Here is a 57671-nt window from a genome sequence, read left to right on the forward strand (position 1 = left end):
GACTGATTCGGTCGGCTCTCTGTCTGTTAGGAAGGAAGTTTACAGTGAACCAACAAAAACTATCGTTTCAATCAATGTATGTCGCTATCTTTTTCGCACAAGGGGCCCTCATTCCTTACATGGCACTTTTCTTCTCGCAGGCACGCTTTGATTTGTCTCCGGGTCAGGTCGGGACGATTGTCGCCATCATGCCGATCCTCTCGATTGGTGTCCAGCCGTTATGGGGCATGCTGGCCGATCGGACGGGCCGTGTCCGGGCGTGGCTCGGTATCGCCATGATCGGGGCGGCCGCCCTTTCCATCACGTTCTTGTACGCGACCGATTACGTTTGGATCGTGCTCTTGATGGTCGCCTGGTCGGTGTTCCAATGCGCGCATATCCCGCTTATCGATATGATGACGCTCGATTATACGGCCCGTGTCAAAATTGATTATGGAGCCATCCGTCTATTCGGATCGGCCGGTTTCGCTATCGCCGTTTTCATGATGGGACGAATCGCGGATACGACGTGGGGTCTTGCGAGCACATTTTTGCTCAGCGCCATCGTACTCGTGGCCGGCAGCATCGTGTTAAGGACGATTGCCGAACCGGTTGCAACGCGCGCGACGACGGTCGCCCCGTTCGCTTGGTCGGCCGTCTGGAACGCCCCGTTCATCGCCTTTTTGATTGGGGGCATGCTCGTCTTCGGTCCAATCTATGCGAACAACTATTACTTCGGGATATACGTGACGAGTATCGGCGGCTCGACGACGCTCGTCGGGACGTTGTTTTTAGTGGCCGTGCTTTGTGAGATCCCGTTCATGAAAGTGGCGTATCAAATCGTCGAACGTCTTGGGACGGTCAACGTACTTGCGGGAGCGGCGTTAGTTTCAGCGCTCCGCAACGGTTGGCTCGCACTCGAACCAGAACTGTGGGTCGTCTGGCTGCTCGCCATCGTCCAAGGGCTCGTCGTCGGCCTGCTCATTCCGGTCGCGCTTCAGTTTGTGCGAAGCCTTGTCAGCCGAAACGTCACCTCGACGGCGATTGGCGTCTATATGGCAGTTACTTCAGGTTTGGCGACGGCCGCGTTCAATCAGTTGAGCGGAATCATCATTGAAGTGAACAGCATTATCGGTGTATTTTGGATGTACACAGTCGTCAGTGTGATTGGCGCGATTTTATTCTTAGGGTTGAGACGGTTTCGTGAGAAAGGATGATTCCGATGTCGACACATTACTTTATAGCGCTACCGATGGAGGAGGCGGAGTTCGAACGCGTTCAACGGGCCATCTTGCCGTTTTATTCGTATCGCCGGACGTATCGGCCGGAAGAATTCCATTTGACGCTTCAGTTTCTTGGCGCATTGGACGATGATGAAGTCGAGGCGGTCAAAGAGATCACGCGTGACGTGACGGAAGTGACGGCTCCGTTTTCACTGATGTTCCAACAAATTGATCACTTCGGGAGACCAGATCGTCCTCGAGTATTGACGATCGTCCCGGATTCGTCTGCGGAAGTGACGGCGCTCACCGGGACGCTCCGGCGCAAGCTGTCTGAAGAGATCGCGTCACTCGACCGGAAACCGTTCGTCCCGCACGTCACGCTCGCCAAAAAGTGGGACACCGGAACGATCATTCCACACATCCCCCCGACGTTTAAGATCGAAGAGTCGATTGAAGCCGTCATCCTTTATCGAATCAATCCGAACCACACCCCTGCCTATGAGGCAGTTGAAGTATTTCCGTTACAGCGGTCAGAGGAGGACACATGGCGATCCCGATTAAAATTTTTGACGTGACATCTAAATATGAACGAAATATGCTCGATCAGTTCAATCGTTTCCAAGAATACGTCGAGTCCGATGTCGCCCGTATGCGCCGCCTGCATGAGTCCAATCGGTTGAATCCACCCGAGATCATGGAGTTCGAGAACCCGTGGTGGAAATTTTGGCGTCGAACGGAACGTATCGAGCTCGAACCGACCCCGCTCTCGGAGACGCAGTTTCAGGCGCTCCTCGCGAACCGTCGCCACATCCAGAAGTTGCAGTTCGCGTGTGAAGGGGCGACCGAAGCAGACATGCCGTTCTTGCCGTTCCTTCGTGAATACGGTTATCGCAAGATGGTGACCGAATGGAACGACCAACACTTCTTCATGTATCGTCCAGTTGTCGAATGGAACGGGGCAACTGTCGAATTGAGCCATCTTATCATCGGACCGTCACATCTGTATTTGGTCGAATGGCTTGACGGGGATCGGAGCATCTATCACATCTCAAAGCAGAAGACATGGATTCATCAACCGCTCAAAGGGGAAAATAAACGTGTAGTCAATCCGCTCATTGCATTGACGCGCACTGAAGAAATCATTCGACAGTTTCTTCCGTCCTATGACGGGGTCATCCAAAAAGTCACGGTGGCCCCAGAAGGCTATTTCGATCACGTGCCCGAGACAAGGTCGACTCAGTTCATTTCACGCTCTGATTATGAGTCGTGGCTGAAACAAGTGAACACGAGGGCACCGATCGTCAAAGCCCAACAAATTCGAGATGTGGCGAAACTACTAGATGCGACAGCCCAGATGCCGTTTCGACAATTTTTGGACCAGTAGGTTGGAGAGGATGGAACGCGTATGCATCACACACCAGAGCAGCAAACGACGTCACATGTGACGATTGAACGGGCATCTTTGCTCTCGTTCGAGACGATTCGACTGGAAGTCATCGCCGAATATGAATCCGTTCCAGTACAGATTGAACAGAACGGTCGACCGGTCGACTATGTGGTGCTCAATGAATGGACGACAGAGGCCGGTACGATTGAGCGAGATATCCGATTGGCGCGACCGGTCACGCTTGAAGCGGTCTATACTGTATTTCACCCCGGACATAAAACGATTGTCGTCGTGCCACGTGAAATCGTGCATACGGACGAGTTCGAACGCCGTTATGCCTATGACGGACCGCTCGGCCTCACTTTTTCCGAACACTCGATCGAGGCATACGTTTGGTCTCCCGTCGCGTTCTCGATTTGGCTCGTCATCCACGACTCGACGACACATCGTGAAATCGAGCGGTTTCGTATGTCTAAAGAGAGCCGTGGTGTCTGGCATGCCGACGTGCCTCGGTTTTATGAAGGTCACTATTATCGACTGTACGTCAAGACGCCAGTCGAAACGAACGAGGTCGTCGATCCTTACGCGAAAGCCGTCAGCCTGAATGGCGAATTTGGCGTATTGATCGATGTCGAGGCGCATGTCGCCGCCCATGTCACGCCGACGGAACGGCCGCCGCTTCGGAAAGCGACCGATGCGGTCATCTATGAACTGAACATCCGGGACTTCACGAGCCATCCGTCCTCGATGAGTCAGATGCAAGGTTTGTATGGCAGCATCGTCGAGACCGGAGTGAGAACGAGAGGCGAGAACAGTGCCGGCTTCGATTATTTGAAAGAACTCGGGGTCACCCATCTGCAACTGTTGCCTGTCCATGACTTCGGCAGCGTCGATGAGTCGACCCGGATGCCATACAATTGGGGATACGACCCGATTCATTGGTTCGGGTTAGAGGGGAGTTACGCCTCAGACCCAGCCGAGCCGTTATCGAGAATTCTAGAATATGCTCATATGGTCGAGGAACTGCATCGTCACGGGATGCGGGTCGTCGTCGATGTCGTCATGAACCATGTCTTTATCCGTGAACAATCCTCGCTCGAAGCGCTCGTCCCTTACTACTATTTCCGTTATGAACATGACGGGACGGTCGCGAACGGGACTGGGGTTGGGAATGACACGGCCTCGGAACGATACATGATGCGGCGGATGATTGTCGATTGTGTGACTTTCTTTGCCGAGGCGTATCACGTTGACGGCTTCCGGTTCGACTTGATGGGGATCCATGATGTCGAGACGATGAATCAAGTCCGGGCTTCGCTTGATAAGATTGATCGTTCAATCTTGATTTACGGGGAAGGATGGGATTTGGCGACACCGCTCAGCCCATCGTTGAAAGCCTCGTCCCATAACGCCGCCTTTATGCCTCGAATCGGGCACTTCAATGACATGATGCGGGACGCGTTAAAGGGGTCGACGTTCAATGACCGCGAACGCGGTTTCGTCTCTGGTAACGAATGGCGGGAATGGGAGCTTCGAGAGTGCATCACGGGAGCGGTTCAAATCCCAAACGTCACCGTCGGACGATTCCCGAGCCCGCAATATACAATCAATTACGTCGAGGCGCATGACAATTATACGACCTATGATAAATTGCTCTTATCGTGTGAGGATATCGACGAGGCGGTGCGATTACGGATGCAACGGTTCGCCACGGCCATCGTTATCACGTCGCAAGGCGTCCCGTTCCTCCATGCAGGCCAGGAGTTCGGTCGGACGAAACAAGGGGTCGAAAATAGTTATAACGCGCCGGACCGAATCAATCACTTCGATTGGGATTTGCGGGACGAGCGTCAGAGTGAAGTCGAATTCGTGAAGACGCTGCTGAAATTGCGGCGCCGTCATACGTGTTTCCGTTACGATACTCGGCAGAAAGTCGTGGAGCAATTCAAGTTCCTTCCGTCGCCTCCAGGCGTGATTGCCTATGAGTTGACGGCGAGCCATTCCTACGATGCGTGGCAACGCGTCCGTGTCTATTTGAACGGAACGTTCGGTGACGTGACGTTTCATGCTGACGGAGACTGGAACGTTTATGTGCAAGGGGAAACAGCGAGCCTCGTCCCGATTGCACGAAATCCGCGTGAGATTCAAGTCGAGTCGTTGTCAATGACGATTATCGCGTGTTAATATGGTGATTGTATCTTTGTAATTCTTAATGAGATTTGAGCGTGATGAATATGTATTCAGATATAATCGGTGCGCTCGGTGAAGAGTGGACGGTGGCTTCCGCAGGCGGGATTACAGGCGAAGCGTACGTAGCGACGACGCGCCAACAAAAAATCTTTGTCAAACGGAACTCGTCCCCGTTTTTAGCCATTCTTTCCGCCGAAGGCATCGTCCCCAAATTGCTGTGGACGAAGCGGATGTTCAACGGCGACGTCCTCAGTGCCCAACAGTTCATCGAAGGTCGTGAGCTATCGCCAACCGATATGAAACGGTCTGATGTGGCGGCACAGCTTGGGAAGATTCATCATTCGAAAGAGCTATTATTCATGCTGCAGCAATTGAATCATACACCGGTCACGTCGACGCTATTGCTTCGGCAATGTGCCGCCTATGAGCAAGACGAGGCGGATGTGACGATTGATGAAGCGGTCCGTTGGCTCACTATGCATCAACCGATTGATGACGAACGTGAACTTGTCGTCTGCCATTCGGACCTTAACCATAATAACTGGATCGAGGACGAGACGGGTCTGTTGTATTTGACCGACTGGGATGACGCCATCATCGCCGACCGTGCCTTTGACTTGGCGATGGTCGTTTACAGTTATGTCGATGAGGCGGAGTGGGAGACGTGGTTTAGCCATTACGGCATCCGTTACACGTCAGAGCTCCATTACCGGATGCACTGGTATGCGATTGCCCAGACGGTTCTCACGTTGTATGGGGAACAGAACGGTATCGCCCGGGCAGAAGGATTGACCGTGCTCCGTGAACTGCTCGATGAGGCAGATGAACGGACACAATGAAAAAAGGGATGGATCACGAGCGTGAGCCATCCCTTTCCATATGCATTAGACATCATCAGGTTTCATGAAATACGCCCAAACGAACGTGGCGATGACGGCGCCGAAAAACGTCAGCGGGGCCGCGTAAAAGATTAAAAATTGATCCAACGTGCTCATCGATATAACCTCCTTGTGAAGGATGATTCATGTTCATTAAACAATGATTTCGTGTATAATCGCAAGGGGACTGCTCGCACGAAGCGGCTAGTCAGCATAAACTTGAACATTTCTTGAACGAAAGGTTGGAAAAACATGCGTTTACGTCACAAACCTTGGGCCAAAGAATATATGGAAGCTCAAGAACACGTCTTTATCACTCATCCCGAAACGTTAAAAGGGAACTGGAAAGCAGAATTTAAGAACGACAATCCGCTCTTCATCGAGGTCGGTTCGGGGAAAGGGCAATTCATTTTAGGGATGGCCCAACAGTTCCCGGACGTCAACTTCATCGCCATCGAGTTATTCGAGAGCGTCGCCGTATCGATCGTGCAAAAGCTCGTCGAGACACCGATGCCAAACGTCCGCGTGTTGACTGTTGATGCCAAGCAACTCGTCGACTACTTCGAAGCCGGTGAAGTCGATCGCGTCTATTTGAACTTCTCCGATCCATGGCCGAAGACACGCCATGCGAAACGTCGTTTGACGTATAAAACGTTCCTCGCCACGTACGAGGCTGTGTTGCCACGCGGAGGCGAGATTCATTTCAAGACGGATAACCGGGGGTTATTCGAATATTCGCTCGAAAGCATGAGCCAATACGGCATGTACTTCACAGATATTTCACTTGATTTACATGTGAACGAACCGGCGGATAACGTGCGCACCGAGTACGAAGAGCGCTTCAGCGCCATGGGACAACCGATTTATCGGATGGAGGCAGCTTTCCGTCCGAAAATTTGACACGCTTTTTTCTTATTTTAATAGCATTTTCTTCACACTTTTTTCTTTCTTCTTGGTACAATAGGAATGACGCTAAACTGGAATTAGAGAAGGGGGAACATGGGGATGTTGAAAAAAGCATGGGCAAGCCTGCTTGCACTAATCTTCATTCTAACAATCGCACCACTTAATACCTCGGCAAACGAGGCGTTCTTGGACGCCCTTGAAGAGGATCTGAAAGCCACTCATTATGACTACAAAGAAGGAACGGCTGAAATCGTAAAAGAAGAGACGCTCCGTCATTCGAATGGCAATGAAGTCATCGCGGCGGTCGTTGAAATTGATACGATCCGTGACGGCATCTTCATCACACGTAAGACCGAGTTCCATTACTATGATGCGACGGACAACAAAATCCTCGCAACAGCTGACCTCGCAGAAGTCGAAGGCGCGACTGAATTTGCGGATGCGAACATCGACATGCTCGGACAACAAATTGTCTATTGGTTGCCTGTGTTGATCTTGCTACTCTTAATCGCGATCCCGGTAGTCATCTTGTTCGTGGTTGTTCCACGTTTCTACTCGACGACCGAGTTCATGAACCCGATTTATGAGAAAAACGATAACCCACGTTAAAAAAAGAGCCGCGAGGCTCTTTTTTTATGCCATTTTCAATTGTTCGACGATTTGAGCGACATCCATGCCGTTACCGGATGAGACGGAAGCGACGAAGGCACTCTCGACGATCGGACCGTCATAGAACTGAATCGTTTTATCGCCTTCATACATATCGACAGCGAGTTCTGCGTTCATCGTGGCCGAACCGATATCGGATAAGATGAGCGCTTCTTTGTCGACGGCCTCGATTGCCTCGAGGATACGGGTCACATCTGTCCCGATGCTGCCGTCCTCAAGCCCGCTCGCTAAATGAATCGGAACGGCGGGGGCCATCTCTTTCATCAAGTCTTGAATCCCTTCAGCGATTTTAGCGCTATGGGATACGATGATGAGCTCTACGATGTCACTCAACCTCCTTCATAATCGCTTTCAACACGATGGAACTCGAGAGTGCGCCAGGGTCGACCGTACCGCGTGAGTTTTCACCGAAATAAGATGCCCGTCCTTTCGTGGCGATCATATCTTCGGTCTCACCGACGAGGCGGTCGAGTTTGGCATCAAAATCGTCAGCCTCGCTCAAGTCAGACAAGAACGGTTCCCACACATCGACCATTGTCTTCTGGCCAACTTCTGACTTCCCGCGCGCCTTAATCGCTGTCGACGCTTCAAGAAGCGCTTCTTTAACGAGCTTGAAATCGGCCTCGGTCGCGTCACCAAACTTAGGTGCAGCCTTGACGAATGCCGACCCGTATAGCGGACCGGCTGCGCCGCCGACTTTCGACATGAGCGTCATCCCGACTTTCTTGCTCAAGTCGCCAAGGCTGGCATAGTCGTCATCGAGTACGGCGACGACCGCTTCAAAGCCGCGCGACATGTTGATGCCGTGGTCTCCGTCGCCGATGGCGCGGTCGAGGTCGGTCAGTGTATCCTTGTTCGCCTCAATCTCGGATTGGGCGTGTCGTAATGCTTGCTTGAACCCATCAATCGTCAACATTGCATAAACACCTCATTCATTGGATTAGAGTTTGAAACCGAGTGCCGCCGACGGTGCATCGAGATAACCCGTCATTTCTTCGTCGAGCGGCAAGAGCGTGATCGAGAACCCGTGCATCTCGAGGGATGTCATATAGTTGCCGACGTATTTCCGTTTCAACGTGTAGCCGGCATCTTCTAATTTTTTCGCGACGAAATGATACGTCACGTACAATTCAGACAAGGGCGTACCGCCCATACCGTTGACCATAACGGCAACTTCGCCAGGACTCACTTCTTTTTTCAAGTGGTCGAGCAGGTCATCCACGATGGCATCGACGTTCGTCGTCGGCTTCCGTTCGACGCCGCGCTCCCCGTGAATGCCGATGCCGATTTCCATCTCTTCTTCATTCAAATCAAAACCTGGCTTGCCGCTCACCGGCATGTAACAAGGTTCGACAGCCATACCCATCGAGCGAACGTTTGCCGCGACCTTCTCCGCAAGCGCTTTCACTTCGGCGAGTGATTTCCCGCTCGCTGCGGCCGCACCGGCGATCTTATGCACGAACACGGTTCCGGCGACACCGCGGCGGTCTTCCTTGTTCGAGATGGCGACATCGTCTGCGACGACGACGTGGTCGACTTTAATTCCTTCGGCGTCCGCAAGTTCGGCGGCGAGCTCGAAGTTCATGACGTCACCGGCATAGTTTTTGACGACGAGTAATACCCCGTTTCCTCCATCGGCCGCTTTGATGCCTTCGAGCACCATGTCCGGGGTCGGGGACGTGAACACTTCACCGCATACAGCGGCATCGAGCATCCCGTCACCTACATAACCAGCGTGGGCCGGTTCATGACCGCTGCCTCCACCCGAGACGAGTCCGACTTTTCCGGACTTGGCCCCGTCAGCACGACAGATGACGTTGAAACCTTCCACACGACCGTACAGTTCAGGATGGGCATGGACCATTCCTTCGACCATTTGTGACACGAGCTCGTTTGCTTCACCGATCAGTTTCTTCACGTGGGATCACTCCTTTTTGAGTTTGAAAAGTACCATATTCAATTTTCCACTCTTTCGCCCAGATTAAACAAAAAAAGTCGGCGAATGTCATCGCCGACCCCACATCATGCATATTCAAGTAAAGCGCCAGTCTCTGAATCGACTGTAAATTGGTACGTCTTCTCTTCGTCGTTCTCGAGAACCGAGATGCCGCCTTTAAAGACGTCATACTCACGTCCGTCATACGTGTAAATCTCAGGTGATGCCGAGATCCATGCGCCTTGAACGTGACCTTTGGCTGAGAATGCCCGTTTCGTGTACTCGAGCGCGTCCTCGGCCGATAAGCTTCGTTCATCTAACACTTTTTTCGTCATAAGTGCGGCCGCGATGGCAACCCCGATCCCAACTAACCAATACCTTTTCTTCATATGACTACCTCCCCTTGAACTATGGCTATCATGTACATCGTACCAAAACCTGTACCCCATTGGAACGAAAACCATTCGCATCTGCCGAAAAGTTCTGTATATAATGAAACAAGAACGGTTGAAGGGATGGATGGAAATGGAACAAAAAACGAGAGACTTATTCAAGACGTTGACAGAACTTCCGGGCGCACCTGGATTCGAATCAGAGGTTCGTCAGTTTGTTCGTGACCGAATCACACCGCATGTCGATGAAGTCATGACGGATGGCATCGGCTCGATCTTTGGGAAACGGGTCGGGGACGAGGCGGGACCACGCATCATGGTCGCTGGACATATGGACGAAGTCGCGTTCATGGTCACCCGGATCACAGAAAACGGGATGCTATACATACAGCCGCTCGGTGGATGGTGGAGCCAAGTGCTCATGGCGCAACGATTTGATATCGTGACGAACGATGGATTGATTCCGGGCGTCGTCGCATCGACACCTCCGCACCTGCTCGGACCGGACGCAATGAGTAAACCGATGGACATGAAACAGATGTTTATCGACATTGGCGCCGATACGAAAGAAGAAGCCGAGTCATGGGGTGTCCGTCCGGGTCTTCCGGCTGTGCCGACAAGCGACTTCACGCCGCTCAAACATCCGAAAAAGATTATGGCCAAAGCATGGGATAACCGTTATGGGGTTGGTCTGGCGGTCGAGTTGCTCGAAGAGACGACAAAAGCCGATCATCCGAACATCTTGTTCTCGGGTGCGACTGTCCAAGAAGAAGTCGGACTCCGTGGAGCGCAAACGGCAGCCGAAATGATTCGTCCGGACGTCGCGCTCGTCCTCGACGCGTCACCGGCCAACGATGCGTCTGGCAATAAGACGGAGTTCGGCCAACTCGGGGAAGGGGCGCTTATCCGAATCCTTGACCGGGTCATGGTCATGTCTCCAGAGATGCGTGACTTCTTACTCGACACGGCGTCTGATGAAAACATCAAAACGCAGTACTTCGTCTCGCCAGGTGGAACGGACGCAGGCCGCATCCATATGAGCGGGGAAGGGGTCCCGACGGCCGTGATCGGTGTCGCGGCGCGTTACATCCATACACACGCCTCGATTCTGCATACGGACGACTATGATGCGGCGAAAGCGCTACTCAAGGCGCTCGTCAAACGCCTCGATCGTTCGACGATGGAGACGCTTCGAGCTTCACGCTAAAGGTAGGGAGAACGTCACTCGTGTAGTGGCGTTTTTTATATTGAAATTTCCCGAGAAACGCTTATACTGATAAAAGTGTGAAGACAGAAACTTTACGACTGACAAGACAGGAAAGAGGGATTTCCATGTTTAAGAAAAAAGGGATCACGCTCAGTCCGTCGCTTTATTTTGTGACGGCACTCAGTTATATGGCACTCGGCTTATTCAGTACGCTCATCATCGGCTTGATCATGAAGACGGCGGGTGGACAATTGCTCGAAACGAGTCTGTCCGGTTTCGGGTCGACGCTCATCGAGATTGGTGATGTGGCCATCGGCTTGACCGGTCCGGCCATCGGGATTGCAATCGCCTATGCGCTTCAAGCACCGCCGCTCATCTTGTTCTCGGCGCTCGTCGTCGGGGCGTTCGGTTACGAGTTCGGGCCAGCCGGCAGTTATGTGGCGACGTTGCTCGCTGTCGAGGTATCCAAACTCGTCTCGAAATCGACGAAACTTGATATTTTGGTCACGCCGTTCACGACCATTGGCGTGGGTTATTTGGCTGCAACCTATATCGGTAAGTATGTCGGCTTGTTCATGACGCAGCTCGGGACGTGGATCGAGTGGGGCACGGAACAGCAGCCTTTATTCATGGGCGTCGTCGTCGCGACACTGATGGGACTCGCGCTCACGGCACCGATCTCGAGTGCGGCCATCGCGCTCATGCTTGGCTTGAGCGGCATCGCGGCAGGCGCGGCGACGGTTGGCTGCGCCGCCCAGATGGTTGGCTTTGCGATCACGAGTTATCGGGACAATGGCATCGGCGGTGCGATCGCCCAAGGGATTGGTACTTCGATGCTTCAAGTCGGCAATATCGTGAAGAATCCTTGGATCTTGTTGCCGCCGACGATAGCGGGGGCGGTGCTCGCCCCAATCGCGATTCTGTTGTTCGAGCTCGAGAGCGTCGCGGCTGGTGCCGGGATGGGGACGAGCGGACTCGTCGGTCCGATTGTCATGCTCGAGACGATGGGCTTCAGTTGGCACATGTTCATCGTCGTCTTCGGCTTTTTGATTGTCGGTCCGGCAGTGCTCAGTTATGCGGTCTATCAAGTGTTGGTCCGGATGAATCGGATTCGGCCGAACGATATGAAAATCGAATATTGAGCGACACGAAAGAGAGCGTCCCGGCGAATAAGCGGGACGCTCTCTTTCGTTCACCAACCGAAAAGATTTCGGACGGTCTCGACGGTTTCACGAGGGACGCGGAAGCTCGCCAAGAATAAGACGAGCAAGACGACATAGACGGGGAGTAAAAACCGTTTTCGAATGATCGGCAAGGCACGGACGAGGCGTTTGCCGACCCGTTCGAGTATGTAAATCACGGCGAACCCGACGACGAGCCATACTAAAATCTCACCTCGCGTCTTGTCCGTATCGATGAACAAGTAGCCGTAGCGCAGAATCGCCAGCATGCCGATGACGCCGACGAGTTGCTCGAGCGGATGTTTCATTTCTGGATTCAACTGTTCACGTGTCCATTTTGTCATGACTTCACCTTTTTCACGTAGTCTTCGCTCCCGATGATCATAAAACATGAGAGCGGAATGTGACAACGGACTTATGCTATCATGAATGGGGAAAAAAGAACAGGAGTGGTGAACATGAAACAATTGACAACGATGAACGAGTATACAGAAGCAAAACAAGGGAAGAGCATCTTGATGTTTTCAGCGACGTGGTGCGGTGATTGCCGTTTCCTCGATCCGTTCATGCCAGACATCGAAGCGAAATTCGAGGATTGGACGTTTTACTACGTCGATCGTGACGACTGGATGGAGCTCGCACAAGAGCTCGACATTTTTGGGATTCCGAGCTTTGTCGCCTTCAACGGCGGACAAGAAGTCGACCGCTATGTCGGACGCGAACGGAAGACGCCTGAGCAAGTCGAAGCCTTCCTTCATGGGTTAGGGTGAGCTAGATGGAACGGAATGAATTACGTCGCCATCTCGAACGCCGGTTTACGGAAGGGTACCGGACCTCGTATGACCGTGAGAACGAGGTGTTGCGCATCGAGCGGTCCACGGACCGGTTCGGCGTCAACATCCGTCTCGCCCCGCTCGTAGCGAAAGCGAAAGTCCGGGGAGAAGTCGCCATTGAAGAGGTCGTCGACTACATCAAGACAGCGCTCTCGGCCGACGATGCGGTCACACTCGCTGGCAATGAAGCCAACATTTATCCCGTCATCCGTTCGGCCTCGTTCTCGACGGAGACGAAGCGTGGGGAAGCACTCGCGATGACGCCACATACAGCTGAGACGGCTGTCTTTTATGCACTCGATTTGGGCAACGGCTATCGCTTGATTGAAGAGCGGCATTTGGACGGGATGCCTTTGACGCGTCTTGACGAATTGGCACGGGACAACGTCAAGAAGTTGCCGACCGATTTAAAAGAAGATACTGTGGCCGGGAATACGTTCTATTTTCTGGCTGCTCGGGACGGGTATGAAGCGTCACGGATTTTAAATGATGAGTTCTTGCGGGTCATGGAGCGCCGTATCGAAGGCGATATGCTCGTCGGGGTACCGCACCAGGACGTGATGATCATCGCGGACATCCGCAACGATCAAGGTTATGATGCGATGCAACAGCTCATGTTCGACTTTTTCACGAATGGGCGGATTCCGGTGACGGCTCTTTCTTTCCATTATGAGGACGGCGTTCTCGAACCAATTTTCATTGTCGGAAAAAAGAACCCACCAACGGACGCATAATCTGCTAAACTATTTGTGTCTAGTTTGAAAGAAGGGGCGTTTTTACGTATGCAAATCAATGCTTTTTATAACCGTGAAGGAATCGGCGATGTCCTCATGGTCTTGTTAAGAGAAGGCGATCGCCACCACCAAGTCGTTGAACGGAAAGATGATGTCGCCATCGTCAAATCGACGACGGGAAAAGTCAATGGCTATAACATCTTCAATGCCAGTAATTATTTTGACGTCAGCGACTGGCACGGGCCGGTCGAGTTGACGGCCGAGTTGATTGAGACGCTCGGTGTCATCTTGCGTAAACAAAATATCGAAGCCGAGCTTTCGGGCGTGGACTTCACCCCGAAATTTGTCGTTGGCTACGTCAAAGAAGCTGAGAAGCACCCGGATGCGGACAAATTGTCGATCTGTCAAGTTGAGACCGATCAAGGTGATGTCCAGATTGTCTGCGGCGCACCGAACGTCGCGGCCGGCCAAAAAGTCGTCGTCGCGAAACCGGGAGCGGTCATGCCGTCTGGTTTAATCATTCGTCCATCGAAGTTACGAGGTGAAAGTTCACACGGGATGATTTGTTCAGCGCGAGAATTGAACTTACCTGATGCACCGCAAGAAAAAGGGATTCTCGTATTGGATGACGAATATGAAGTAGGGAAAGCATTTGAAATCGGTCGCTAAATTCGACCGATTTTTTGCTAAATAGGATTGAGTGAAAAAGCGAGGAATCAAGTATGGATGCATATGAACGTTCATTAAAACAACAAGCAGACCGAATTCGACGCGAACTATCCCAGGAAGGGAAGAAAGGTGCGCCTGTACCGAAGCCCGAGCCGAAGGATGAATTTGTACCGTCGGATGTGCCATCTCCGATTTATGGATACGCCCGACCGAAACCGAAAATCATTCTGCCGACTGAACATTCTCCGGAGACGCGTGACGATTCAGCGATCCGCCAAGCAAAGCGAGTGGCCGTCCCGGTTGAGGAAGTGTCAGAAGCGGTGCCGCCAAGCGTAGAGCCTGAGCCTAAGAACGAACCGGTAATTGATTCCGTAGATGAACCGATGGTGGAGTCAGTAGACGAATCCGTGATGGAATCAGTGATGGAATCAGTGGATGAACCCGTGGTTGATTCAGTAGACAAATCCGTGCCGACCGTCGATGATGCGCCGACGTCACAGCCTGACCTCGATGTCGCAGCGGACGAATCGCCATCAGCGGAGACGCTTGAGGAAATGGTGTCCGAGCACGCGGATACGCCAAGCGAAGAGACGATTATTTCCACGGAAACGATTGAGGAAAGCCCGTTCGTCTCTGAAGACGAGACAGCTGAACAAGATACTAAACCGCTCCTCGGGGAAGTCTCGATTGTAGAGAGCGGGTTCGCCTCTGTGTTCATGGGTTCGACCGATTTGAAATCATCGAAGATTGCCGTCCGAGAAGAAAAGCAAGACGTGACCGAAGAGGACGTTTCGCTCGATGCGCCGGTTGAGACGGTGGCCCCGGTTGTCGAAGATGTTGCGAAAACATTACAGACTGATGAACCGATTGAAGTGCCTGACGAAGAAGAGTTGACGCCTGCGATGAGCGTCTCGTATAAAGCGGAAGGCCCTCCGCTCAATGTCATGATGACACCGCAAGACCGGATGGCGATGTATAAGAGTCGTCGTTTGGCGAAAAAAAAACAATAATCTGTAATAGCATGACTCCTGGAGTTTTGCTATAATGACAAAGGTTTGTCGCATTTTTTCAACAGACCGCAATGAATTAGGGGGGCTATTTACAGATGAACCGTTATCACTTCGTCGGAATTAAAGGAACGGGCATGAGTCCTTTAGCTCAAATTTTAAATGACATGAACAATGAGGTCCGAGGTTCGGACGTTGACAAAGCATTTTTTACTGAAGAAGCATTGAATCGCAAAGGAATTGAAATCCTTCCGTTTGATCCTGAAAATATTACCGAAGGGCAAATCGTCGTACAGGGCAACGCCTTCGCTGACGATCACCCTGAAGTCGTTCGAGCGCGCGAGCTCGGATTGACGATATACAAATACTATGAGTTTCTCGGCGAATTGGCCGACCACTACACGAGTGTCGCCATTACGGGATCTCATGGTAAGACATCGACGACAGGTTTGTTGGCTCACGTCATGCGCGGCATCGAGCCGACGTCGTTCTTGATTGGCGATGGCACAGGAGAAGGGGTCGAAGACTCGAAGAACTTTGTCTTCGAAGCATGTGAGTACAAGCGTCACTTCTTATACTACCGTCCAGACTACGCGATCATGACGAACATCGACTTCGATCACTCGGATTATTTCTCGGGTCTCGATGACGTCATCGATGCGTTCCAAGAGATGGCGAAGCAAGTGAAAAAAGGCATCATCGCTTGTGGCGATGATGAGAACCTGCAACACATTCAAGCAAACGTGCCAATCGTCTATTACGGTTTCGGTGCCCATAACGACTTCCGTGCCGAGAACGTGAACTCGACGGACAACGGAACAACGTTTGACGTCTACTTGCGTGACGACTTCTATGGGACGTTCCGCATTCCGGGATATGGCAACCACAGCGTCTTGAATGCCCTTGCCGTCATCGCGACGTGTGACTATGAGAACTTACCGAAAGAATTGGTTAAAGACCGCCTCGAGACGTTTAACGGCGTGAAACGTCGTTTCAGCGAATCGACGCTCGGAAACCAAGTGTTAGTGGATGATTATGCCCACCATCCACGGGAAATCAGCGCGACAGTCGAAGCGGCACGTAAAAAATACGCCGGCCGTGAAGTTGTAGCCATCTTCCAACCACACACGTATACACGCCTGAAGTCATTCATGGATGATTTTGCTGCGGCATTAGCCGAAGCGGACGCTGTGTACTTGTGTGACATCTTCGGTTCGGCTCGCGAACAAGAAGGTACCGTCACGATCGAAGACTTGCAATCGCGTATCGAAGGCGCGAACGTCTTGAAGCGGGGCGGGGTCAGTGTCTTAAGTCAACATAAAGACGCGGTTCTCCTGTTCATGGGAGCCGGAGACATTCAAACGTACCAACGTGAATACGAGAATCACGTCCAACTCGAAGCGTGAATCGAGAGCGAATGGCTTAAGCCGTTCGCTTTTTTGTGTTTAACATCAAGTCAAGACGGTAATAGTATTAGCGACTGAATTTGGAAAAGGAGATGTTAATGATGGCAAGCCAAGGCGCATTGAGCACATTGAACAAAGAGGTGGCCAACTATGGCCTCTTATTCGTCAAACTGCATAACTACCACTGGTACATTAGCGGACCTCACTTCTTCACGTACCATGAAAAGTTGGAGGAACTGTATAACCTCGTCGCTGAACTGTACGATGACGTGGCGGAGCGGCTCTTGATGAATGACGGCGAACCGTATGCGACGATGAAAGAATATCTCGAACATTCGACGTTGCAAGAAGGGGATCGCCATGCGGATACCGATCAAATGATCAAGGACGTGATCAGTGACTTCAAACAGATCCGTCAAGAGATGCAAGACGCGATGGAAAACTTCGAAGACGGGGACGAAGCCATCGAAGACACGTTCGTCTCTCATATCGAGCGACTCGAGAAAGAGATTTGGATGATGTCGGCAGCGCTCGGCAAAAAGACGAAGCTATAATGAAAACAAGCGTGCCGATTGCGGCACGCTTGTTTTTTGTTATTTCAAATTTTCTGGATTGAGTGGCAAGAGCGAGTCGACGACAAAGCGTCCGTCCTTGCGAATCAATACGTCATCGAACCAAATCTCGCCGCCGCCATAATCAGGACGTTGGATGTTGACGAGATCCCAGTGGATTGAAGAGTCGTTCCCGTTATAGGCGTCGTCATATGCCTGGCCTGGTGTGAAGTGGAAACTACCGTCAATTTTTTCATCGAACAAGATATCTTTCATCGGGTGTTGGATGTACGGGTTGACGCCGATGGCGAATTCGCCGACGTAGCGTGCGCCTTCATCCGTATTGAACACGTCATTGATTCGGTCGGTGTCATTCGCCGTCGCGTTGACGATTTTTCCGTCTTGGAACGTCAACGACACGTTCTCGAATGTGAAGCCATGATATGGAGATGGCGTGTTATACGTGATGACGCCGTTGATCGAGTCTTTGACCGGCGCTGTGAACACTTCACCGTCCGGAATGTTCATCTGACCGGAACACTTGATGGCCGGGATATCTTTGATCGAGAAGCTGAGGTCCGTTCCTGGCCCTTTGATCGTGACACGGTCGGTCTCGTTCATGAGCGTGACGAGTGCGTCCATGGCCCGGTCCATCTTGCCGTAATCGAGCGTACAGACGTTGAAGTAGAAGTCCTCAAACGCCTCGGTCGATTTGCCGGCGAGTTGCGCCATCGATGGGGACGGGTAACGCAGCACGACCCATTTCGTTCCTTTGACGCGGTCCTCGGTATGCATTTTACCGATGGTGGCCCCGACGAGTTTTTGTTGCTCGGCCGGAACGTCTGATAACTCGTTAATGTTGTCACCGGCCCGAAGTCCGATATAGGCGTCCATGGCCTGCATTTGTTTGCGCTCGATGTCGGCCATGAGCTCAAGTTGCTCTCGGCTTGCTCCGCTGTAAAGCTTACGCAAAATACGGCTCTCTTTCAACAAGACGAACGGATGCCCCCCGGCTTCGTACGCCTTCTCGACAAGCGCTTCGACGAGCGACTCCTCGACACCAAAATTTTCGATTAGAACGCGTTCCCCTGGCTTCAATTCGACCGAATAATTGATCAATCCGTCGGCGAGTTGCGTGATTCTTGGATCTCTCATACGTCCACCCCTTTAACTTTTTTAAATTTATTTCTATTTTAGTGTAATCGAAAACATAAAAACGGGTAAAGGAATAATCAGACCGGATGGCGAAAACGGTTGTGACAAATCTTTTCAGTCATAATGGTGCTATAATGAAAACACCACATTATCGAACAGGAGGAATGGATGCATGGAAATCACATTAGGAGGCATTGCAGGGCTCATCGCGGCACTCGCATTTGTCGTACTCGTATTTTTCTTGGCACGTGTCTTGTCGAACGTCAATCGGACACTCGGCAGCGTCGCCAACACGACTGAAAACTTAGAACGTCAATTAGACGGAATCACAATGGAAGTGACGGCGCTCTTACATAAGACGAACCGTCTTGTAGATAACGTCGAAGAGAAAACAGAATTGCTCGCACCAGTGGCTCATGCGCTTGATGAGCTCGGCACGTCGCTTAACGAAGTGACGGAGTCGGTACGGACGGTTTCTTCTTCTGTTCACGTGGCAGCAGACGAAAATAAAGAACAGATCGCCCAAGCGGTACGATGGGGATCTGTCGCTGTAGAATTATTTAAGAAAAATAAAACCGAGACCTCTTCTGACGAACGACCATCACGTCGTCGCGGACGTCGAGACCGGAAACAAGAACAAGAACCGACAACGGTCTCACCAGGCTTGATTGCGACAGACGATACAATCAAATCATAACCATCACAAGGAGGAAGTAACAATGACATACGACAAGAACAAAACATATAACAACGAACAACAACCGAGCGGTGGATTTTTGGCAGGTGTCGTTCTTGGCGGCGTAATCGGCGCGGCCGTTGCACTCCTCACATCACCGAAGAGCGGTCGTGAAGTGCGTACGTATTTAGACGAGAAGACGGCGACGTCGCGTGAGCGATTGACGGTCAAATCGAAAGAAGTACGTGAAAAAGCGGAGCCGGTCGTCGGCGAATGGATCAAAGTGGCCAGCGATAAAGCAGCGCCTGTCTTGAACCTCGTCAAAGATAAGGCCCGTGAAGCAGCCGAATTGAAGCAACAAGTCGACGAAGACGAGTTGTCAATCGAAGAAGCGATGGAGAAAGCCGATCAGCTCGTAGCCGAGGCAGAAGCTGAAGTGAAAGAACAACTCGACCGCGCTTCAGAAGATCAGTCGAGCGAAACAAAAAAATCGAACGTCTCAAACGATTCATCGAAAGCAGACGCCAAAACGGATGCCTCATCTGATAAACCGAAGTCATCAGAAAGCAAGCCGAACGCGAACAAAGCAAACACAAACAAATCGGCAGCGAACAAACAAGAAGCATCAAGCAGCCGTGATCAGTCAGAAGACTATGAATCGGATTTTGAAGCCCCTGTAAAAGACTTGCTCGACGATGAGTCGAAACAAGAATTAAAGGACTTGAAAAACGATCTTAAAAACGGCAACAAGTGATGCATTGAGCGTCCGGACCATCCGGACGCTTTTTTTTGTTGATTTTGTGTCGCTAGCCCATTTCCCTATGACAAAGCGGTTAAAGTTCGATATAATTAGGTTTCTGGAAAGAACGGCTTAGAAATGAGAGGGTATTTATGAGTCCACAAGATCAATTGAATCGTTTACGTCGCGAGATGGATGAGTTGAATCGTGAGATGCTCGACTTGCTCAGCCGCCGCGGCACGCTCGCTGTCGAGATCGGTAAAGTGAAACGTCTGCAAGGCGTCGAACGGTACGACCCGGTCCGGGAACGAGAAATGTTAGACTTTATTGCGGCATCGAATCCTGGTCCTTTCGAGACGGCTCGCTTGCAGCACTTGTTCAAAGAGATGTTCAAAGCCTCGGCCGAGCTTCAAGGAGAAGACCGTGATAAGACGTTGCTCGTCTCGCGTAAGCGTCAAGCCGAAGATACGATTGTCACGCTCGATGATGTCACGATTGGGAACGGACGTCCGCAATTGATTGCGGGACCGTGTGCGGTCGAATCATTTGAACAAGTGAATGCCGTCGCTGAAAAGTTAGCGTTGTCTGGTGTCAAAATCTTGCGCGGCGGGGCGTATAAGCCTCGAACCTCCCCATATGATTTCCAAGGACTTGGGTTTGATGGATTGCAGCTGTTGAAACAAGCAGCGGATCGCCACGACTTGCGGGTCATCTCGGAGATCATGACACCAGGTGCGGTCGAGTCGGCCCTCCCTTATGTGGACATCATCCAAGTCGGCGCGCGTAACATGCAAAACTTCGATTTGTTGAAAGAAGTCGGGAAGACCTCAAAACCGGTCTTGTTAAAACGCGGTCTCGCGGCGACGATCGAGGAGTTCATCTATGCGGCGGAGTACATCATGGCGAGCGGAAATAGCCAAGTCATCTTGTGCGAACGCGGGATTCGGACGTATGAGCGGGCGACACGCAACACGCTCGATATTACGGCGGTACCGATTTTGAAGCAAGAGACGCATTTACCGGTCATGGTCGATGTCACCCATTCGACGGGACGACGTGATTTGTTACTGCCGGCGGCCAAGGCGGCGCTTGCGGTCGGAGCCGATGGCGTCATGGTCGAAGTGCACCCGAATCCGGCGATTGCCTTGTCGGATGCCCAGCAACAACTCGATTTCGACCAATTCGATCAATTCGTGGACGGGCTTACGGCCCAGTTCCCTCAACTTGATTTGGTGAAAAAGTAAGCTTTCCAATTGGAAACGTTTTATATAGCGTGAAGACAGGGTAAAATGATGACAGATACCTGTCTTCCTTTTTTGACACGTTTTTTGAAAATCGTTTGAAAATCATTGCTTGTAGGAGGAGTTTTAATGAATAGTAATAATGTAACCATCTATGATGTCGCACGAGAAGCCGGGGTGTCGATGGCAACCGTCTCACGCGTCGTCAACGGAAACCCGAACGTCAAACCGACGACCCGTAAGAAAGTCCAGGACGCCATCGACCGTCTTGGTTATCGTCCGAATGCCGTTGCCCGCGGACTCGCCAGCAAGAAGACGACGACGGTCGGCGTCATCGTCCCTGATATCTCGAACATCTTTTTCGCAGACCTCGCGCGTGGGATTGAAGACGTGGCGACGATGTACAAGTACAACATCATTCTCGGGAACTCGGACTCGAACCGTGACAAAGAGATCCATTTGTTGAACACGTTGCTCGGCAAACAAGTCGACGGCATCATCTTCATGGGTGGACGTCTGCATGAAGATCTCGTCAACGAGTTCAAGAAGTCGCCGGTGCCAATCGTCCTTGCGGCGACGCTCAACCAAGGATATGACCTTCCGGCGGTCAACATCGATTACGAGCAGGCAGCGTACGATGCAACCGAAATGTTGATCGGCCACGGCCACAAACAAGTTGGCTTCATCACAGGACCACTCGAGCAACAAATCAATGGCGAGAAGAAATTCTCTGGTTACCGCCGTGCCCTTGACGACGCCGGACTCCCGTTCCGTGAGAGTGACGTCGTCCTCGGGAATTACACGTACGCATCAGGCCTTGAGGCGATGCAGAAGATGCTCGAACGTGACGATTGCCCGAAAGCGATTTTCGCCGGTACGGATGAGATGGCACTCGGTGTCATTCACGCGATTCAAGACGCCGGTTTCTCGGTCCCGAACGATTTTGAAGTCGTCGGCCATGATAACACGCGTCTCGCGACGATGATTCGTCCGAAATTGACGACGGTCGTCCAACCGATGTATGATATCGGTGCCGTTGCCATGCGTCTCTTGACGAAAATCTTGAACGCCGAAGAAATCGAAGAGAAAAACGTCGTCTTGCCGCACCGCATCGAACGTCGCGATTCGGTACGTCAAGACTGAATAAAAATCCCCTCGCCAGTCGGAGTCACTCCGCGGACGAGGGGATTTTTTTAGACATATATTGATTTGCGATCGTTCGAGATGAACGGCCAGAACGCCCGTTTCGACACTTCCCAATTCTTCTCCTCGATTTGTTGCTTTCGTGGAATGTGTTGGAACGTGTACGTATGGTCATCCCACCGCGTCGGCAACGCTTGATCGGCTTTGGCCTGCCATTGTTCAATCCATTCGACCGGAATGTCACCGCGATACGGCGCCTCACGCGTCAGGCCGGCCCATACTTGGGACCAGGCGCGCGGCACCGTTCGATACCAGTCATACCCGCCGCCGCCAAGGGCGACGAGGCGACCTTCCGTGTACTCATCGGCGAGTCGAGAGGCGATTTGTGGAATCTGTTCGAACGTCCGAATCGTCGAGGCGAGGTGTGTCAGCGGGTCGAATGCATGGGCGTCGGCGCCGTTCTGTGTCAGGATGATATCCGGTTTGAACCACTCGCACGCTTCCCGGAACACGGTCTCGTAACAGCGCAGGAAGGAATCATCTTGGGTGAATGCATCGACCGGGACGTTCCAACTGTATCCATAGCCGTTCCCGTTACCACGCTCCGTGACCGATCCTGTCCCAGGAAACAAGTAGCGGCCGGTCTCATGGATGGATAAGGTCATCACATCCGCATCGTCATAAAACAGCCACTGGACGCCGTCACCGTGATGGGCATCGGTATCGACGTACAAGACACGCGACCCGTACGTCTGACGGACGTGAGCGATGGCGACGGCCGCATCGTTATAGACACAAAAACCTGACGCTTTTCGTCTCATCCCGTGGTGCAGACCGCCCCCGACGTGAAACGCACGCTCGACTTTTCCGCTCGCGACCAAGTCAAGGGCGTGCATCGTCCCACCTACCAGCCGGGCCGCCCCTTCATGGATGGTTGGGAAAATCGGAGTGTCTTCAGTACCGAGCCCAAATTTGTTCGCTTTCAACGTCGACAGCTCACCTGCGGCGGCCGCTTGGACCGCCTCGATATAATCGAGGTCGTGCACGAGCGCGAGCGACTCGACAGAGGCGAGGGGAGGAGCGATACACTCGGAGGCCTGAAGCTTGCCTGAGGCGATGAGGAGAGACGTCGTCAGCTCCAGGCGAATCGGATTGAACGGATGATCTTCGTGAAAGCGGTACGAGTTCTCGTTCTCGCCGAATATGTAGGCCGGTCTCATGGGGACATCTCCGGACCGAGCACGTCGAAGCCCTCACGCTTCAACCGTTCGATGATGCGGAGCGGATTCATCGTCTGCACGCGGAACGAGATGATCCGTTTATATGGGTCGGCCGTCGGGTGGACGAACACGTTGATGATATTCACGTTCGTCTTGGCGAGGAGCCGTGTCACTTTCTCAAGCGTGCCGGTCGTATTCTCGACTAAGATTTCAATTTGTGAACTTGGCTCGAGTGCACCGGTCAATTGGACGAAATAACGCAATAAATCTGTCTCGGTCAACACGCCGACGAGCTTTCCTTGTTCGATGATCGGAAGACACGTCAAACGATATTCATAAAACAAGGCGGCCGCGTCTTCGAAAAAATCGTACGGGTGCGCCGTCGTCACATCTTGACGCATGATGCTCGAGACGGGGTTTTTAAAGTCAGCGCTCTCGCTTTCGGGGTGGAACACACTCGTCGCACCGCTCATCTCGAACTGGCCGACGATTCCGACGACTTGACGGGCCGGATTTGTGACGATGAGATGGCGTACTTTGTGGTCGCGCATGAGCTTGGCGGCATGGGCAATCGTATTGGTCGGTTGAATCGTCACGACATGACGGTTCATCATTTGTTCAATCAGCATCCAGATCCCTCCTCAGTCATACATGAACCGGCGTCGCAGCCGGAGTGAATCGAAGTGGTCAATCGTCTCTTGCCGGACGTTCTTGCCAATCCGTGCCATGAGACAGTTGGCCGGGTGCGAAGCGATCTCCGGGTCGTCGGTCGGGAAGAAGACGAGCCCGCCGTGGTTCATCATCTTCTCCATCACTTTCCGATAGTCCCAAATGGAGAGTCCGCTTCCTTTTAGATCCCAGTGCCAATAATATTCCGTCGTCAAAATCAGGAAGTCGTCCATATGTGGATCCATCATCGACACTTCGAGCAGCTGTTTGCCGATTCGTTGACCGCGGAAGCGCGGACTCACTTCGATGGCGCCGAGCTCGAGAATGTAAGGGTCGTTCCCTTCGCTCCAACGTTCATACGGGTCTGGATATAAATACGTCACGTAGCCGATGACGAGATCGTCGACGCGGGCCACGATAATGCGACCTTCTTTCAAGTCAGCGATTTCAACGAGGGCCTTATGTTGGTCCTCTGGTTCACGAAATGCGGTCAATCCCTCATCGAGGCGATACGTCGCCAGTACATCGCTTTCGATGGGTCCATCGATGATTACGGCTCCGAGTGAGGTTTCCCACACCTTTGAATGATATTGTTTTTCCATGGAGTCACCACCTTTTCCACCTTCTATTATAGCGCTTTCATTCTACTTCTTTCACGCTCTTTTGGAGATTTTGGAAATTCATTGATTTGTCACAATATTAACACTATACTGAAAGTGGTTATACCATTCATTACAGGGGAGGCGAATCTTTAGCGATGGAAAAATTGAAAGCGTTATCAGGGGAACATCAATTGGCGTCGTATGAAGAGGCTTGTCAGTCGTTCGAGTGGACTCAAGCAGAAGCACTATTTTCTTGGAATTTGACGGGGAACGTTAACATGGCGTACGAAGCGATCGACCGTCACGCCGAAGGTGAACTTGCCACAAAACTGGCATTGCTCTATTTCGATGGGGAACGAGAAGAGCGCTATACGTATGAAGATATGAAACGAGAAAGCAATCGGTCCGGAAACGTTCTGAAATCGGTTGGAGTGGAGAAAGGCGACCGCGTCTTCATCTTCATGCCGCGGAGTCCAGAACTTTATTTTATTTTGCTCGGCACACTTAAATTGGGCGCCATCGTCGGTCCGTTGTTCGAGGCGTTCATGGAACAAGCCGTTCACGACCGTCTGCTCGACTCGGAAGCGAAAGTCATCGTGACGACCGAGGCGCTCTTGCCGCGCATCCCGGTCGATCAGCTCCCGCACTTGGAGACGATTTTGATCGTCGGCGACGGGGTAGAAGAAGCCGGGAAAATCATCGACTATCGCAAATTGGCGGCTGAAGCTTCGACTGACCTCGACATCACATGGGTCGACCGTGAGGACGGCATGATCTTGCATTATACGTCAGGGTCGACCGGGAAGCCGAAAGGCGTCCTGCACGTCCATAACGCCATGGTGCAGCACTTGATGACGGGAAAATGGGTGCTCGACTTACAACCGGATGATATTTACTGGTGCACGGCCGACCCAGGCTGGGTGACGGGCACGAGCTACGGGATTTTCGCTCCGTTCTTGAACGGGGCGACGAATGTGATCGTCGGAGGACGATTCAATCCGGAGTTCTGGTATTCGGTCATCGAACGGTTCGGGGTCACCGTCTGGTACAGCGCGCCGACGGCGTTCCGGATGCTCATGGGTGCCGGCGAAGAAGCGTTCGAGAAATATGATCTATCATCTCTCCGCCATATCCTCTCGGTCGGTGAACCGCTCAACCCGGAAGTCATTCGTTGGGGGAACGAATCGTTCGGGTTACGGATTCATGATACGTGGTGGATGACAGAGACGGGTGCGATGATGATTTGTAACTATCCGACGATGGATATCAAACCGGGTTCGATGGGGAAAGCCATCCCGGGTTGTGAAGCGGCCATCTTAGACGACCGCGGTCAACCGCTCCCACCACATCGGATGGGCAACTTGGCCCTCAAGACGCCATGGCCGTCGATGATGCGGAAGATTTGGAAGAACGACGCCAAGTATGAGAGCTATTTCTGGGGTGATTGGTACGTCTCAGGCGACTCGGCCTATATGGACGAGGATGGTTACTTCTGGTTCCAAGGCCGCGTCGATGACGTCATCATGACGGCAGGCGAACGGGTCGGTCCGTTCGAAGTCGAGAGTCGTCTCGTCGAGCACCCGGCAGTTGCCGAGGCCGGTGTCATCGGGAAACCAGATCCGGTCCGTGGAGAGATTATCAAGGCGTTCATCGCGCTCCGTAAAGGCTATGAGCCGTCAGACGAGCTGAAGACGGAGATTCAAAAGTTCGTCAAAGAAGGGCTCGCGGCCCATGCGGCCCCGCGTGAGATTGAATTCAAAGACAAGCTACCGAAAACACGAAGCGGGAAGATCATGCGTCGCGTCTTGAAAGCTTGGGAATTGAACCTTGAGACAGGTGACTTATCGACAATGGAAGATTGAACGACAAAAGGTCGACACGCGATGTGTCGACCTTTCTTGTCGAGTTAGGCGCCGTCTGCTTCTTCGGCGTCTTCTTTCTTCTTATCTTCCTCAGCCTTTTTCTCAGCCTCGGCTTTCTTTTTAGCTTCTTCTTCAGCTTTCTTCTTGTCGGCTTCAGCTTTTGCTTCAGCTTTTTTCTTCGCTTCCGCTTCAGCTTTCGCTTTAGCCTCAGCATCTGCCTTTTCTTTCGCAGCAGCGTCAGCTTCTTGTTTTTCTTCAGCCTCTTGTTTCTTCTCTTCAGCTTCTTCTTTCTTCTTCGCCTCTTCTTCGGCTTTCTTCTTGGCTTCCTCTTCCTTCTTCTTCTCTTCGACTTTCTTCTTCTCCGAGAATGAGCCTGAGTCTTTGAAGTCAGCGGCAGAAACGCTAGAAGGTTGGTTGAAGCGCGCCCCAGTGTTGAAGATTTCAGGATTGTCGGCGTATACGCGGTTGGCCGTCTGTGACCAGATACGTTGCGTCCGTTGGTAATACTGACCTACTTCATAACTGTTTTGCATTTCACCGAATTGTGAGTCAAAACCAGACCAAACAGCAAGCGTGACGTTCGGATTCGAGCCAACCAAATACGAGTCGCGTCGGTCGTTCGTCGTACCAGATTTACCCATCCAATCGCCAGGGACGTTCAAGAGTGATCGAGCGTACGTTGCTGTTCCTGACGTATAGACATCCCGTAGCATGTCGATGACGAGGTAAGACGTGCGATCGGTATAGATGCGCGTCTTTTTCGGTTGTTTCTCAAAGATAGTTTCACCGTTATACTCAATGCGTTCGATAAAGTAGGGTTCCACATGCTCCCCATAGTTCGCGAGCATCGCATAAGACGCGGCCAAGTTGACCGGGCTGACTTCTCCGACCCCTAATGCCATCGATGAAGCGTTTCGGTTCGCTTCTGACACTTCGATGCCCATGTCGACAAGTTTTTGCGTGTCAGCCGGTTTTTGGTTCCGTTCTTCGTAGATTTTAACAGCGGGAACGTTAAGGGAACGTTTCAGCGCTTCGCGAGCCGTTACTGGGCCGCTGTGCGTTCTACTCTCGTTTTCAACTTCTTTTTTCGGTTGACCAGGACCGGTGAATCGGTAGAAGTATTCTTCATCTAAAATCGTCGTTTCGGGCGTAATCATCCGAGCTTCAATCGCATTGGCATAAACCAAGATTGGTTTTGCTGTCGACCCGATTTGTCGCTCCATGCGCATAGCGCGGTTCACTTCGTCGGTCTTCCCGTTAATATAGCGGCCGCCGACGAAACCTAGGATACGCCCTGTCTTATTCTCGATCATGATTGACGCTGTCTGTTCAGGCAACGTGCGATCTTCTTCTTCGATGTATTGATTTTTATCAAAGTTATTGGCATTTTTAGCGGGTTGTTGCATTGCCTCGTGCACTTTTTTATCAAGCGTCATATGAATCTTGAATCCGCCCTGGCGCAGCATATTGTGGGCGCGTTTGGCGTAAGTCGTTCTAATTTCATTTTGTTCATTCGTTTTTAAATCTGCCAAGACGATGCCGTCCTGTTCGAGCAAGTAGTTCGTGACAATTTGTCTTGCTTGAAGTTCAGCTTCTTGCACAACATACGGATAGCGATCACGCGGCTTCGATTGCGTCTTCATGAAGTCTTTTGTGATGTCGTAGTTGTATGCAGCGTCATAGTCTTCTTTTGTGATCTTCCCAGCAACGTACATCCGGTTAAGTACCGTTTTCATCCGGTTGATGGCCGGTGACACGTCCTCTTTAATGACACCGCCTTGATAATACGGTGTATACAGGAACGGGTTTTTCGGGATCCCGGCGAGGAAAGCGGCTTGTGGCAACGTCAACTTCTCAGCCGATGTATTGAAGACACCGCGAGCGGCTGCTTCAATCCCTGAGATGTTGCGTCCCATCGAGTTTCGTCCGAATGAGACGACGTTCAAGTACGCGTTCAAGATCTCATCTTTGTTCATTGCTTTCTCGAGGCGAAGGGCGAGTAAAATCTCTTTCGCTTTTCGTTCGAACGACACTTCGTTCGTCAGCATTTGGTTTTTGATGAGCTGTTGTGTGAGCGTAGAACCGCCGGTCCGGTCTTCCGATCCGGTCGCTTCCTGTAAGATGGCACGGAGCGTCGCTTTCGGCACGACACCATCGTGTTCGTAAAACTCGACGTCCTCTGTGGCGAGTAATGCGTCGACGACGAACGGAGAGACTTTCTCGACGGCGACGGGAACGCGGACTTCATCCGTCGTATAGTTCCCGATGCGTTCACCGCTTCCAAAATAAATGTCAGAAGTCGATGAGTATGTGTTGATTTGCGACGTCATCGTCTTATATGCGGGTGCCGGCATATCCTTGACGAGGGAAGCGAAATAACCCGCTCCGATCCCGGCGCCTAAAAATCCAATGAGAACGACCGATATAATCGTTAAGAGCAGTACGTTCCACGATACATCGTAAAATACATTGGCATAACGGCGGGCTTTCAAGGACTTTGGTTGGTTCCATGTGTCTCGAATCTTTTGCAGCATGACAGCCTCCTTAATATGGTGTAAAACTATTTTTGACAGTAATATATACGATTATAGCACAAGTCCTTCCTGACCTTACCCCGAATCGACTACCGGATGCAAGTTTCCATATTCTCGGTTGACAATTTGGAAATGGAACTTATAAAATGTAAAGCATAGTCCATAAACAAAGATGCTATGAAGAAAGCGAAGTAGTCGACTGACCGCTTGTCCAGAAAGCTAGTGGGTGCTGTGAACTAGCCAATGTCAGCCGATGAATTACACTTTTGGAGCGTGCCGTTCGGCCGGGTCGAGACCGTTATCTCTCGCTACAAGTGGCCACAGCTGTGGCAATTAGGGTGGTACCGCGGAATCTCCGTCCCTTCTCAATATGAGAAGGGGCGTTTTTTATGTCAATTGAAGGAGTGGAACAGATGGAATTATTGAAGGATTTAGAATTTCGAGGTCTCGTCAACCAAATGACGGACGAAGCAGGATTGAAAGAACAGCTGAACAAACCGACGACGCTTTACACCGGGTTCGACCCGACGGCGGACTCGCTCCACATCGGGCACTTGCTCCCGATTTTAACACTCAAACGTTTCCAAGAGGCGGGGCATCATGTCATCGCTCTCGTCGGTGGGGCGACCGGCATGATCGGTGACCCGTCAGGACGTTCGGACGAGCGTTCGCTCAACACGCTCGACACGGTCAAACAATTCTCGGATCGAATCAAAGACCAATTGAGCCGCTTCTTGCCGCTTGAAGGAGAGAATCCAATCTCAATCCGCAACAACTACGAGTGGACGGAAGAGTTGTCGATCATCGACTTCTTGCGCGACATCGGCAAACACTTCCCGATCAGTTACATGCTCGCCAAAGACTCGGTCGACTCGCGTTTGGAGAACGGGATCTCGTACACGGAATTCTCGTACATGCTCTTGCAATCGTTCGACTTCTTGAAGTTGTACGAAAATGAGAACTGCCGTCTTCAAGTTGGGGGCAGCGACCAGTGGGGCAACATCACGGCCGGTCTCGAACTGATTCGTCGCTTTGGTCACTCGGAAAAGGCGTTCGGTTTGACGGTACCGCTCGTGACGAAGTCGGATGGACAAAAATTCGGTAAGACGGCCGGTGGTGCGGTCTGGCTCGACGCCGATAAGACGACACCTTACGAGTTCTACCAGTTCTGGATCAACGTCGACGACGCCGACGTCATCAAGTTCATCAAATACTTCACGTTCTTGTCGCATGACGACATCTTGGCGCTTGAAAGCGAAGTGGCGTCTGCACCGGAAAAACGTGTCGCCCAACGTCGCCTCGCCGAAGAGATGACGAAACTCGTGCACGGTGAAGCAGGTCTCGATCAAGCGCTCCGCATCACGGCGGCATTCTTCAGCGGTGATTTGAAGACGCTCAAGCCAGAAGATATGGATGCTGCATTCAAAGGCATGCCTCAGTTCGAACTTGACGGCGAACGTAACCTCGTCGATCTTCTCGTCGAAGCGAAGATTGCGCCATCAAAACGTCAAGCCCGCGAAGACGTTCAAAACGGGGCGATCTACTTGAACGGGGAGCGCGAACAAGCGCTCGATAAGACGGTGACACGTGCCGATACACTTGGTGAGTTCACGGTCATCCGCCGAGGCAAGAAAAAATACTTCGTGATCCGTCACGTCTGATGCATTCGTCCATGTCCCAAATGTTGCGGACATGGACGTTTTTTTATATCTCAAATTGGTTTCGGTCTGATACGATGGCAAGTATAGACGATAAGGAGGCTTTCCTATGGAAATTGAAGAGTTTTTTGGCGAACAGTTCCACCAATGGCGGGAGCGGTTCCGCTACTATGAGATGGCGATCACCGAGCTTGAGAGCGACCTCGGCATCATCGACCTCGATTGGCAGACGCGGCTCGGTTACTCTCCGATCGAACATGTGAAGACGAGGATGAAGACGTTGCCGTCAATTATCAAGAAGATGAACCAAAAAGGGCTCCCACTTGAAGTGGAAGCACTTTGGGACAATATTTATGACGTCGCCGGCGTCCGGATCGTCACGAGTTTCCGCGATGACATTTACGCCATCCTCGATCATTTGAAGAAGCGGGACGATTTACAAATCGATGAGATCAAAGACTACATCAAAGATCCAAAGCCGAGCGGTTATCGGAGCCTGCATCTCATCGTCCGGACGAAAGTCTATTTGGCGGAACGCGTCATTTGGGTGCCGGCTGAGATTCAGATCCGCACGCTCGCCATGGACTTTTGGGCGGCGACGGAGCATAAGCTTCATTATAAATACCAACACGTCGTCCCAGAGGCGTCGAAACTCGAGTTGATTGAAGCGGCCAAGATGGCGGACGCGCTCGATACGCAGATGGGCCGGATTCGCGAACAAATATTAAAGTAAAAAAAATCCCCTTTCCTGCCAAAGCAGGGAAGGGGATAAAAGCATTAACGTGAGTAGTACTCAACGATGAGTTGCTCTTTGATTTGGTCGTTCAATTCAGCACGCTCAGGAAGACGTACGAATGTACCTTCGAGCTTCTCAGCGTCGAATGTTACGTAGTCTTTTGTAGCTGGTGCTACTTCGAGAGCTTCAGCGATCGCTTTGAAGTTTTTAGACTTCTCGCGGACTGAGATGACTTGACCTGGTTTTACACGGTAAGACGCGATGTCTACACGTGAACCGTCAACTTGGATGTGACCGTGGTTGACGAGTTGGCGCGCTCCACGACGTGTGCGAGCGAGACCCATACGGTAAACGAGGTTGTCAAGGCGTGACTCGAGCAAGAACATGAAGTTCTCACCGTGGATACCTTGCATTTTCCCTGCATCGTTGAAGATGCGACGGAATTGCTTCTCGTTGATTCCGTACATGTGACGGAGTGCTTGCTTCGCTTGAAGCTGAAGACCGTATTCAGAGATTTTACGACGACCATTTCCGTGTTGACCTGGTGCGTAAGGACGTTTTGCTAATTCTTTACCCGTTTCGCTAAGCGAGATGCCTAAGCGACGCGAGAGTTTCCAAGCTGGACCTGTGTAACGAGCCATGTTTGGACTCCTCCTTGTTGTTCATGTATTTTGCACAAAAGAACAACGGTGTCAAAGACTGGTGACGCCCCTTTCATAGGTTCAAGCACCTTCACTTGATAGCGAAGCTACGAGATGCTCCTCCGACTTAGTCGAGGCCCGAAAGGTGGATACGTCTGTCAATGACTGCTATCGTCATTTCATGCACAAAAATCAGTATACGACGAAATGATTCGCTTGTCAATCAGATGAAGCGAAGTAATGTCTGGCAGAATTGCTCTAACCCTTGACGGTCGACATCCGAGAAGCGATCGAACTCAGGGCTGTCGATATCGAGCACGCCGATGGTCTTACCGTCACGGACGAGCGGGACGACGATTTCCGAGTTCGAAGCCGCATCACAAGCGATATGGCCCGGGAATTGATGAACGTCTGCGATGAGTTGTGTCTCTTGCGTCGAGGCGGCTGTCCCGCAAACTCCTTTGCCGAACGCGATATGGACGCAAGCCGGCAGACCTTGGAACGGTCCGAGGATGAGGGCGTCTTCGCCTTCTGTTAAATAGAAGCCGACCCAGTTGATCCGGTCGAGGAATTGGTTGAGAAGCGCGCTCGCGTTCGAAAGGTTCGCGACACGGTTCGTCTCGCCTTCGAGTAGCGCGGCGAGTTGTTTGTTTAGTAGGTCGTAACCGGCGGCCAAGTCGCCAGAGTAAGTAGTCGTTTGGAACATGGGATTCCCTCCTAATGAATGAAAGCAAGATTGATTAGCATTATGGTACACGCATTTTTTTATTTTGTCTTCTTAAAAGATTCATGTGAAAAATAACATTCTCTCCCTAAACCGTTGGAAAACCTATGCAAATCATTGGTTCTATAATATGATTAGTATTATCTATACTCATAAAATACTTCATTTATTCATTCAGATACATAAGTCCACGAAAGCGGCTTGGAGGTTGTGACAGAGATGGATTACGGAATCTACGGAATTTTAATTGGAATCATTGTCATCGCATTAGGGGCGATGCTGGGAAGCATGCTCGTGCGAAGGAATTTTTACCAGAAAATTGATGATTTAGACATGCGCAAACAAAGCGTGCTCAGCGCCAGCGTCCCGGCCGAACTTCAGAAGTTCAAACAGTGGCCGATGGAGGGCGAGACGAAAGAAAAGTTCGAGCGTTGGCATCAGTCATGGGACGAACTCGTCAGTGTACATACCGGGCAAATCGATGAGGCGCTCTATCATGCCGAAGAAGATTTGGACAAATATCGCTTCCTCAAAGTCAAATCGGATTTGAATGCGACGGAACAGTTGATTGAAGAGCTCGAGTCGATGGTACACGCCATGCTCGACGAGATGGATGAGTTTAATCAGCATCATTCGTCGCTCCTCGATATCGTCAAAAAAGACGAGAAAGAGCTGTACCAATTCCGGAAGACACTCGTCGCGCAAAACAGTGCGTTCGGCCCGACGTATGAACTCGTCGAATCTGAGATTGCGGCAGCGGAAGCAAAACGGACCGAGATGATCACGTTGAAGCAAGAAGGCCAAGTATCGGAGGCGTACGTCGCCGGCCAAGTCTTGTCTGAGAAAGTGACGAAGATTCGTGAACTCGTCAGTGTCATCCCTCAGTTCGTTCGCACGGTGCAGGTTGACTTGAAACAACAGCTCAACCAGTTGCGTTCGGGGCATAAAGAGATGCAAATGGACGGCTACGCGCTCGAACCGCTCGGTTTAATGGAAGAAATCGAGCAGGCGGAAGATCGCCGATCGGCGCTCATGGACCGCATCGAACAGCTCGACTTCGATCATTTCGAGATGGACATGCAACAGCTCAGTTCGGACATCGACCAGTTGTTCGAAGCGTTCCGGACCGAAGTCGACGCGCGCCAATACGTGAAGAAAGAATTCGCGAGTGTGAAAGACCGTGACCGCCAGACGAGCGAAGTCATGGCGCGACTCCATCAAGAGATGACTCGACTCGTCAGCAACTATGAGATCAACGCTCGAGTCGGTGAAGAATTTGAACAGCTTGAACGTGAGCGGGCGACGCTCACGGCGAACGTGCTCGATATCGAACAGGCGCTCGTCGCCCAAATGATCCCGTTCAGCATGATCAAGTCGAAAGTGCAAGAAGCAAAACGGTCGCTCGACCAGTTTAGTGCCATGCATGAACGCTTCATCGAAAATACGAACTCGCTCCGTAAAGAAGAGCTCGAGGTTCGTAACAAGCTCGAGTCTTGGAAGAAGGAATTGTCGGCCCATCGCCGACTCCTTACGAAGAGCGCCATGCCGGTCGTCCCGACGGATTTGACGAGCGATATGCGCCAATTGCAAAAAGGCGTTCAATCGTTGGACGAACAGTTCGAGAAGGCGCCGTTCAATATGACGTATATCGTCGGACTCAGCCACGACGTCGAAGAGACGATGGACAACTTCCGCGACCGGGTCAAAGCGCTCTTACGCCAAGTCACGTACGCCGAGCAGCTGCTGCAATATGCGAACCGCTATCGCCGGCGTGACAACGAGGTCCATATCGCCTTGACGCTCGCCGAGAACAAGTTTTTACACGGAGAGTACGGCACGGCCGTCGAAATCGGTGAACGCGTCCTCGGGCGCTTCGATGAAGGCGCGGCCCGCGAGATTCGTCAGCGTGTCGAAAAAGGTTTGGAGCAACAAGAGCTATTACGAAAATAATGATGCATGAAGATTGACGTAAACGGGAATTAACGTAGACGTCAATCTTTTTTGAATCGAGGAGGAATTTTGTGATGGGAACGCTATGGGTAAACGGAAAGATCTATACGATGAATAAAGAGCATGAACAGGCTCGCGCCATGTATGTCGAGCACGGTCGCATTCTGAAGCTAGGTGAGGAAGGCCACCTTCGTCGTACATACGCCGGAAGGATCAAACAGATTGTGAACCTTGAAGGGAAGAGCGTTTATCCGGCGTTCACCGACTCGCACATCCATTTGATCGGATACGGGGAAGCGCTCGACCGCATCGATGCGACCGAGACGACGGATTTGCAAGCTCTGCTCGAGTCGATGAAACAAAAGGACGGCAGTGACAGAAGTGACGATTGGCTCGTCGCGGAAGGGTTCAATGACCGTCTGCTCGGAGAGATGCCGACGCGTGAGATGATTGATGCCGTCATCCCAGATCGGCCCGTCGTCTTGAAGCGGGTCTGTCGCCACGTCGCCGTCGTCAACTCGAAAGGATTGGAACGACTTGGCTTGATTCACCATACCGTCATCGAAGGCGGAAAGCTCGGACGCGACGCGGAAGGAAAACTGAACGGGGTGCTATACGATGCGGCGCTCGATTTGCTCCATAAAGAACTGGGGGGGGATCGCGAGAAAAATGTCGCCTCACTCCACCGGGCCATCGACTCGCTTTTCGCCCACGGGATTGTCGGCGCCCATACGGAAGACCTGTTCTATCATGGCGACCCGCTCGAGACGATTCAAGCGTATGAGGACGTGTTAGCAGATCTCCCGTTCCACGCCCATCTGCTCGTCCATGAACAAGTCGTCGATCAATTAATCCGTCACGATGCGCTCGCGAAACGACCACGTTTCGATTTCGGGGCGATGAAACTGTTCGTCGACGGGTCGTTCGGGGGACGGACGGCACTCTTATCGGAACCGTATACGGACGAACCGGGTCAGCGCGGAATCGAGGTCCATCGTCCAGACCATCTCGAGGCGCTCGTCAAAAAGGCGCGGTCGTATGGTATGAACGTGGCAGCTCACGTCATCGGGGATGCCGCCGCCGAACAGTTCATCACGTTGCTCGAGAAGTATCCGGCCAAGCGCGGGACGCGGGACCGAATCATCCATGCCTCGCTCTTGAACGATGCATTGTTGAAACGGATCCAGGCGCTGCCGGTATTGATTGATGCGCAGCCGATCTTCTTGTCGGACGACATGAACTTGTTGTTCGACCGGCTCGGAAACGACCGGGTCGATAACGCCTACCGCTTCAAATCGATGCTCGACACGGGAGCGCTCGTCCTCGGGGGCAGTGACGCCCCGATTTCTTCGGTCGATGTGCGAAAAGGCCTGTATGGTGCCGTCACCCGTCAATCGTTCGAGGAGTCGGGCGCGCTCAATCCGACGGAACGCCTGTCGATGTATGAAGCGCTCCGTAGCTTCACGTATGCCCCGCGTGTCGCCACAGGCACGCACGGACGTGACGGCTTGTTGATTCAAAGTTATAACGCCACGTTCACGGTGTGGGAAGAAGACTTCTTCGAACTTCGCGGGCGCGACATCCTCGACAACCGACTCGTCATGACGGTCGTCGAAGGGTCGCCGGTGTATGAGGCCGACGTCGTCAACGCATAATAAAAAGGCTAGCCGTCTAAGTAAAATGGACGGCTAGCCTTTTGTCGTTTAGAAGAATGAGCGTTGTACTTTGTGCCAGAACGAGTTGTTTTTCAACTTGACCGTTTTGACGACTTGGTCAGAGAGCTCGATATCGATTCGGTCGGTATATTTGAGGCTGAGCGCCTCGTTATCCATCCCGATGATCGGATAGTCGTTCCCGTCTTCGACGATGCGAAGCGACAGTTTGCGTGAATCATGGACGATGAACGAGGAACCGAGTGTACGGTAACGGTTATTGTTCACCGAAGCGATTTCGCTCACTTGCATGCATGGGATGAGCGGGTCGACGATCGCGCCGTCGAGTGATTTGTTATAAGCCGTCGAGCCGGTCGGCGTCGAGACGACCATCCCGTCGCCGCGGAACGTCTCGAAATGAAGATCGTCGATGTATACCTCAATGGCGAGTGATTTGATGATACTCGATTTGATCGAAGCTTCGTTCAAACAAAGCATCGGTGTCGATTCATTGATTGAAGCCGATAAGAGCGGATATTTCCGTACCTCGAGCCCGGCTTCGATCCGAGCAGAGTTATCTGAGAATAAACGATCGACTTCGTCGAGCTTATGTATGTCGAAGTCGCAATAAAACTCATTCAATCCGCGTCCGAACCCGACGTAGATGGCGTCTTGACGGAAGCCTGTATAACGGACGGCCTGTAAGAACGCGCCATCTCCCCCGATGGCGACGATGATGTTGGCGTCTTCCGGACGATTCACGACGTTGAAGCCATACTTCTCACCGATCTCGATTAGTTTCTTTACCTCTTTAGTAAAGTCGTTGACGTTACGATGGTACAAATAAACGTTGTTTCTCATCCATGTCATCCCCTTTGTCAATTGAGTCTCTTTCATTATACAGCGTTTTAGACGCTCGATATAGGGAAAATCACAATCAGACCGTCTGAGGCAGGAAGTTTGTCATCGAGACGGCACCATCGATATGATGAAGAAGTATAAATCAAACCAAAGGGGATGAAACGATGCCAACATTTAAAGGCAATACCGTTACACTGCAAGGGAATCCGGTCAAAGTCGGAGATGCTGCACCGGACTTTACAGCGCTCACGACGGCACTTAAAGAGGTGACGCTCGCGTCATACCCAGGGAAAAAATTGATTAGTGTCGTCCCGTCGATTGATACAGGCGTCTGTGATGCACAAACGCGTGCGTTCAACGAGAAAGCGGCAACGCTTGGAGGGACAGTCTTGACTGTGTCGAACGACTTGCCGTTCGCACAACGTCGCTGGTGTGCGGCCTCGGGACTCGATAACGTCATCATGTTATCGGACCACCGCGACCAATCGTTCGCGAAATCTTACGGCGTGTTGATGGAAGAGCTCCGTCTCCTCGCACGCTCGGTGTTCGTCATCGACTCAGAAGGTACGGTCCAATACGTCCAGTACATGGATGAGATGACAGACGAGGTCGATTTCGATGCGGCGCTCGAGGCGTTTGATAAAGCGAACTGATTCGCTTGGCGAAATGACCACGAATCGCTTACACTAATAGAAGTGAACCGACCGGCTCTCCATCAGAGGGCCGGTTTTGTATGGAAAGGATGATCGAAGATGGAACGATTTGAACAATTGTATCGGGATTGGAAGAAAGAGGCGAAGAAGCTGACGACCGACCTTGATTTGTTACCGCTCGAGGCGTTGATTGAAGTATTTGAACGGGTCGATGTCGAACAAGAGAAGACGGATGATGTCCGCAAAGCCGTCAGTCTGCTCGTGCTCGAGGAGACGACGACACTCCCGCCGAACCACCAACCGACACCGGACGCTGTCAGCCTGTTCATCGGGTACTTGGCAACGAAGCTCGTCAAAGACGGGGCGAGCGTGCTCGAACTTGGAAGCGGGACGGGGACACTCGTGCATGCCGTGTTGACACAATTGAAAGACGCCACCGCACAAGCCGTCGAAGTCGATGAGACGATGCTACGTCTGTCTTACGCGATCAGTAACTTACTCGGGAAACCGGTGTCGTATTTCCACCAGGACGCGCTCGCACCGTTGTTCGTCGAGCCGAGCGATTTAGCGCTCGTCGATTTGCCGATCGGCTACTATCCGAACGATGAGGTGGCGTCAGGCTACACCTTAAAACGTGAGGAAGGCCATTCCTATTCCCACTTCTTGTTGATCGAACAAGCGATGCGCCACCTGAAACCGGGCGCGCATGGCATCTTCGTCATCCCGAACAATTTGTTTGAACAGGATGACGAAGGGAAATTAAAACAGTGGATGGACCGTGAGGCCGTCGTCAAAGGAGTTCTGCAACTCCCGACGACGATGTTCAAAGATGAGCGATATGCGAAGAGCCTATTGATGTTACAAAAGCTCGGGGAAGGCGTCAAACGCCCGAAACAAGCGCTCCTCGTCGAATTGCCGTCGTTCACGGACGTACGTGCGGTTGCCAATATTGTGAAACAGATTGACGATTGGTTTAAAACAACATAATTTTTATTGGGCAAAAGACTTGAAAAACATATGCCATATCAAGTATCTTCATTATGATACAGTTATCGGTTTTTAAGAGAACAGATAAAGACTCGTGTTTAAATCGAAAGGTAAGAGGTGTATGACATGACAAAAATTATGGCAGTCAACGCAGGTAGTTCGTCATTAAAGTTCCAGCTTCTCGAGATGCCATCTGAGAAGATGCTCGCCGTCGGGCTCGTCGAGCGTGTCGGAAAAGAAGATGCGATCTTCACGATTAAATATGGCGAAGGACAAAAGTTCCATATCGTCACACCGCTTCATTCACATAAAGAAGCGGTCGAGCTCTCGCTCGAAAAATTGATCGACCTTGATATCATTCAGTCGTTCGACGAAATCGCAGGCGTCGGTCACCGTGTGCTTCACGGGAAAGAGTTGTACGCGGATTCGGTCGTCATCGACGATGAAGTCATGAAGAACATCGAATCGTTCGTCGAACTCGGACCGCTCCACATCCCGCCAAACTTAACGGGGATTCGTGCGTTCCAAACGATTTTACCGAACGTACCGCAAGTCGCGGTCTTCGACACGGCGTTCCACCAATCGATGCCGGAAGAGAACTTCTTGTACAGCCTTCCGTACGAGTACTACACGGAGCACGGCGTCCGGAAGTACGGTTTCCACGGGACGAGCCACAAGTACGTCACGCAACGTGCGGCAGAGCTTCTCGGTCGTCCGCTTGAAGACCTTCGTTTAATCTCGTGCCACCTCGGTAGCGGTGCATCAATCGCAGCGGTTGCCGGCGGTCGTTCGATCGACACGACGATGGGCTTCACGCCACTCGAAGGAATCACGATGGGCACACGTTCAGGATCACTTGACCCGGCTCTCATCCCGTTCTTGATGCAAAAGACAGGCAAGTCGGCTGAAGATGTATTGAACGTCATGAACAAAGAGTCAGGCGTCTACGGTCTCTCGGGTATCTCGAGTGACTTGCGTGACATCGAGCAAGCTGCTGCTGAAGGCAACCACCGTGCCGAAGTCTCGCTCAAAATCTTCTCGAACCGCATCCACGGTTATATCGGTCAATATGCGGCAGAGATGAACGGTGTCGATGCGATCATCTTCACAGCTGGTGTCGGAGAAAACTCTGACGTCATCCGTGAGCGCATCCTTCGTGGCCTTGAGTTCATGGGCGTCTACTGGGATCCATCACTCAACAACGGAGCACGCGGTAAAGAGTTGTTCATCAACTACCCGCACTCACCAGTCAAAGTCATCATCATCCCAACGAACGAAGAGTTGGTCATCGCACGCGATACCGTACGCATCGCTAACCTCTTTGAGTCACACGTTTAAGTTATTACAAAGTCCGTCCCGCAACTTTGCGAGACGGACTTTTTTAGTGCTTTTGACGCATGAAGAGGGAAGGGGTTGTGACAATGGACCGAATGAATCCATCTCGTTTGTAACATTCGACGTAAGAAAAGCAGGTTTTCGTAATAGTCCAGATATATTAATTCCTTTAAATGGGAATTAATGTGACAAAAACTAAAGATTATTATTAAAACCGTCATCTTTCTTTAAAGGATGGCGGTTTTGTAATCTAACCGTAACTTTGATGACACTCAAATGAATTTTAGTTGTAAACGCACGTCGTCATGTTTCGTCATATAGTTATCTGGACGAAACATTCAGCAATAAACGCGAAATGTGACAGTGAATACGGCACCACAGATTCGACACCATGAACTTACAACTCACAAACCGACTAGGAGAGGACAAACCACATGCTCAAAAAAATTGGAACGGTCTTACTACTGACGGTCATGACACTCGCTATGCTCTTACCACAACAACAACAAGTTGAGGCATCTTCAAAAGTTTACGTTCAAAGCCAAGTCAACGGATTGAACGTCCGCTCGGCAGGTTCACTCAACGGAAAAGTCATCGGCAAGATCAACAAAGGACAACAATTACAGCGTACCGGCTCAAAAGGGGCTTGGATTCGCGTCAACTACAAAGGCAAAGCAGGTTGGATCGCTACTAAATACTTACGCACCGTGAAAAAGACGGTCGCAAAGGCTAGTGTGAAAACATATACGATGAACGCATCGGCTTACACACCGTATTGCAAAGGATGTTCAGGTGTGACGGCATTAGGCTGGAACGTCCGGGCCCAAAAACGTAACGTCGTCGCTGTCGACCCGCGCGTCATCCCGCTCGGTAAAAAAGTACAAGTGTACGTCGGCGGGAAGTTGATGGGCACATACACAGCGGCCGATACAGGCGGCGCCATCAAAGGCAACAAAATCGACATCTTGATGTACTCACAAAGTGCGGCCCTCAAATTTGGCCGCAAAACGGTTACTGTCAAAGTGTTATAATAGGTGAACGAGAAAGGGCCATCGCATCTGCGGTGGCCCTTCGTTCGCGTATGAAAACGATGGTGGCTTAAACGGTTCGCTCCACAATCAAATCAAGGTCGTAAGTGAATTAACCACAGACAAGGGCCACCGCGATTGCGATGGCCCTTGGTTAATACGTTATTGGCGGACGATGAGCACGTCACACTTCGAATAGCGGACGATGCTTTCAGAGACGCTACCGATGAAGAAGCGTTCGACGGCGTTCAAGCCGGTCGCTCCACAGATGATGAGGTCAATGTCGTGATTCGGTGCGATTTTTTTAGCGATCGTCACTTTCGGAGAGCCGTACTCGATGACCGTCTCGACTTCTTTGACACCACGTTCTTTCGCGCGATTGACGTAGTCCTCGAGCAATTCCTTCGCATACGTTTCAGCACGCTCGGTAATCGTCCGGTCATATGCTTCGACCGTGGCGAACGTCCGTGTATCGATGACGTGACCGATATACAGCTTGCCATCGTTTCGAAGGGCGACGTCGATTGCTGTTTCAAATGCGCGTTCCGCCTCTTTCGAGCCGTCGACGGCAGATAGAATATGTTTGTAGACAATTGCCATGTAAATCCCAACCTTTCGCTTGAAATGTACGTGCGGCTTACATGTATAGTATACCACTTCTGCCTAAATTCACGCCCGGTTCTTTCAGAAATGTGTGAAATATTCACAACTTTCTCACCGAACAGGTTGAAGTTTGGAAATGAGCAGACGGAACGGGTAAGATGATACAGAGGAGGGATGACGATGAAACACGTAGTCATCACGGCCGGTGCGAAAGGAATCGGCCGCATTGTGACGGAACGACTGTTAGAAGAAGGTTGGCACGTCAGCGTATTGCAACGGAAGCCGATCAATTGGAACCACGAGCGGTTACATATGATTGAGACGCCGTTGACGGACCGCCAGGCCGTCTTGAGTGCCTATGAAGAGGCAGTGGCCAAGTTCGGAGAACCGGACGCGCTCATCTTGAATGCCGGGCCATATATCTTTGAACGGAAATGTCTCGTCGACTTGTCTGACGAAGAATGGAACGAGGTGATCACGGGTAACTTGTCAGCCTCGTTTTGGTTGATGCGCCGAGCCATCCCGAGCATGCGGTCGAAACAGTTCGGCCGCATCATCACGTACGGCTTCCCGGAAAGTGCGACGGCACCAGGCTGGATTCACCGGTCGGCGTTCGCGGCAGCGAAAACGGGACTTGTCAGTTTGACGAAATCGGTCGCGCTTGAAGAGGCGGCCTACGGCATCACGGCCAATATGATCAATCCAGGCAATATTGTCGGGGCACAAAAAGAGATGCGAATCGAAGCGGCCGAACCGGATGATCAAACACCGGTCGGCCGGCACGGGACGGGCGAAGATATCGCACGAATGATTCTGTTCTTGCTCGCTCACGATTCTGACATGGTCACGGGTGCTGTCATTGATGTGACCGGCGGTGTCAACGTCGTCCATCAATACCGGAAATAAGGAGGGGTCTGCATGAAGTTGGCCATATTGACCGATATCCATGGCAACGTCCAAGCGCTCGATGCGGTGCTTGCCGAACTGGACCGGCAACGGATCGATCAAATCTGGAGTTTAGGGGACATGATTGCGATGGGACCCGATTCGAACGAAGTGATGGCGCGACTGCTCGACCGCGGCGTGCACATGATTACGGGCAACCATGACGAGGCCGTGTTGTCGCTCATGGCTGGGACAGGGCATCCCGAAAGCTACGCACACACGCGCCCGCATCATGAGTGGGTGGCGCGTACGTTGAAACCTGCCTATGCGGAGGCGCTCTTCAAGCTGCCGCGCACGATTGAACGTGTTGTCGAAGGGACTCGCGTATACGGCATCCATTACCATATCCCGACCGAGAAACGGGAGACGCCGATCGCCGAGGAACCGTTCCACGACATCGTCGAGGCGACACTTTCGAACATGCAGTCGCTTTACGCGGCGTATGAGGCGGATGTCATCTGCTTCGGGCATCATCATCCGGAGCACATGTTTCGGGATGACGTGAAACATTATTTCAATCCGGGAGCGCTCGGTGTCGCCCGTGACGACTTGGCCCGTTACGGCATCCTCGAGTGGGGTGAGGCCGGCTTCTCGATTCACCCACAAGCCGTGCCGTATGACAAACGCTCGTTCCTTGAGACGATGGAACGCCGTGACGTGCCACAACGAGACGTCATGTTCCGACTCTTTTATTGACCGTGAAAAAGACCAGCCGCGCGCGGCTGGTCTTTCTTTGTGACTCAATCGATTTCTTGGAGCGTTTTCGGATAACTCGTCAACAGAATCGGGCCACTCTCGGTCATGACGATGTCGTCCTCGATGCGGACGCCGCCGACGCCAGGGAGATAAATCCCCGGTTCGACGGTGAACGTCATCCCGACTTGGGCCGTCATGTCGTTATTGGCGGCCATTGACGGGAATTCGTGTACTTCGATGCCGATACCGTGTCCGACACGATGCGTGAAGTATTCCCCGTAGCCGGCCGTCGTGATGACTTGACGGGCCGCGATATCGATCGAGCCGAGCGTCGTCCCGACGTTCGCCATCTCGATCGCAGCTTCTTCGGCCTTGAGGACGGTCTCGTAAATCTCTCGTTGTTTCGTGCTCGCTTCTCCATAGACGACGGTGCGAGTGATGTCAGAGGCGTATCCTTGCCAAATGACACCGAGGTCGAACAAAGCGAAATCGCCTTTCTTCAAGCGATTGTTGCCGGGTACACCGTGCGGGTCGGCGCTATTCTCACCGAACAACACAAGTGTGTCGAACGACATCTCCCGGACGCCTTGCTTCTTCATCGCATACTCGATTTCCGCGATGACCTCGAGCTCGGTCACGCCTTCACGCAATGCGCGAATCCCTGCCTCGATCGCCATATCGGCGAGTTCGGCGGCGCGCTTCATCAAGCGGACCTCGTCCGGTGACTTGATCATGCGAAGTGCCTGCAACTCTTCCGTCAAGTCGATGATTGACAGTCCCGCGAAACCGGCGCGGAGTTGCTCGGCGCGATTGTACGTCAAATGCTCGCCTTCTACTCCGATTCGCTCGGGGATGATCTGTTGGTCGAGGAACAGTTTGACGACTTTGTCCCATGGGTTTTCATGATCCATGTACGTGACGATATCGCCGTTCCACTCGCTCGCTTCGACGATTCCTTTTTCAAGTGCTGGACAAACGATCGCGGTCGTGCCGTTCTTCAAGACAAGAATGGCGATGAGCCGCTCATGAGCCTCGGCGTATACTCCTGAAAAGTAGAAGACCGATGCTTTCGATGTGACGAAAGCGGCGTCTAACCCTTTCGTGGCCAAAGATTGTGCAATATGGTTGGTTCGTTGATTCAACTCGTTTCCCTTCCTTCTCGTTCATTGGCGTTCTTTCTCATTATAACGTTTTCCAAAACGGAAAGGAAATGTCACCATTTCAGTAGTACAGTTTGAAGAAGAACGACTGATACAGTATACTGAGGATGACAGAAAATGTATTGAGGAAAGGGACTCGTGACATGACAACAAAACATGAACAGATCATAGCACATATCGAGTCGCTCGATGTCGGGTCCAAAATTTCGGTCCGCCAAATCGCAAAAGAGTTGGCGGTATCAGAAGGAACGGCGTATCGGGCCATCAAAGAAGCAGAGAACTTAGGATTTGTGTCGACGATCGAACGGGTCGGGACGATCCGGATCAAGCGTAAGCACAAAGAGAATATCGAAAAACTGACGTTCGCTGAAGTCGTCAATATCGTGGACGGACAAGTGCTCGGCGGCCGTGACGGGCTGCATAAGACGCTCTCGAAGTTCGTCATCGGGGCGATGAAGCTCGAAGCGATGATGCGTTACATCGATGTCGACTCGCTCGTCATCATCGGAAACCGGGAAAAGGCGCATGAGCTCGTGCTCCAGTCTGGCGGTGCCGTCTTGATCACAGGTGGATTCGATACGACCGACGAAGTGAAGCGGATGGCGGATAAATACCACATGCCGGTCATCTCGACTTCCTATGATAGTTTCACCGTCGCGACGATGATCAACCGTGCCATCTATGACCGTTTAATCAAAAAAGAGATTCTACTCGTATCGGATATCGTCATTCCGCTCCACGACACGTTCTATTTAAAAGTGGACGATACGGTCAAACGTTGGCACGAGCTGAATGAACGGACGAAACATAATCGCTATCCCGTCATCGACGAACAGATGAAAGTCGTCGGGGTCATCACGGCGAAAGACTTGATTGACCGCCCGCATGACACCGAAATCGAGAAAGTGATGACGAAGAGCCCGATCACGGTCGGCGTTCAGACAAGCGTCACCAATGCCGCCCACCAAATGGTATGGGAAGGTATCGAGATGTTGCCGGTTGTCGACAACTACGGCCGTCTGCTCGGAATCATCAGCCGCCAAGACGTCTTGAAGGCGCTCCAACTCGCCAACCGCCAACCGCAAGTCGGCGAGACGTTCGACAATATGATCACGAACCAATTGAAAGAAGATCCGAACTCGAACGGGACCGCGTTCACCGTCGAGGTCGCGCCGCAAATGACGAGCCACATGGGGACGGCGTCGTCAGGTGTCTTGACGACGTTACTTGTCGAAGGGGCGACCCGGAGTCTGCGTCATATGAAAAAAGGCGACCTCGTCGTCGAGAATATCACGGTCTATTTCATGAAACCGATTCAAATCGAGAGCCAAATCCGAGTCTCGGCCAACGTGTTCGACCTTGGCCGGAAGTTCGGGAAAGTCGACGTCGAGATGACGCAAGGCACGCAACTCGTTGCCAAAGCGCTCGTTACGGCGCAATTGATCGACCGTTAACTAAAAAACGAGCTGATGATGTCATCAGCTCGTTTCTGTCTGCCCTTATGCTTGTTTGATCGGCTCTTCGTTCGCGAGCGGATAGATTTTACGGTACCGGATGAACCCGACGACGGCATTGCCTAGCCCTAGGACGAGCATGGCGATGCTGACGATCCAACCGATCGTCGAGCCGAGCCCGAGGCCGCCGATCATTTGGTTGACGGCGAAAAGTGCGAGGAACAGGCTCAACCAGATGAGCGCTTGCGTGTTAAAGAGCGCTTTCCGGTATGGTGTCTTCGTCAAATAGGCGCGTCGTTTAGAAACGAAATAGGCACCTAACGAAAACAAAATGAGTCCGATCATAATTAATTGACCCAAGTGAAGAAACCCCTTTCAGACGTGTAATCTGTTATCATCATACCATAGAATAGTGTTCAAGAAAGCGAGGAATGGCGATGGCACACTGGCCAGAGGCAGCAACGATATTGAAATTGATTGAAGCGGCGGATACGATCATGATCCACCGACACGTCCGTCCTGACCCTGACGCGCTCGGCAGTCAGCTAGGGTTGAAGCGGATGTTAGAGGTCGCTTATCCGGAAAAACGGATTTACGTCGTCGGCGGCATCGTCCGCGACTTAGAATTTTTAGGCAAGATGGAGCATGTTGAAGCCGACATGTACAAAGATGCGCTCGTCATTGTGCTCGACACGGCTAACCACGAACGAATCGATGGGCCGCACGCCTTAACAGGCAAGACGGTCGTCAAAATCGATCACCACCCTGATGAGGACGCGTATGCGACCCATCAAATCGTCGACACGACGGTCAGTTCGACGTCGGAGATGATTGCTGAACTTGCGGGAATCTGGGGGCTTGCCCTTGACGAGGCGTCCGCATTCTTGTTGTTCGCCGGGATTGTCGGCGACACGGGACGGTTCCAGTTCCGCAATGCGACGCCGCGCACGTTTGAGGTCGCCGCCGAATTGATCAACTACGGCATCGATACGAATCGATTGTATCGTCAAATGTATAAGACGAACTTGGCGACGTTACAACTCCAAGGCTATGTGCTTCAAAACGTCAACGTGACAGAAGCGGGTGTCGGCTACGTCAAAATCGATGCGGACGTCTTGCGGACGTTCCACGCGACACCGGAAGCGGCATCGTTGCTCGTCAACAGTTTCTCAGGACTCGAAGGATTGAAGTGCTGGGTCATGTTCGTCGAGAACAAAGATGAGATTCGGGTGCGAATCCGTTCGAAAGGGCCGGTTATCAATGAAGTGGCGAAACGCTATCGCGGTGGCGGCCATCCGATGGCAGCCGGTGCCACGATCGATACATGGGAAGAGATGGACGAAGTGATCGCGGCACTCGATGAAGTCGCGGCACCGTTCACGTTCGAAACAGAAGAGAGCTGACCCGTTGGTCAGCTCTCTTCAGCTTTTGTCCTGATCTTGTGGGATGAACCATGTGCCGCGGTCGGTCACGTCCTCGACGACGTCGAGTTGATACTCGGCGATATAGCGGCGGAGTCGGTCGATAATCTCCGGGCTATCGGCGAAGACGGTCTGGCCGTTCTGTAAATTTTCGAGCTTGTCACGTGCGATTTTGCCCCGATTAATAATCATACGGTTTATACCCCCTTTTAGGAGAAGTTTTGTCTATAATTATTGTATCAGACAAGTGCCGGAATGAGTTTGACAATTGTGAAAAAAAGAAAGGGGGGATCTTGTGATCCACTTGAATGTACGATCGGCTTTTAGTTTGATGCAGAGCACGATTCGACTTGAACAATACGTCGCGCTGATGGCTGAGAGAGGGAGTCGGGCCGTCGCGCTCGCTGACGATGCATTATACGGCTTGCCGCAGTTCGTCCGATTGTGCGAACGCTATGCGGTCAAACCTGTCATCGGGTTGCGGACCACGTTGCGGATGGACGGGTTTGACGTGTCTGTCCTCGTCTACGCGTTGACCGAGGAGCAGTTGCCGGAACTGTATCGCCTTGTGCAGGCCGATGGAGTGACCGAGACGACCGAACTGGCGGTAGTCGTCTTACCGGAGAATTGGAAGACGAACGACCCAGTTCACCGCAGGCGCTTGTATAACCATCTGCTCGGTTACGTGAACGAGGAGAAACTATGGCTCGGATTGCCGGCGCCCCAAACGACGGAGCAGACGTTGATGCTCAGACAGCTCCGCGAGATGCGGGAGGAGCTCGGCACGAAGCTCGTGCCGGCCCCCGAGACGTGTTACATGCGCCCAGAAGATTTCGAGGCGTATCGTGCCATCGTCGCCATCGGCGAAGGAGAGCTCATCTCGCAAGAAGACGTTCACCAGAAAGGGAAATACGTCCGCCTACCGAGTGAGATGAACGATTGGTTTGAACCGATCGAACTCGAGGCACTCGACCGATTCGAATCTCTCGTGTCCGTCACTCGGTTGCCGCAAGCGACAACATCCATCCCAGAATTCGAAGGTGCCATCGACCGGTTGAAGCGACTCGTTGCCGACCGCTTAAAGGCGCTCGACCTATTCCAAGAAGATTACATCGAACGGGCCCGCTATGAACTCGATATCATCGCGCGGACGGGTTTCGCCTCTTACTTCCTCATCGTCGAGGATATCGTTCGCTATGCGAAGGAACAAGGGATCGAGGTCGGTCCGGGTCGTGGTTCCGCGGCCGGGTCGCTCGTCAGTTTCGCGCTTCACATCACCGAGGTCGACCCAGTCCGGTTCGGTCTCTTGTTCGAACGATTTTTGAATCCGGAACGAATCACGATGCCGGATATCGACTTGGACTTCGAGGATGAACGACGCGATGAGGTCGTTCGCTACGTGTTGGAGAAGTATGGTGAAAATCATGCGGCCCAAATCGGTACGCTCGCCACGTTCGGTGCAAAGGCGGCGTTACGGGATGTCGCGCGGGCGCTCGGTCTGACGCTTGAAGAAGGACAAGCGGCCAGCAAACAAGTAAAAGATGACGGGCTGGCCGGGATTTTGGCCAACCCTTCGAAAGTGAAATGGTTCGCTGGCAGTCAAAAGCGCTCGCAGCTCTTGAAAATCGCCTCCGAGTTAGAAGGGTTACCGCGCCAAACTTCGGTCCATGCGGCCGGCCTTGTGCTCAGCCGGGAGGCACTTGATGCGATCACACCGTTGCAGCCGACGACAGGGGAGCAAGTGACCCAATATAATATGAAGGATCTCGAAGCGCTCGGTCTGTTGAAAATCGATTTGCTCGGCCTGCGCAACTTGACGAGGCTCCGGCAGATGGAGGAGCTGATTCGGGAGACGGATGAACTGTTTTCGCTGAAGACGATCCCATTGAATGACGCCAAGACGTTCCGCGTGCTCGCCCGGGGTGACACGGATGGGATTTTCCAATTTGAGTCGGAAGGGATGAAACAAGCGCTTCGGCAAGTGAAGCCGACCGAGTTCGAGGATATCGTTGTCACGATGTCGCTCTATCGTCCGGGGCCGATGCAGTTCATCGATACGTATGCGAAGCGCAAGCATGGGATGCCTTATCAAGCGGTCCATCCGGTCGTCGGCGACATCATGCGGACGACGAACGGCGTACTCGTCTATCAGGAACAAGTCATGCGCTTGTTGCGGGAGCTTGCTGGGTATTCATACGCCGAGGCGGATTTGATACGCCGCGCCATCGCTAAAAAAGACGTGGCAGCGATTGACGTCGAGAAAGCCCGCTTCTTAGAACGTTCGTCGGAGCGATTCGACAGTGACTCGATGCGGCAAGTGTTCTCGTGGATCGAGAAGTTCGCTGGTTACGGCTTCAACCGTTCCCACGCCGTCGCCTACAGTTTGATCAGTTACCGTCTAGCTTATGTGAAGGCGCACTTTGAACGAATCTTCTACCTCGTGACGTACGACAAGACGAATCAGCTCGTCCGCATGTTGCGGAAAGGAAAAATCCCTGTCTATCCGCCCGACGTTCTGCACGGACAAGCCGCCGCCTTTTTAGAAGGGCCCGGCGTGCGTCTCGGACTGAAGGCGGTCCAAGGGTTGACGAAACGCGATGTCGAGCGGTTGATTGAGCATCATGCCGAGTTCACGGATGTGAAGCGTCTGCTTGAACTCATGGACTGGGGAACGAAAGACCATATGAAACTGCGACGCCTGCTCGGTGCTGGGGCGTTGGATCGGATGTACCACGGTGAGCGTCGACGTGCCTTTGAAGCGGTCGAACGGCTTCGCGAGGAGACGGAGACGCATCTGCTCCCGGATGAGTTGTCCGCGCTCGGATTAAAACGATCCGCGCCGATTGAGCCGAATTGGTCCGAGGAAGAACGAGAGGCGCTCGGGACGTGGATCGTCCATTCGCCATTGACGACGGTCGCGCCCCTCTCGATCGAGACGGTGACGATTGATGAAGTGCTCCATGGCGAACGTGGATTCATCGTCGTCTACGTGGACGCGATTCGGACATTTAAGACGAAGAAGAACGAAGAGATGGGTGTCGTCATGGTCGATGACGGTGTGTCGCAAGATGAGGTCGTCATCTTCCCGCGGGTGTTCGCGCAATTTTCGCGCTCGCTTTACGTCGGGAACGTCCTCTTGCTCGAGGTGCATCCAAATGAACGGGACGGACGGCGTCAACTCGTCGTCGAGCGGGTCCGGCCGCTCCATGGACAAGCGCTCTTTGTCCGTCTGCGCTTGGAGTCGTTCGCCGACCTCGAAGAGTTGCTCCATACGTCCAAAGGGGATGTGCCGGTTATTTGTCGGTTCTCGGATTCAAAGGAAGTGAAGCAACTTGCCTCGGCGTATGCGGTCAATCCGACGGAGTCATTGCTCTTGGCGTTGAAACAACGGTTTGGTGAAACGGATGTCGTGTTGAAGCGGGTCGACTCGAAATTGCCCGGTACGAAAACTAGTACCAAGTCATAAAAAGTGGTATAATCTGATTAATTGGTCTGACCACTTTAGAGAAAATGCCATCCAAAAAGGGAGTTGAACGGTCAGATGCATGGAAAACACGCATCCTCATTTCACGAAAACATTTCTAAAATTAGAACGTTGATCGTCCAGGCCTCACTCGAGCCAGGCGACCGTCTCCCGTCAGAACGGGAACTCGCCGAGACGCTATCCATCAGCCGTGCCTCGGTCCGTGAAGCGTTACGGGCACTCAGCTTCCTTGGAATCGTTGAGACGAGACACGGCGGCGGCACGTTTTTATGTGAGCAAGATCGGCATCGGTATATTGAGATTTTGTCAGAGTTTATCGTCACGAAACAGACGAAGGCGTCGGACATTGTCGATATGTTGCGACTGCTCGAACGCTTGGCGTTGACGGAAGTCGAACCGACCCCGGAACGCATCGCGTTGCTCGAGGGGAGTGTGGAGACGGACCGTGCCTTCCGGCAGCATCTCATCTTCGGGTTGAAGAATGAACTGTTCATTCGAATTTGGAGTGAAGTAAACCGATTTTATGACGGGACGGACGCGGGCGACTTGTATACTGAAGATGAACGTAGACGATTGTTGGAGATGTGGCGTGAGGCGGGGATGCCGGAATGAACGAGGGGGAAGCGATGACTGCTTTTTTCAAGAAACCGAAACGATATATGCCTTTGCGTCAACGAGAACCAAAAATTGACGCACCACAAGGCTTGATGACAAAATGTCCATCCTGTAAATATATGCATTACACGAAACAGTTAAACGAAAATCATAAAGTGTGTGATTGCGGCTACCATTTCCCGCTCAGTGCAGATGAGCGGATTCACATGTTGGTCGACGGTCAATCGTTTGAAAAATTTGCGGGGCCGCTCGTCAAAGAGAACCCGCTTGATTTTCCAGATTATGAAGATAAATTGAAAAAAGACAGGGAGCGAACTGGGATTGAAGAAGCCATCGTCTGTGGCCGCGCCACGATCGATGGGCTCCCGGTCGTCGTCTGCGTCATGGATGCCCGCTTCCGTATGGGATCGATGGGGGCGTATGTCGGAGAAGCGATCGCCTCGGCCGTGCGGACCGCGACAAAAGAACGATTGCCGGTCGTCCTGTTTACTGCTTCAGGCGGAGCGCGCATGCAAGAAGGCATGGTCAGCTTGATGCAGATGGCCAATACGTCGATTGCGTTGAAACAACATGACGAGGCCGGCCTCTTGTACATCGCCTACTTGACGCACCCGACGACAGGTGGCGTATCAGCCAGTTTCGCGATGCTCGGGGATGTGAACGTCGCCGAACCTGGGGCGTTGATCGGCTTCGCCGGGCGCCGCATCATCGAACAGACGATTCGTGAGAAATTGCCAGACAACTTCCAAACTGCCGAGTTCTTGTTAGAAGCGGGGCAACTGGACGCCGTCGTTCACCGCGAACAGATGCGTTCGTTCTTGAAGAAGATGATCGAGTTACACGGCGGGGAGGTCCATCATGTTTGATCCAATCAAAGAAGTAAACGAACAGCTCGGGAGGCTGCGCGAGACGGCAGAGACGAAAGGCATCGACTTATCTCGAGAAATCCGTCATCTTGAAGCGAAGCTTCATCGATTAGAAAAAGACATTTATGGGAATATGAAACCGTGGGATCGCGTGCAACTGGCGCGTAACCCGAAACGGCCGACGACGCTCGATTATATCACCCAACTGTTTCCAGATTTCATCGAGTTGCACGGTGACCGTCACGGCTATGATGATGCTGCCATCGTAACGGGATTGGCCACACTCGACGGGAAAGCGGTGACGATTATCGGCCATCAACGAGGTCGTAACACGAAAGAGAACATGAAACGTAACTTTGGGATGCCGCATCCAGAAGGCTATCGCAAAGCGCTTCGCTTTATGAAGCAAGCGGAAAAGTTCAATCGTCCTGTCATCACGTTCATCGATACGAAAGGCGCTTATCCTGGGAAAGCCGCCGAAGAGCGTGGGCAAAGCGAGGCGATTGCACGCAACTTGTTCGAGATGGCGACGTTGAAAGTGCCGATTATCTCGATCGTCATCGGAGAAGGCGGATCGGGCGGAGCGCTCGGGATTGGTGTCTGTGACCGTCTGCTCATGTTAGAGAACAGCACGTATTCGGTCATTTCACCAGAAGGCGCCGCCGCGCTCTTATGGAAAGACGCGAAGCTCGCAGAACGCGCAGCGGAAACGATGAAGATCACAGCACAAGATTTGCTGAATTTAGGGATTGTCGATGAAGTCGTCACCGAGGTATTCGGCGGCGCCCATATCGATGTGTCATTACAGTCATCACTCTTAAAGCCTGTATTAGCACAACACATGACGGAGTTGCGAGGCCGGACTCAAAATGAGTTGTTGCAAGGGCGGGCCGCCAAATATCATCAAATTGGCACAATTGGCTCGTGAAAACGTTAACAACCGCTTCAGGTTCACGTTCATTCACTCACGAGATGACTGGTTTTGAGCACACCCCATGCTTTTTTTTCACATACTTGTGTTGTAAAACAAAGGTCAGACATGGTATTTTATTTTCAGATTTCGTTAAAACACATAAGAGGTGAGTGACGTGAATTTAAAACGTATTGCGGTATTGACAAGTGGGGGAGACGCCCCTGGAATGAACGCTGCAGTCCGTGCCGTGACCCGAAAAGCAATTTTCGAAGGTCTAGAAGTGTACGGTGTGTATAACGGCTATCAAGGTCTAATCGAAGGAGATCTCGTCGAATTGAACCTCGGTTCAGTCGGCGATATCATTCAACGCGGAGGAACATTCTTACGTTCGGCCCGTTGCCCTGAGTTTAGAACGGAAGAGGGTCGTGCGAAAGCGGTCGAGCAGTTGAAGAAATTCGACATCGACGCGCTCGTAGTAATTGGTGGAGACGGTTCATACCGTGGCGCCCAAAAGTTGACAGAACTCGGTTTCCCAACAATTGGTCTGCCGGGAACGATCGACAACGATATCCCGGGTACAGATGCGACAATCGGATTCGACACAGCGCTCAACACGGCGCTTGACGCGATTGACAAAATCCGTGACACGGCGTCGTCGCATGAACGGACGTATGTCATTGAAGTGATGGGCCGTGACGCAGGTGATATCGCACTTTATGCCGGTCTTGCCGGTGGTGCCGAGTCAATCCTCGTCCCAGAACGTCCAGAAGACTTGAGTGCGATCGTGGAACGCATCAACCATGGTGTGGCTCGCGGTAAGAAACACTCGATCGTCGTCGTCGCTGAAGGCGCCGGCAGTGCGGAAGAGATCGGAAAAATGATCGCTGAGAAGACAAACTCAGAGACACGCGTGACGATTCTTGGACACATTCAACGTGGCGGTTCCCCAACTGCTGCGGACCGCGTGCTTGCGAGCCGCATGGGTGCTTACGCTGTCGAGATTTTACTCGAAGGCAAGGCAGGACGTGTCGTCGGCATTCGTGCCGGTAAGATGATGGATCTCGATATCGACGAAGCGCTCGACCACAACAAGCACACGCTCGATATGCAGTTGATCGATCTTTCGAACCAACTTTCGATTTAACGAGTACCAGTGAACTCCACAGAGACGGGATCGGGTCGGTTGCCCCCCCGTTTTCTGTGTGTAAATGTAATACATCCCCTAGGAGGTTTTTATTTATGCGTAGAACGAAAATTGTATGTACGATTGGACCAGCTTCAGAGAAACGTCTTCCGGAAATGATTGAAGCCGGTATGAACGTCGCCCGTCTCAACTTCTCACACGGTGACTATGAAGAGCACGGCGCACGTATCCGCGACATCCGCGAAGCAGCAAAAGCTGCCGGCAAAGTCGTGACGGTTCTTCTTGACACGAAAGGTCCTGAAATCCGTACACATACGTTTGAAGACGGAAAAGCACTCCTCGAAAAAGGCAAAGAAGTCATCATCGTCTCGACAGAAGAAATCGTCGGAACGAAAGATCGTTTCTCGGTCACGTACGAAGGTCTCTACGAAGACGTTGAAGTCGGTTCACGCATCATGCTCGATGACGGACTCATCGGACTCCTTGTCGTTGAGAAGCTCCCGAACCGTGATCTTCGCTGCGTCATCGAAAACGAAGGCGTCATCAAGACGAAGAAAGGTGTCAACTTGCCTAACGTCAAGGTAAACCTTCCTGCCCTTACAGACAAAGACATCGCCGACATCGAGTTCGGGATTTCACAAGACATCGATGTCATCGCGGCATCGTTCGTCCGCCGTGCGTCTGACGTCGTTGAGATTCGTCAACTTCTTGAACGCAACAACGCGTCACACATCAAAATCTATCCGAAAATCGAGAACCAAGAAGGTGTCGACAATATCGACGAAATCTTGGCGATTTCTGACGGTTTGATGGTCGCTCGTGGTGACCTCGGAATCGAGATTCCAACGGAAGAAGTCACACCAGTTCAAAAAGAATTGATCAAGAAGTGTAACGACCTCGGGAAACCGGTCATCACGGCTACACAAATGCTTGATTCAATGCAACGCAACCCGCGTCCAACACGTGCGGAAGCATCTGACGTTGCCAACGCCATCCTCGATGGTACGGATGCGGTCATGCTTTCAGGTGAGACGGCAGCAGGGGACTACCCAATCGAGTCAGTTCAAATGCAAGCAGCGATCGCTGTTCGTACTGAGCAAATGCTCGACTACAAAAACTTGCTCAAAGATCGTCAGAAGCGCAGTGAGCACACGGTAACGGATGCAATCTCACAAGCGGTTGCCCACACGGCAATCAACTTGAACGCAAAAGCGATCTTGACACCGACACAATCAGGTTACACGGCTGCTCGTACAGCGAAGTATCGTCCAGAGGCGAACATCATCGCGGTCACAGAGTCAGAGCGTGTGGCACGTCAATTGAACCTCGTTTGGGGCGTGTACCCGATCGTCGCTGACACGATGCCGAACAACACGGATGAGATGTTGGTACAAGCTTCAGAAGCGGCTCGTCACGCTGGATTCGTCACAGACGGTGACCTCGTCGTCATCTCGGCAGGTATCCCGGCTGCGACTGCGGGTACGACAAACATGATGAAAGTTCATATCGTCGGTCACGCCCTCGCAAACGGACGCGGGATCGGTGAGCGCGGTCTCGTCGGTGAAGTCGTCATTGCGAACAATGCAGACGAAGCGAATGCGAAAGCGAAAGACGGCATGATCCTCGTCGCACCATTCACAGATAAAGAAATGATGCCAGCGATTGAAAAAGCGGCTGGAATCATCACTGAAGACGGCGGATTGACGAGCCATGCTGGTATCGTCGGGCCATCACTCCGTAAACCGGTCATCGTCGGTGTCGAATCAGCGACATCAACGTTCCGTGACGGACAGATGATTTCGATCGACCCACTTACTGGTAAAATCTACAACGCGTAATCGAATGCCAATCGAACCGACTCTCTCATGAGTCGGTTCTTTTTCCATTCAGAAAGAGAGTCTATGATGAGTGCGTATTTATTCTTATTGCTGCTCGTGTTGATCGGGGTTATCTCCCATAACCAGTCGGTCATCATCGCCAGCAGCGTCCTATTGATTATTAAAGCCGTTGGGTTCGGTGATCAATTGTTTCCGACGCTCGCCTCAAAAGGCATCCATTGGGGCGTGACGATTATCACGATTGCCGTGCTCGTCCCGATTGCGACCGGTGACATCGGGTTTAGGGAATTGTGGAATAGTATTAAAGGGCCGGTCGGCATCATCGCTTTCGGCTCAGGAATCTTCGTCGCGCTCGCCGCGGCCCAAGGCGTTCAACTGATGCGAATCGAACCAGTCGTGACGACGGCACTCCTCGCCGGTACCATCCTAGCCGTCGGTTTCATGAAAGGCGTGCCGGTTGGACCGCTGATTGGAGCCGGGATCGCCGCTTTGATTTTAGGTGGATTTAGCCTGTTAGAAAAATGGTTCTGACATTTTTTGACGGCTGGATACGCTTACATTTCTTTTTTTCAGTAAATTGTTTATACTAGATAAAGGACAGGGTGGAGCGAGCTCGAAACGGATTGGGGAAAGTGTTCGGCTTCCCGCCCTTATTCCCTACACAACAGACTGTATGATGCGGTCGATCACTTTTAAAGACTGAGGGGGAGTTATTGATGTCAACGACAAAAGGATTAGAAGGAATTGTGGCAGCGGCCTCAAAAGTCAGTTCGATCATCGACGGACAATTGACTTACGGAGGATACACAATCGACGATTTGGCGGACCACGCCACTTTTGAAGAGGTTGTTTTCCTATTATGGAACGACCGTCTTCCAAAAGCAGATGAATTAACTGAGCTCTCTGAAGCGCTCGTGAAAGAAGCCAAATTACCAGAAGAAGTCATCGCGACGCTCGAACGGGCGCCGAAATCGGCCAATGCGATGGCGACGATTCGGACGGCCCTTTCACAGCTCGCGCTTTATGATGAAGAGGCTGAAGATATGAGTACAGAAGCGAACATGCGCAAAGCGATTCGTCTCCAAGCTCAAATTGCGACGATTGTAACGGCGTTCGCTCGTCTTCGTAAAGGCGAACAACCGGTTGCGCCGAAACCTGGCTTGTCGTATGCGGCCAATTTCCTATACATGTTGAACGGAGAAGAACCAAGTGAGGTAGCCGAGAAGACGATTGATAAGGCACTCATCCTTCACGCCGACCATGAATTGAACGCTTCGACGTTCACGGCCCGCGTCTGCGTTGCCACGTTGTCTGATAT

58 protein-coding genes and 1 other annotated feature (1 of these 59 only partly in view) are annotated in these 57671 nt (G+C 52.1%); of the genes, 40 read left to right on the forward strand and 18 right to left on the reverse strand.

Features of this window, described 5'->3' with window-relative positions:
- Nucleotides 1-44 precede the first annotated feature (44 nt).
- The 5 genes from KNP79_RS03155 to KNP79_RS03175 are packed head-to-tail and all read left to right on the forward strand — an operon-like array spanning nt 45 to nt 5618.
- The gene (locus KNP79_RS03155; RefSeq protein WP_215191276.1) at nt 45-1196 is read left to right on the forward strand and encodes an MFS transporter; all 1152 of its coding nucleotides are present in this window, start codon (nt 45-47) and stop codon (nt 1194-1196) included.
- 5 nt (nt 1197-1201) lie between these two features.
- Nucleotides 1202-1777: an RNA 2',3'-cyclic phosphodiesterase gene (thpR, locus tag KNP79_RS03160; RefSeq protein ID WP_215191278.1), complete on the forward strand. Its 576-nt coding sequence runs from the start codon at nt 1202-1204 to the stop codon at nt 1775-1777.
- Nucleotides 1747-2586, forward strand: coding sequence for an NERD domain-containing protein (locus tag KNP79_RS03165; protein ID WP_034778292.1), 840 nt, complete (start codon nt 1747-1749; stop codon nt 2584-2586). Before thpR ends, KNP79_RS03165 begins: the two co-directional genes overlap by 31 nt.
- A 21-nt stretch (nt 2587-2607) precedes the next feature.
- The gene (pulA, locus tag KNP79_RS03170) at nt 2608-4773 is read left to right on the forward strand and encodes a type I pullulanase (protein ID WP_215191280.1); all 2166 of its coding nucleotides are present in this window, start codon (nt 2608-2610) and stop codon (nt 4771-4773) included.
- Nucleotides 4774-4823: 50 nt separating this feature from the next.
- On the forward strand, nt 4824-5618 hold the full coding sequence (locus tag KNP79_RS03175) for a phosphotransferase family protein (protein ID WP_034779996.1): 795 nt from the start codon (nt 4824-4826) through the stop codon (nt 5616-5618).
- A gap of 45 nt (nt 5619-5663) precedes the next feature.
- Here the strand turns inward: KNP79_RS03175 and cydS are convergent, their stop codons facing one another.
- The gene (cydS, locus tag KNP79_RS15850) at nt 5664-5774 is read right to left on the reverse strand and encodes a cytochrome bd oxidase small subunit CydS family protein (RefSeq protein WP_021065570.1); all 111 of its coding nucleotides are present in this window, start codon (nt 5772-5774) and stop codon (nt 5664-5666) included.
- A gap of 135 nt (nt 5775-5909) precedes the next feature.
- Here cydS and trmB point away from each other — a divergent pair, with 135 nt between their 5' ends.
- Both trmB and KNP79_RS03185 read left to right on the forward strand, forming a co-directional pair.
- The gene (gene trmB, locus KNP79_RS03180; RefSeq protein WP_034778289.1) at nt 5910-6557 is read left to right on the forward strand and encodes a tRNA (guanosine(46)-N7)-methyltransferase TrmB; all 648 of its coding nucleotides are present in this window, start codon (nt 5910-5912) and stop codon (nt 6555-6557) included.
- Nucleotides 6558-6662: 105 nt separating this feature from the next.
- A complete protein-coding gene (locus KNP79_RS03185) occupies nt 6663-7172 on the forward strand; it encodes a hypothetical protein (RefSeq protein WP_235420207.1) in 510 nt (169 codons plus the stop codon).
- Between the two features lie 24 nt (nt 7173-7196).
- Here KNP79_RS03185 and dhaM read toward each other — a convergent pair whose 3' ends face one another.
- The 4 genes from dhaM to KNP79_RS03205 form a co-directional block, all read right to left on the reverse strand.
- Nucleotides 7197-7565, reverse strand: coding sequence for a dihydroxyacetone kinase phosphoryl donor subunit DhaM (gene dhaM / locus KNP79_RS03190; RefSeq protein WP_256440833.1), 369 nt, complete (start codon nt 7563-7565; stop codon nt 7197-7199).
- Complete coding sequence (gene dhaL, locus KNP79_RS03195; RefSeq protein WP_214823166.1) at nt 7558-8148, reverse strand: dihydroxyacetone kinase subunit DhaL; 591 nt, start codon at nt 8146-8148, stop codon at nt 7558-7560. Before dhaL ends, dhaM begins: the two co-directional genes overlap by 8 nt.
- A 24-nt stretch (nt 8149-8172) precedes the next feature.
- On the reverse strand, nt 8173-9150 hold the full coding sequence (dhaK, locus tag KNP79_RS03200; protein ID WP_214797298.1) for a dihydroxyacetone kinase subunit DhaK: 978 nt from the start codon (nt 9148-9150) through the stop codon (nt 8173-8175).
- A 104-nt stretch (nt 9151-9254) separates the two neighbouring features.
- Nucleotides 9255-9557 carry a PepSY domain-containing protein gene (locus KNP79_RS03205; protein ID WP_021065576.1) on the reverse strand — a complete coding sequence of 101 codons (303 nt, stop codon included), beginning with the start codon at nt 9555-9557 and terminating at the stop codon, nt 9255-9257.
- 136 nt (nt 9558-9693) lie between these two features.
- Here KNP79_RS03205 and KNP79_RS03210 point away from each other — a divergent pair, with 136 nt between their 5' ends.
- Together KNP79_RS03210 and KNP79_RS03215 are read left to right on the forward strand one after the other, a co-directional pair.
- Nucleotides 9694-10767, forward strand: a complete 1074-nt coding sequence (locus tag KNP79_RS03210; protein ID WP_034778279.1) for a M42 family metallopeptidase — start codon at nt 9694-9696, stop codon at nt 10765-10767.
- 125 nt (nt 10768-10892) lie between these two features.
- Nucleotides 10893-11909: a PTS sugar transporter subunit IIC gene (locus tag KNP79_RS03215; RefSeq protein WP_214797296.1), complete on the forward strand. Its 1017-nt coding sequence runs from the start codon at nt 10893-10895 to the stop codon at nt 11907-11909.
- A 50-nt stretch (nt 11910-11959) separates the two neighbouring features.
- Here the strand turns inward: KNP79_RS03215 and KNP79_RS03220 are convergent, their stop codons facing one another.
- Nucleotides 11960-12292: a hypothetical protein gene (locus KNP79_RS03220; protein WP_114167197.1), complete on the reverse strand. Its 333-nt coding sequence runs from the start codon at nt 12290-12292 to the stop codon at nt 11960-11962.
- Between the two features lie 114 nt (nt 12293-12406).
- Here KNP79_RS03220 and KNP79_RS03225 point away from each other — a divergent pair, with 114 nt between their 5' ends.
- The 6 genes from KNP79_RS03225 (at nt 12407) to KNP79_RS03250 (ending at nt 17151) form a co-directional block, all read left to right on the forward strand.
- On the forward strand, nt 12407-12718 hold the full coding sequence (locus KNP79_RS03225; protein ID WP_034778277.1) for a thioredoxin family protein: 312 nt from the start codon (nt 12407-12409) through the stop codon (nt 12716-12718).
- Nucleotides 12719-12723: 5 nt separating this feature from the next.
- Nucleotides 12724-13515 carry a DUF1444 family protein gene (locus tag KNP79_RS03230; RefSeq protein WP_215191282.1) on the forward strand — a complete coding sequence of 264 codons (792 nt, stop codon included), beginning with the start codon at nt 12724-12726 and terminating at the stop codon, nt 13513-13515.
- Between the two features lie 48 nt (nt 13516-13563).
- Entirely contained in the window at nt 13564-14184 is a 621-nt protein-coding gene (gene ytpR, locus KNP79_RS03235) for a YtpR family tRNA-binding protein (RefSeq protein WP_138859168.1), read from the forward strand.
- 53 nt (nt 14185-14237) lie between these two features.
- A complete protein-coding gene (locus tag KNP79_RS03240; protein ID WP_215191283.1) occupies nt 14238-15194 on the forward strand; it encodes a hypothetical protein in 957 nt (318 codons plus the stop codon).
- 95 nt (nt 15195-15289) lie between these two features.
- The gene (murC, locus tag KNP79_RS03245; protein ID WP_034778269.1) at nt 15290-16597 is read left to right on the forward strand and encodes a UDP-N-acetylmuramate--L-alanine ligase; all 1308 of its coding nucleotides are present in this window, start codon (nt 15290-15292) and stop codon (nt 16595-16597) included.
- A 101-nt stretch (nt 16598-16698) separates the two neighbouring features.
- Entirely contained in the window at nt 16699-17151 is a 453-nt protein-coding gene (locus KNP79_RS03250) for a Dps family protein (RefSeq protein WP_034778268.1), read from the forward strand.
- A 39-nt stretch (nt 17152-17190) separates the two neighbouring features.
- Here KNP79_RS03250 and KNP79_RS03255 read toward each other — a convergent pair whose 3' ends face one another.
- Nucleotides 17191-18303 carry an aminopeptidase gene (locus tag KNP79_RS03255; protein ID WP_034778267.1) on the reverse strand — a complete coding sequence of 371 codons (1113 nt, stop codon included), beginning with the start codon at nt 18301-18303 and terminating at the stop codon, nt 17191-17193.
- 172 nt (nt 18304-18475) lie between these two features.
- Between KNP79_RS03255 and KNP79_RS03260 the strand changes: the two genes are divergently transcribed.
- The 4 genes from KNP79_RS03260 (at nt 18476) to ccpA (ending at nt 22102) form a co-directional block, all read left to right on the forward strand.
- The gene (locus KNP79_RS03260) at nt 18476-19000 is read left to right on the forward strand and encodes a DUF948 domain-containing protein (protein WP_034778266.1); all 525 of its coding nucleotides are present in this window, start codon (nt 18476-18478) and stop codon (nt 18998-19000) included.
- Nucleotides 19001-19022: 22 nt separating this feature from the next.
- Nucleotides 19023-19733 (forward strand): YtxH domain-containing protein, encoded by a 711-nt coding sequence (locus KNP79_RS03265; RefSeq protein WP_215191285.1) that lies wholly within the window; start codon nt 19023-19025, stop codon nt 19731-19733.
- Nucleotides 19734-19870: 137 nt separating this feature from the next.
- Nucleotides 19871-20962, forward strand: a complete 1092-nt coding sequence (locus tag KNP79_RS03270) for a bifunctional 3-deoxy-7-phosphoheptulonate synthase/chorismate mutase (RefSeq protein WP_034778264.1) — start codon at nt 19871-19873, stop codon at nt 20960-20962.
- 126 nt (nt 20963-21088) lie between these two features.
- A complete protein-coding gene (gene ccpA, locus KNP79_RS03275) occupies nt 21089-22102 on the forward strand; it encodes a catabolite control protein A (protein ID WP_034778263.1) in 1014 nt (337 codons plus the stop codon).
- Nucleotides 22103-22152: 50 nt separating this feature from the next.
- Here the strand turns inward: ccpA and KNP79_RS03280 are convergent, their stop codons facing one another.
- Genes KNP79_RS03280 through KNP79_RS03290 form a run of 3 tightly spaced genes read right to left on the reverse strand, consistent with a single transcriptional unit; the run spans nt 22153 to nt 24593 of the window.
- A complete protein-coding gene (locus KNP79_RS03280) occupies nt 22153-23322 on the reverse strand; it encodes an acetoin utilization protein AcuC (protein ID WP_214823161.1) in 1170 nt (389 codons plus the stop codon).
- A complete protein-coding gene (locus KNP79_RS03285; protein ID WP_214753029.1) occupies nt 23319-23951 on the reverse strand; it encodes an acetoin utilization AcuB family protein in 633 nt (210 codons plus the stop codon). Before KNP79_RS03285 ends, KNP79_RS03280 begins: the two co-directional genes overlap by 4 nt.
- 12 nt (nt 23952-23963) lie before the next feature.
- Entirely contained in the window at nt 23964-24593 is a 630-nt protein-coding gene (locus KNP79_RS03290; protein ID WP_214706431.1) for a GNAT family N-acetyltransferase, read from the reverse strand.
- 155 nt (nt 24594-24748) lie between these two features.
- On the opposite strand from KNP79_RS03290, the gene acsA reads away from it, so the two are divergent.
- Entirely contained in the window at nt 24749-26455 is a 1707-nt protein-coding gene (gene acsA / locus KNP79_RS03295; RefSeq protein WP_034778256.1) for an acetate--CoA ligase, read from the forward strand.
- 44 nt (nt 26456-26499) lie between these two features.
- Here the strand turns inward: acsA and KNP79_RS03300 are convergent, their stop codons facing one another.
- Nucleotides 26500-28989, reverse strand: a complete 2490-nt coding sequence (locus KNP79_RS03300; protein ID WP_215191287.1) for a transglycosylase domain-containing protein — start codon at nt 28987-28989, stop codon at nt 26500-26502.
- 168 nt (nt 28990-29157) lie between these two features.
- Nucleotides 29158-29355 (forward strand) — a binding site (T-box leader).
- Nucleotides 29356-29402: 47 nt separating this feature from the next.
- On the opposite strand from KNP79_RS03300, the gene tyrS reads away from it, so the two are divergent.
- Both tyrS and KNP79_RS03310 read left to right on the forward strand, forming a co-directional pair.
- Nucleotides 29403-30650 carry a tyrosine--tRNA ligase gene (gene tyrS, locus KNP79_RS03305; protein ID WP_214706418.1) on the forward strand — a complete coding sequence of 416 codons (1248 nt, stop codon included), beginning with the start codon at nt 29403-29405 and terminating at the stop codon, nt 30648-30650.
- 106 nt (nt 30651-30756) lie between these two features.
- Nucleotides 30757-31380, forward strand: coding sequence for a GTP pyrophosphokinase (locus KNP79_RS03310; protein WP_034778254.1), 624 nt, complete (start codon nt 30757-30759; stop codon nt 31378-31380).
- Between the two features lie 44 nt (nt 31381-31424).
- Here KNP79_RS03310 and rpsD read toward each other — a convergent pair whose 3' ends face one another.
- Nucleotides 31425-32024 carry a 30S ribosomal protein S4 gene (rpsD, locus tag KNP79_RS03315; protein WP_029595169.1) on the reverse strand — a complete coding sequence of 200 codons (600 nt, stop codon included), beginning with the start codon at nt 32022-32024 and terminating at the stop codon, nt 31425-31427.
- A gap of 223 nt (nt 32025-32247) precedes the next feature.
- Nucleotides 32248-32730 carry a GAF domain-containing protein gene (locus KNP79_RS03320; RefSeq protein WP_138859180.1) on the reverse strand — a complete coding sequence of 161 codons (483 nt, stop codon included), beginning with the start codon at nt 32728-32730 and terminating at the stop codon, nt 32248-32250.
- Between the two features lie 237 nt (nt 32731-32967).
- Here KNP79_RS03320 and ezrA point away from each other — a divergent pair, with 237 nt between their 5' ends.
- Both ezrA and KNP79_RS03330 read left to right on the forward strand, forming a co-directional pair.
- Nucleotides 32968-34698 (forward strand): septation ring formation regulator EzrA, encoded by a 1731-nt coding sequence (ezrA, locus tag KNP79_RS03325; RefSeq protein ID WP_214711728.1) that lies wholly within the window; start codon nt 32968-32970, stop codon nt 34696-34698.
- 74 nt (nt 34699-34772) lie between these two features.
- A complete protein-coding gene (locus tag KNP79_RS03330) occupies nt 34773-36353 on the forward strand; it encodes an amidohydrolase (protein ID WP_215191289.1) in 1581 nt (526 codons plus the stop codon).
- 48 nt (nt 36354-36401) lie between these two features.
- Here the strand turns inward: KNP79_RS03330 and KNP79_RS03335 are convergent, their stop codons facing one another.
- A complete protein-coding gene (locus tag KNP79_RS03335; protein ID WP_215191291.1) occupies nt 36402-37220 on the reverse strand; it encodes an NAD kinase in 819 nt (272 codons plus the stop codon).
- A 155-nt stretch (nt 37221-37375) separates the two neighbouring features.
- Between KNP79_RS03335 and tpx the strand changes: the two genes are divergently transcribed.
- The 4 genes from tpx to KNP79_RS03355 all read left to right on the forward strand — a co-directional run bounded on the left by tpx (nt 37376) and on the right by KNP79_RS03355 (nt 41217).
- Nucleotides 37376-37864 carry a thiol peroxidase gene (gene tpx, locus KNP79_RS03340; protein WP_215191293.1) on the forward strand — a complete coding sequence of 163 codons (489 nt, stop codon included), beginning with the start codon at nt 37376-37378 and terminating at the stop codon, nt 37862-37864.
- Between the two features lie 99 nt (nt 37865-37963).
- On the forward strand, nt 37964-38851 hold the full coding sequence (locus KNP79_RS03345) for a class I SAM-dependent methyltransferase (protein WP_215191294.1): 888 nt from the start codon (nt 37964-37966) through the stop codon (nt 38849-38851).
- Nucleotides 38852-38977: 126 nt separating this feature from the next.
- Complete coding sequence (locus KNP79_RS03350) at nt 38978-40189, forward strand: acetate kinase (RefSeq protein WP_214706401.1); 1212 nt, start codon at nt 38978-38980, stop codon at nt 40187-40189.
- Between the two features lie 431 nt (nt 40190-40620).
- Nucleotides 40621-41217, forward strand: a complete 597-nt coding sequence (locus tag KNP79_RS03355; RefSeq protein WP_214753039.1) for a 3D domain-containing protein — start codon at nt 40621-40623, stop codon at nt 41215-41217.
- Between the two features lie 159 nt (nt 41218-41376).
- On the opposite strand, the gene KNP79_RS03360 is transcribed toward KNP79_RS03355, so the two are convergent.
- A complete protein-coding gene (locus KNP79_RS03360) occupies nt 41377-41814 on the reverse strand; it encodes a universal stress protein (protein WP_021065608.1) in 438 nt (145 codons plus the stop codon).
- Nucleotides 41815-41997: 183 nt separating this feature from the next.
- Here KNP79_RS03360 and KNP79_RS03365 point away from each other — a divergent pair, with 183 nt between their 5' ends.
- Complete coding sequence (locus KNP79_RS03365) at nt 41998-42723, forward strand: SDR family oxidoreductase (RefSeq protein WP_215191296.1); 726 nt, start codon at nt 41998-42000, stop codon at nt 42721-42723.
- 12 nt (nt 42724-42735) lie between these two features.
- The gene (locus tag KNP79_RS03370) at nt 42736-43458 is read left to right on the forward strand and encodes a metallophosphoesterase family protein (RefSeq protein WP_215191298.1); all 723 of its coding nucleotides are present in this window, start codon (nt 42736-42738) and stop codon (nt 43456-43458) included.
- 44 nt (nt 43459-43502) lie between these two features.
- Here KNP79_RS03370 and KNP79_RS03375 read toward each other — a convergent pair whose 3' ends face one another.
- Nucleotides 43503-44600 carry a M24 family metallopeptidase gene (locus tag KNP79_RS03375; protein ID WP_034778239.1) on the reverse strand — a complete coding sequence of 366 codons (1098 nt, stop codon included), beginning with the start codon at nt 44598-44600 and terminating at the stop codon, nt 43503-43505.
- Between the two features lie 161 nt (nt 44601-44761).
- Here KNP79_RS03375 and KNP79_RS03380 point away from each other — a divergent pair, with 161 nt between their 5' ends.
- Nucleotides 44762-46072 carry a DRTGG domain-containing protein gene (locus KNP79_RS03380; RefSeq protein WP_034778238.1) on the forward strand — a complete coding sequence of 437 codons (1311 nt, stop codon included), beginning with the start codon at nt 44762-44764 and terminating at the stop codon, nt 46070-46072.
- Nucleotides 46073-46117: 45 nt separating this feature from the next.
- Here the strand turns inward: KNP79_RS03380 and KNP79_RS03385 are convergent, their stop codons facing one another.
- Nucleotides 46118-46432 carry a YtpI family protein gene (locus KNP79_RS03385; RefSeq protein WP_233004412.1) on the reverse strand — a complete coding sequence of 105 codons (315 nt, stop codon included), beginning with the start codon at nt 46430-46432 and terminating at the stop codon, nt 46118-46120.
- Nucleotides 46433-46509: 77 nt separating this feature from the next.
- Here KNP79_RS03385 and KNP79_RS03390 point away from each other — a divergent pair, with 77 nt between their 5' ends.
- Nucleotides 46510-47475: a DHH family phosphoesterase gene (locus KNP79_RS03390; protein ID WP_214706652.1), complete on the forward strand. Its 966-nt coding sequence runs from the start codon at nt 46510-46512 to the stop codon at nt 47473-47475.
- Between the two features lie 18 nt (nt 47476-47493).
- On the opposite strand, the gene KNP79_RS03395 is transcribed toward KNP79_RS03390, so the two are convergent.
- Entirely contained in the window at nt 47494-47685 is a 192-nt protein-coding gene (locus KNP79_RS03395) for a YtzJ family protein (RefSeq protein ID WP_034778236.1), read from the reverse strand.
- Nucleotides 47686-47788: 103 nt separating this feature from the next.
- Here KNP79_RS03395 and dnaE point away from each other — a divergent pair, with 103 nt between their 5' ends.
- From dnaE to citZ, 8 genes are all read left to right on the forward strand, one after another.
- A complete protein-coding gene (dnaE, locus tag KNP79_RS03400) occupies nt 47789-50959 on the forward strand; it encodes a DNA polymerase III subunit alpha (protein WP_215191300.1) in 3171 nt (1056 codons plus the stop codon).
- Nucleotides 50960-51088: 129 nt separating this feature from the next.
- Nucleotides 51089-51589, forward strand: a complete 501-nt coding sequence (locus KNP79_RS03405) for a FadR/GntR family transcriptional regulator (protein ID WP_233004410.1) — start codon at nt 51089-51091, stop codon at nt 51587-51589.
- Nucleotides 51590-51603: 14 nt separating this feature from the next.
- Nucleotides 51604-52458: an acetyl-CoA carboxylase, carboxyltransferase subunit beta gene (gene accD / locus KNP79_RS03410; RefSeq protein ID WP_215191428.1), complete on the forward strand. Its 855-nt coding sequence runs from the start codon at nt 51604-51606 to the stop codon at nt 52456-52458.
- Complete coding sequence (locus KNP79_RS03415) at nt 52451-53386, forward strand: acetyl-CoA carboxylase carboxyltransferase subunit alpha (RefSeq protein WP_215191302.1); 936 nt, start codon at nt 52451-52453, stop codon at nt 53384-53386. The genes accD and KNP79_RS03415 overlap by 8 nt, the downstream gene beginning before the upstream one ends.
- A 160-nt stretch (nt 53387-53546) precedes the next feature.
- Entirely contained in the window at nt 53547-54515 is a 969-nt protein-coding gene (gene pfkA, locus KNP79_RS03420; RefSeq protein ID WP_034778227.1) for a 6-phosphofructokinase, read from the forward strand.
- A gap of 95 nt (nt 54516-54610) precedes the next feature.
- Nucleotides 54611-56353, forward strand: coding sequence for a pyruvate kinase (gene pyk, locus KNP79_RS03425; RefSeq protein ID WP_138859194.1), 1743 nt, complete (start codon nt 54611-54613; stop codon nt 56351-56353).
- Between the two features lie 66 nt (nt 56354-56419).
- Nucleotides 56420-56884: a DUF441 domain-containing protein gene (locus KNP79_RS03430; protein ID WP_138859195.1), complete on the forward strand. Its 465-nt coding sequence runs from the start codon at nt 56420-56422 to the stop codon at nt 56882-56884.
- Nucleotides 56885-57069: 185 nt separating this feature from the next.
- Nucleotides 57070-57671, forward strand: the 5' portion of a protein-coding gene (gene citZ / locus KNP79_RS03435; protein WP_215191304.1) for a citrate synthase. It continues 511 nt past the right edge of the window; 602 of the gene's 1113 nt are visible here — the first part of the coding sequence; the start codon lies at nt 57070-57072; the stop codon falls past the right edge of the window.

Origin of the sequence: Exiguobacterium sp. s7 (genome assembly GCF_018618195.1) — a bacterium.
Taxonomy (GTDB): Bacteria; Bacillota; Bacilli; order Exiguobacteriales; family Exiguobacteriaceae; genus Exiguobacterium; species Exiguobacterium mexicanum_A.

Coding starts and splice junctions, on each gene's coding strand:
- KNP79_RS03310 (WP_034778254.1), top strand. CDS start 30,757: ATGGAAATTGAAGAGTTTTTTGGCGAACAGTTCCACCAATGGCGGGAG.
- KNP79_RS03215 (WP_214797296.1), top strand. CDS start 10,893: ATGTTTAAGAAAAAAGGGATCACGCTCAGTCCGTCGCTTTATTTTGTG.
- dhaL (WP_214823166.1), bottom strand. CDS start 8,148: ATGTTGACGATTGATGGGTTCAAGCAAGCATTACGACACGCCCAATCC.
- cydS (WP_021065570.1), bottom strand. CDS start 5,774: ATGAGCACGTTGGATCAATTTTTAATCTTTTACGCGGCCCCGCTGACG.
- KNP79_RS03390 (WP_214706652.1), top strand. CDS start 46,510: ATGGCACACTGGCCAGAGGCAGCAACGATATTGAAATTGATTGAAGCG.
- KNP79_RS03350 (WP_214706401.1), top strand. CDS start 38,978: ATGACAAAAATTATGGCAGTCAACGCAGGTAGTTCGTCATTAAAGTTC.
- KNP79_RS03360 (WP_021065608.1), bottom strand. CDS start 41,814: ATGGCAATTGTCTACAAACATATTCTATCTGCCGTCGACGGCTCGAAA.
- KNP79_RS03335 (WP_215191291.1), bottom strand. CDS start 37,220: ATGACATGGATGAGAAACAACGTTTATTTGTACCATCGTAACGTCAAC.
- ccpA (WP_034778263.1), top strand. CDS start 21,089: ATGAATAGTAATAATGTAACCATCTATGATGTCGCACGAGAAGCCGGG.
- KNP79_RS03380 (WP_034778238.1), top strand. CDS start 44,762: ATGACAACAAAACATGAACAGATCATAGCACATATCGAGTCGCTCGAT.
- KNP79_RS03250 (WP_034778268.1), top strand. CDS start 16,699: ATGGCAAGCCAAGGCGCATTGAGCACATTGAACAAAGAGGTGGCCAAC.
- KNP79_RS03210 (WP_034778279.1), top strand. CDS start 9,694: ATGGAACAAAAAACGAGAGACTTATTCAAGACGTTGACAGAACTTCCG.
- KNP79_RS03415 (WP_215191302.1), top strand. CDS start 52,451: ATGTTTGATCCAATCAAAGAAGTAAACGAACAGCTCGGGAGGCTGCGC.
- KNP79_RS03285 (WP_214753029.1), bottom strand. CDS start 23,951: ATGCTGATTGAACAAATGATGAACCGTCATGTCGTGACGATTCAACCG.
- KNP79_RS03270 (WP_034778264.1), top strand. CDS start 19,871: ATGAGTCCACAAGATCAATTGAATCGTTTACGTCGCGAGATGGATGAG.
- accD (WP_215191428.1), top strand. CDS start 51,604: ATGACTGCTTTTTTCAAGAAACCGAAACGATATATGCCTTTGCGTCAA.
- KNP79_RS03255 (WP_034778267.1), bottom strand. CDS start 18,303: ATGAGAGATCCAAGAATCACGCAACTCGCCGACGGATTGATCAATTAT.
- KNP79_RS03225 (WP_034778277.1), top strand. CDS start 12,407: ATGAAACAATTGACAACGATGAACGAGTATACAGAAGCAAAACAAGGG.
- KNP79_RS03395 (WP_034778236.1), bottom strand. CDS start 47,685: ATGATTATTAATCGGGGCAAAATCGCACGTGACAAGCTCGAAAATTTA.
- rpsD (WP_029595169.1), bottom strand. CDS start 32,024: ATGGCTCGTTACACAGGTCCAGCTTGGAAACTCTCGCGTCGCTTAGGC.
- ezrA (WP_214711728.1), top strand. CDS start 32,968: ATGGATTACGGAATCTACGGAATTTTAATTGGAATCATTGTCATCGCA.
- KNP79_RS03355 (WP_214753039.1), top strand. CDS start 40,621: ATGCTCAAAAAAATTGGAACGGTCTTACTACTGACGGTCATGACACTC.
- thpR (WP_215191278.1), top strand. CDS start 1,202: ATGTCGACACATTACTTTATAGCGCTACCGATGGAGGAGGCGGAGTTC.
- KNP79_RS03430 (WP_138859195.1), top strand. CDS start 56,420: ATGAGTGCGTATTTATTCTTATTGCTGCTCGTGTTGATCGGGGTTATC.
- ytpR (WP_138859168.1), top strand. CDS start 13,564: ATGCAAATCAATGCTTTTTATAACCGTGAAGGAATCGGCGATGTCCTC.
- KNP79_RS03240 (WP_215191283.1), top strand. CDS start 14,238: ATGGATGCATATGAACGTTCATTAAAACAACAAGCAGACCGAATTCGA.
- KNP79_RS03300 (WP_215191287.1), bottom strand. CDS start 28,989: ATGCTGCAAAAGATTCGAGACACATGGAACCAACCAAAGTCCTTGAAA.
- KNP79_RS03280 (WP_214823161.1), bottom strand. CDS start 23,322: ATGAGACCGGCCTACATATTCGGCGAGAACGAGAACTCGTACCGCTTT.
- KNP79_RS03205 (WP_021065576.1), bottom strand. CDS start 9,557: ATGAAGAAAAGGTATTGGTTAGTTGGGATCGGGGTTGCCATCGCGGCC.
- murC (WP_034778269.1), top strand. CDS start 15,290: ATGAACCGTTATCACTTCGTCGGAATTAAAGGAACGGGCATGAGTCCT.
- KNP79_RS03175 (WP_034779996.1), top strand. CDS start 4,824: ATGTATTCAGATATAATCGGTGCGCTCGGTGAAGAGTGGACGGTGGCT.
- KNP79_RS03260 (WP_034778266.1), top strand. CDS start 18,476: ATGGAAATCACATTAGGAGGCATTGCAGGGCTCATCGCGGCACTCGCA.
- tpx (WP_215191293.1), top strand. CDS start 37,376: ATGCCAACATTTAAAGGCAATACCGTTACACTGCAAGGGAATCCGGTC.
- KNP79_RS03230 (WP_215191282.1), top strand. CDS start 12,724: ATGGAACGGAATGAATTACGTCGCCATCTCGAACGCCGGTTTACGGAA.
- trmB (WP_034778289.1), top strand. CDS start 5,910: ATGCGTTTACGTCACAAACCTTGGGCCAAAGAATATATGGAAGCTCAA.
- KNP79_RS03370 (WP_215191298.1), top strand. CDS start 42,736: ATGAAGTTGGCCATATTGACCGATATCCATGGCAACGTCCAAGCGCTC.
- KNP79_RS03365 (WP_215191296.1), top strand. CDS start 41,998: ATGAAACACGTAGTCATCACGGCCGGTGCGAAAGGAATCGGCCGCATT.
- acsA (WP_034778256.1), top strand. CDS start 24,749: ATGGAAAAATTGAAAGCGTTATCAGGGGAACATCAATTGGCGTCGTAT.
- KNP79_RS03185 (WP_235420207.1), top strand. CDS start 6,663: ATGTTGAAAAAAGCATGGGCAAGCCTGCTTGCACTAATCTTCATTCTA.
- KNP79_RS03220 (WP_114167197.1), bottom strand. CDS start 12,292: ATGACAAAATGGACACGTGAACAGTTGAATCCAGAAATGAAACATCCG.
- KNP79_RS03165 (WP_034778292.1), top strand. CDS start 1,747: ATGGCGATCCCGATTAAAATTTTTGACGTGACATCTAAATATGAACGA.
- KNP79_RS03290 (WP_214706431.1), bottom strand. CDS start 24,593: ATGGAAAAACAATATCATTCAAAGGTGTGGGAAACCTCACTCGGAGCC.
- tyrS (WP_214706418.1), top strand. CDS start 29,403: ATGGAATTATTGAAGGATTTAGAATTTCGAGGTCTCGTCAACCAAATG.
- KNP79_RS03330 (WP_215191289.1), top strand. CDS start 34,773: ATGGGAACGCTATGGGTAAACGGAAAGATCTATACGATGAATAAAGAG.
- pyk (WP_138859194.1), top strand. CDS start 54,611: ATGCGTAGAACGAAAATTGTATGTACGATTGGACCAGCTTCAGAGAAA.
- KNP79_RS03265 (WP_215191285.1), top strand. CDS start 19,023: ATGACATACGACAAGAACAAAACATATAACAACGAACAACAACCGAGC.
- pulA (WP_215191280.1), top strand. CDS start 2,608: ATGCATCACACACCAGAGCAGCAAACGACGTCACATGTGACGATTGAA.
- KNP79_RS03320 (WP_138859180.1), bottom strand. CDS start 32,730: ATGTTCCAAACGACTACTTACTCTGGCGACTTGGCCGCCGGTTACGAC.
- KNP79_RS03345 (WP_215191294.1), top strand. CDS start 37,964: ATGGAACGATTTGAACAATTGTATCGGGATTGGAAGAAAGAGGCGAAG.